The sequence below is a fragment of the Maricaulis sp. genome (assembly GCF_030149235.1).
Taxonomy (GTDB): Bacteria; Pseudomonadota; Alphaproteobacteria; order Caulobacterales; family Maricaulaceae; genus Maricaulis.
Genome location: NZ_JASBRW010000058.1, coordinates 1 through 47086 on the forward strand (window position 1 = coordinate 1; position 47086 = coordinate 47086).

Consider the following 47086-nt stretch of genomic DNA (forward strand, 5'->3'; position numbering starts at 1 on the left):
TCGATCTCGGCCATGTCGAGCTCGGTGCGGCCCCATTTGGCCAGCGACATGTCCTTGACGACGTAAGGTTTGTCCGCGGATTGCGTCATGACCGTCAGGTCCTTCTTTTAGTCAGTTCTCAATAAGATGAGGGCCGGTCACCCGGCCCTCTGTAAACGTGCTTGGATCAAGCGAGGGATTTGAGCTGGTCGACGAGACCGGTCGTTTCCCAGGAGAAGCCGCCATCGGCATCCGGCGTGCGGCCAAAGTGACCGTAAGCGGCGGTGCGGGCATAGATGGGCTTGTTCAGGCCCAGAGCCGTACGAATGCCGCGCGGGGACAGATCAGCGATCTGCATCAGCGCGTCTTCCAGCTTGGCTTCGGCAACCTGGCCGGTGCCGTGCAGGTCGACATAGAGCGACAGCGGCTTGGAGACGCCGATCGCGTAGGAGACCTGGATGGTGCAGCGATCAGCGAGACCCGCGGCGACGACGTTCTTGGCCAGCCAGCGGCAGGCATAGGCAGCCGAGCGGTCGACCTTGGTCGGGTCCTTGCCGGAGAAGGCACCGCCACCGTGCGGCGCAGCGCCGCCATAGGTGTCGACGATAATCTTGCGGCCGGTCAGGCCAGCGTCGCCGTCCGGGCCACCGATGACAAAGGTGCCGGTCGGGTTGACGTAGAATTCGGCTTCCGGCGGGAACCAGCCCTCGGGCAGGACGTCCGCAACGACCGGGCGGACCAGCTCCTTGATGTCGTCCTGGCTCAGGCCCTCCTTGTGCTGGGTCGAGACGACGACGGAGGTGACACCGACCGGACGTCTATTCTCATAGCGCAGGGTGACCTGGGACTTTGCATCCGGCTCGAATTCCGGACGGGCGCCGGATTTGCGCAGCTCGGCCATGCGCTGGAGGATCTGGTGCGAGAACTGGATCGGAGCCGGCATCAGCGCTTCGGTCTCATTCGTGGCGTAGCCGAACATGATGCCCTGGTCGCCAGCGCCCTCATCCTTATCGGCACCGGCATCGACGCCCTGGGCGATATGGGCGGACTGCTCGTGCAGGAAGTTCTGCAAGTTGGAGTTCTTCCAGTGGAAGCCGTCCTGCTCGTAACCGATATCCTTGACCGCATCGCGGGCCACGGCCTCGATTTCTTCGTCCGTCGGCGCGACGTCCTTGCTGATACGGGTCTCACCGGCGAGCACGATCTGATTGGTCGTGGTCAGGGTCTCGCAAGCAACACGTGCTTCCGGGTCGCGGCCCAGGAAAAGATCGACGACGGCATCGGAAATGCGGTCGCACACCTTGTCCGGATGGCCTTCAGAGACGCTTTCGGACGTGAAAATGTAAGACGAACGGCTCACGCGGATATCCTCATATAAAGATCGCTTTATGTCCCGGGCATAGATCAGATTAGCGAGCGAGATGCAAGAGGGAGCTTCCGCATCTGGAACCTTTCGCACTAATCTGGTAGAAACTTACTCGCATAAAGATATCTTTATGTGTATATAAATTACGGACTCATTGGATGCAGGACGCCCGGTAAGCTCGATGTCAACGCCGATCATTTCCTTCGAATTCTTCCCGCCCAAATCCGAGGCGATGGAAAACACGCTGTGGAACTCGATCTCCCGCCTTGAGGCGCTGGACCCGGATTTCGTCTCTGTGACCTACGGCGCCGGCGGGTCCACGCGCGACCGGACGCACCGGACCGTGCACCGCATTGTCGAGGAAACCTCGATCAAGCCCGCGGCTCACCTGACCTGTGTCAGCGCCACGCGTGACGAGGTCGATAATGTGATCCTTGACTACTGGGATGCGGGCGTACGCCATATTGTGGCCCTGCGCGGCGATCCGCCTGAAGGTGTCGGCGAGACATACATCCCGCATCCGGGCGGTTACGCCAATGCGGCCGAACTGGCTGCCGGGATCAGGAAGATCGGGGATTTCGAGATCTCCGTCGGCTGCTATCCGGAAAAGCACCCGGAAAGCCCGGACTTTGATTACGACCTCGACCTCCTGAAAGCGAAGATCGACGCCGGCGCGACCCGCGCGATCACGCAATTCTTCTTCGAGCCGGATCTCTATTTCCGCTATCTTGAGCGGGCCCAGAAGGCCGGTATCACCATTCCGATCATTCCCGGCATCATGCTCCAGCCCAATTTCAACGGCCTCAAGCGCATCGCGGGCCTGTGCGGTGCCTCGCTGCCCGACAGCCTGCACGCCGCCTATGAAGGTCTCGATGATGATGCCGAGACGCGCCAGCTTGTGACAGCCCATGTGGCTGCCAAACTCTGTGATGCCTTGCATCAGGGCGGTGTCGACCGCTTCCATTTCTACACGCTGAACCGGGCCGAACTATCTCTGTCCACCTGTCATCTGCTCGGTATCAAGCCGGCGGCCACCCTTGCAGGAGAAGTCGCATGACCCGCCTAGACCGTATTCAGGCGCTGAACGCGCTGGCCGAAGACCGCATTCTCATCCTGGACGGGGCCATGGGAACCCAGATCCAGGAGTTGAAGCTGGACGAGGACGGCTATCGCGGGGTCCGGTTTGCCGATTGGGGCCAGCCGGTCAAAGGCAATAACGATCTTCTGAACCTCACCGCACCGGACGCGGTAAAGGCGATCCACACCGCCTATTTCGAAGCGGGTGCCGATATCGTCGAGACCAATACATTCTCGGCGACCACGATCGCCCAGGCCGATTACGGCCTGGAAGACCTGGCCACGGAAATCGCGGCCGAGGGCGCCCGTCTGGCGCGTGAGGCGGCTGATGAAATGGCTGAAAAGACCGGTACGCCGCGGGCTGTTGCCGGCGCGATTGGGCCGACCAACAAAACCCTCTCGATCTCGCCCGACGTCAATGATCCGGGCTATCGCGATGTCGATTTCGATGCCGTGCACCAGGCGTATCTGGAGCAGGCGCGGGCCATGGCGCCCTATATCGATCTGCTTCTGGTCGAGACCGTCTTTGATACCCTCAATGCCAAGGCGGCGATCAAGGCGCTGATCGACCTGGCCGAGGAAACCGGTGAGCATATCCCGGTGATGATCTCCGGCACGATCACGGACCGTTCCGGGCGCACGCTGTCGGGGCAGACGGCCGAGGCCTTCTGGTATTCCGTTCGCCATGCCAAGCCATGGGCGATCGGCCTTAATTGCGCCCTGGGGGCCGAGGAATTGCGTCCCTACCTGGCCGAGATTTCCCGCGTTGCCGATACCAAGGTCATCGCTTATCCGAATGCCGGGCTGCCCAATGATATGGGTGAGTATGACGAGGAGCCGCACGAGACGGCGGGGCATCTGGGCGAATGGGCGTCCTCCGGCCTGGTCAATATTCTCGGCGGTTGTTGCGGCACCACGCCGGCTCATATCCGTGCCATTGCCGGCGCAGCCAAGAGCGCCAAGCCGCGTAACCCGGTCCGCCGCGAGCGCGCCATGCGGCTCTCCGGTCTCGAACCGTTTGAACTGACCGCCTAAGTCCGGATCATTATGACCAATTCTGCCTCGACTTTCGTCAATATTGGCGAGCGTACCAATGTGACGGGCTCGGCGCGTTTTCGCCGCCTGATCACTGAAGGCGACTATGCCACCGCTGTTTCCGTTGCCCGCCAGCAGGTGGAGAACGGCGCCCAGATCATCGATGTAAACATGGATGAGGGTCTGCTCGACAGTGTCGAGGCGATGACCGTCTTCCTGCGCATGATCGCGGGTGAGCCGGATGTCGCGCGCGTTCCGGTGATGATCGACAGTTCCAAATGGGAGGTGATCGAGGCCGTGCTGAAAAACGTCCAGGGCAAGGCGATCGTCAATTCGATCTCGCTCAAGGAAGGCGAGGCGCCTTTCCTCGAGCAGGCGCGCAAATGCCTGGCCTATGGTGCCGCCGTCGTGGTCATGGCCTTCGATGAAACCGGGCAGGCGGAGACCGCGCAGCGCAAGTTCGAGATCTGTCAGCGCGCCTATAACCTGCTGGTCGAGACTGTCGGTTTCCCGCCGGAAGATATCATCTTCGATCCGAATATCTTCGCCGTGGCGACGGGGATTGAGGAACATGACGATTACGCCGTCGCCTTCATCGAGGCGACCAAGCGTATCCGTGCGGAACTGCCGGGTTGTCATGTCTCCGGCGGTCTTTCCAACATCTCCTTCTCCTTCCGCGGCAATGAGCCGGTGCGCCGGGCCATGCACTCGGTTTTCCTCTACCATGCGGTCAAGGCCGGCATGGATATGGGCATCGTCAATGCCGGACAGCTCGACATCTATGATGATATCGAGGACGAGCTGCGCGAGCTGGTCGAGGACGTCATCCTCAATCGCCGGTCCGATTCCACCGAGCGCCTGCTGGCCGCGGCCGAACGCTATCGAGGTCAGGGCAAGGGCGCCGAGCTGACCAAGGACATGTCCTGGCGCGAGGGCGATGTCCGTGAACGCCTCAAGCACGCGCTGGTGCACGGCATCAACGAGTTCATCGTCGAGGATACCGAGGAGGCGCGCCAATCGGTCGAGCGCCCGCTGCACGTGATCGAAGGTACGCTGATGTGCGGCATGAATGTCGTTGGCGATCTCTTCGGGGACGGGAAGATGTTCCTGCCCCAGGTGGTGAAATCGGCCCGGGTGATGAAACAGGCCGTGGCCCATCTCATTCCCTTCATGGAAGAGGAAAAGGCCGCTGCCGGTGAAGAGGTGCGCTCCGCCGGCAAGGTTATCATGGCGACCGTGAAGGGCGATGTGCACGATATCGGCAAGAATATCGTTGGCGTTGTGCTGCAGTGCAACGGTTATGAGGTCGTCGACCTCGGCGTCATGGTCCCGGCCGAAGTGATCCTGGAAACCGCCAAGCGCGAGAAGGCCGATATTATCGGCCTGTCAGGCCTGATCACGCCGTCGCTGGATGAAATGGTTTTCGTCGCGGCGGAAATGGAGCGCCAGAATATCGACATTCCGCTGCTGATCGGGGGCGCGACGACCTCACCGGCCCATACCGCAGTGAAGATTGATCCGGTGATTGATGTCGCCCCGGTGGTGCATGTGCTCGACGCTAGCCGCGCCGTCGGCGTGGTATCCAAACTTCTGTCCGATGACCGCGACAGCTATGCGGCCGGGGTCAAGGAGGAGCTGGGCAAGATCCGTGAGCGCCGTCTGGCCGCCCGGGCCTCCAAGAAGCGTCTCCCCATCGAGGCGGCACGTGCCAAGGGCTGGGATTGCGACTGGTCGGCCTATACGCCGCCGGCTCCGAAATCGCCCGGCGTGCAACATTTCGACATCCCGCTGGCTGAGCTGGTCAACTATATCGACTGGACACCCTTCTTCTTCACCTGGGAGCTCAAGGGCACCTATCCGTCCATTCTCGATGACCCGAAGCGCGGGGAAGCAGCGCGTTCCCTGTTCAATGATGCCCAGGCCATGCTGAAACAGATCGTGGCCGAGAACTGGCTCAGCCCTCGCGGCGTGTGCGGCTTCTGGCCGGCGCAGCGCGACGGTGATGATGCGGTCCTGTTCGCAGACGAAGAACGCTCGATCGAAAAAGCCCGATTCTTCGGCCTACGCCAGCAGGCCGCCAAGGACAGCGACAATCCACACGTCTCGCAATTCGATTTCCTTGCCCCCGAAGGCACGCCGGACTGGCTTGGCGGTTTTGCCGTCACCGCGGGTGACAATCCGGAGATCGTGGAACGCTTCGAACGCGAACAGGATGATTATAACTCCATCCTGTTCAAGGCGCTGGCCGACCGTCTCGCCGAAGCGGCGGCGGAATGGCTGCACGCCAAGGTGCGCCGTGAGTATTGGGGCTATGCGCCCGATGAAGCCTTCTCCAATCAGGAGCTGATCGCCGAGGCCTATGACGGTATCCGCCCGGCCGCCGGTTATCCTTCCCAACCCGACCACAGCGAGAAGCGCACCCTGTTCCAACTGCTCGAAGCGCGCGAGCGTGTCGGCATGGACCTGACCAATTCCTTCGCCATGACCCCGGCGTCCTCGGTCTCCGGCCTCTATCTCTCGCACCCGGACAGCCACTACTTCGCCGTCGGCCGGATCCAGCGCGACCAGGTCGAGGATTATGCCGAGCGCAAGGGCTGGACGGTCGAGGACGCGGAGCGCGCCCTGGCGCCGGTGCTGGACTATGTCGCGGGCGCCAAGATCGAGGCGGCCTAGCGGTCAACTGACCGGCCGCTTGGACAAGCCGGGGGTGATGCGCCATATCCGTTGGAGATTTACGCACCCGGAGCCCATCATGCGTTTCGCATTCTTTGGAGATATTGTCGGCAAGACCGGCCGCCGCGCGGCCGAGGCGCACCTAGCCGATCTGCGCGAGCGACTGTCGCTCGATCTCGTCATCATGAATGCCGAGAACGCCGCCGCCGGGTTCGGGATTACCGAGCGTATCTCCAACCAGCTCTTCGATATCGGCGCTGATGTCCTCACCCTGGGCAATCATGCCTGGGACCAGCGCGAGGCGCTGAGCTTTATTGAGCGCGAGCCGCGTCTTTTGCGCCCGGCGAACTATCCGGTGGGCTCAACCCCGGGCAAGGGCGCCAATCTCTATGAAAGCGCGAACGGTCACCGTGTGCTGGTGATCAATGTCATGGGCAATCTCTTCATGGAGACGCTGGACGATCCCTTCGCGGCGGTCGAACGCGAACTGGGTGCCGCGCCGCTGGGCGAGGTGGCCGATGCCGTCATCGTCGACGTGCATGCCGAGGCGACCAGCGAGAAGAACGCCATGGGCGTATTCTGTGATGGCCGAGCCAGCCTCGTGGTCGGCACCCACACGCATATCCCGACGGCCGATACCCGCATCCTGCCCGGCGGTACGGCCTATCAGACCGATGCCGGCATGTGCGGTGACTATGACAGTGTCATTGGCATGGACAAGGAAGAGCCGGTACGCCGCTTCACCACGCGCATGCGAACGGCCCGTTTCGAACCGGCGACCGGCGAAGCGACGCTGTGCGGCGTCTTTGTCGAGACGGATCCTGCGACCGGCCTCGCCGTGCGCGCGGAGCCAATCCGCGTAGGTGGCCAGCTCGCGGAGCAGATCCCCGCGGTTTAGGCCTTACTCGGTGGGCGGTGTGTAGCGCCCGACCAGACCTTCGGTGAGCGACCCCAGCCAGATATCGCCATTTGCATCCGGCACAGCATTGGCGAGGAAGCCGAACCGGCCATCCGGATCGTGATAGCTGTCGAGATAATTGCCCTCCTCGTCCATCACTAGGACAAAGGCGGTCGGCTGCCCGGCCTGGGCCCAGACCCAGTGCGGCAGCTTGGTCAGCATGCGGGTGATGAAGGGGTTGCGGTGCAGGTAGGCGACCAGCGGGACACGCTGGGTGTTCATGGCAATATAGAGCCGGCCTTCGCCGTCACCGAGGACGCCGTCCGGACTGCCCGGCAGATTGTCGGCGACGATTTCGACCATGCCGGCTTGCGGTCCTTCCAGCCAGTAGCGTGACAGCCGGTAGCGAAAGGTCTCGAGCACGAAGACCGAGCGACCGTCCGCGGCTACGGCGACGCCATTGGCGAAATACATGTCATCGATCAGGATGTCCGTCTCGCCGGTGTCCGGGTCAAGCGCGATCAGGGCGCCATACGGGCGGTTCTCCGCAAGATCGAAGAGATAGGTCGGGATATCAGGCTGGTTGGCCCATTTCCAGCTCGCTTCGGAAAAATAGATCGTGCCGTCCGGGCCGATATCGAGGTCATCGGCAAAACCAAACGGTCGGCCGCCGGCCTCGGTGGCGAGCGTTTCATGGGCGCCGGTCTCGACATCGATGCGGTAAATGCCATCGGAAGCGGCGAGGATGAGCCGGCCCTCATGATCCCAGATCAGGCCAAGTGCGGGCAGGTTGGTCGGCTGGGCGACGGTCTCGACCTGCCAATTGCCCTCGCTGCCGGTTATGCGCACCACGGCGCCGGAGTGCTGGCTGGCATAGATCGCTCCGTCCGGGCCGATCGCGACATCTTCGGAGTTGGTGATCAGCCCCTCGGCAATCGGCACGGCATCGGCCAGGCGCCCGCGCGGTTCCAGTACGCCTGTCAGGGCCGGAGGCTCCGGCTCGTCCCAATAGGCGGGATCAATCTGCGCTGGCCAGACAAACCAGATCAGCAGCAGCGCCAAGATGGCTCCGAAAACACTCAGCAAAACGCGCATGATCGCTCCCCCCGGCTGGATAACGGGGCCACCCTAGCGCCGACCGGGTGTTGTTCAAAGCGCAACCAAGCGTCTGCGCATCCGGCTTGCCACACCCAAATCGTCCCGTACTGTGTCGAGACCGCATGCGAAATGGGTGTCTCGACAGGAGGAGGACGGCCCCGTTTTTGAGCCTGCGATGAGTACCGTTCGCGCGGTTGGAGGGGATATGTTCAAGCAGACGATCCGGTTCGAACGTGAGCAAGATGCTCACATTTTTGACCTGCACCTGCTCGACTTCCTGCGCGAGTGCGATCAGATCGAGGAAGGTGATGCGGGATGCCTCTTCACCACCCGTGAAGTGCAGCGGGATACCCATATCCGCGTGGTCCAGACCGATCGCCCCGAAATCCTCGGACGCCTCCTGAGTTTTCTTTCTCTGCGAAACTTCCCGCCGGCCGCCCAGAGCGGCGAGCGCGCCACCTCGCTTGGTCGCTAGAGCGCTCGATCTGTTCCGCGCTGAGTGTGTCGGTCGCCGATTTGGCAGTCCAGATCAGTCCGGCCAGCAGAAGGCTCTTCATGATGACATCTCCAGCGTCGGGCGAAGGGGCAGACTAGGCGCGGCTAGCGGGCGACGGCAAAGCTATTCGACTTGTTCGGTTCTGGCGGTCAGAGGGGGCGGAGAATGCTGACAGATTGGCGTCCCAAACTCTCTGCCTGCCGCTGATGTACGGAAACCAGTAGTAACAGCAGGGGGTGCCAGCCCAGGGCAGGCTCATTCATGAAAGTGTTCTAGCGCAGTTTCGCAACTGTTTACCATCTCCGTGGGGTATGCTTTACCGCTTGGCAGTGACCACACAAATCACGCCGTCGGGGAGTGCATGTCTCGTATCATCGTACCGGTAATCATGTCCGGAGGCTCGGGCACCCGCCTCTGGCCGCTTTCGCGCCAGGCGAGCCCCAAGCAACTGCATGCCCTGACGTCTGATCTGACGCTGATCCAGCACACGATTGCGCGCGTTAATGCGGATGAGGACGAGTTCGTCTTTGCCGAACCCATGGTCATTCTCAATGAAAGCCAGCTTGAACCGGCTCAGGCCCAGGTCAAGGAGATGGGCCGCGAGGGGGTGCGCTGGCTGGTTGAGCCGGTCGGCCGCAACACAGCGCCGGTTGCCGCGGTCGCCGCAGAGGTGGTCCGGGCGCGCCATGGCGATGAGGGCATGGTCCTGCTGATGCCGGCGGATCATCATATCGATGATGAAGAGGCCTTCCGGGCGACGGCGATCCGCGGCGCGCATCTGGCGCAGACCGGTCGCATTGTCACCTTCGGCATCAAGCCGACCGGTCCTGCAACAGGCTTTGGCTATATCCGTCGCGGTGATGCCGTCGGCGATGGTTATCTGGTTGATAGCTTCAAGGAAAAACCAGAGCTTGAAACCGCTCGCGAATATGTGGCGGATGGCCGCTATTACTGGAATGCCGGCATTTTCCTGTTCGGTGCCGGCGCGGTGGTCGAGGAAATGGAGGCGCATTGCCCCGCCATTCTCGAACTCAGCCGGAAGGCGGTCGCGAATGCGGAAGCGGACGGTGATGTCACCCGCCTCGACCAGGCCGCCTTTGAAGCCATCAAGGGCGACAGTTTCGACTATGCGGTGATGGAAAATACCGAACGTGCCGCGGTGGTCCCGGCTGATTTCGGCTGGTCCGATGTCGGGTCCTGGAGTGCGCTCTGGGAGATTTCCGAGAAGGATGAGGCCGGCAATGCCGTGCGCGGCGATGTTCACCTCACCGATGTCAGCGACTCGATCGTGTATTCGACTGCACTGCGGGTGGGTGTGATCGGCGCTGAGGACTTGATCGTTGTTGCGACCGAGGATGCGGTCCTGGTTGCACGCAAGTCGGATGATCAATCGGTGAAGACGCTGGTGGAGCGTCTGCGCAAGGAAGGCAGGCTTGATCTGCTATAGCGCAGCGCCTGTCGATGTGGCTTAGCCACTGGCAGATTGCCGGGAAAATGAGTAATCACAGCGTCAAAGACATGACGACAAGGGAAGACCGCTATGGCCGGACACTCCAAATGGGCGAATATCCAGCACCGTAAAGGCCGCCAGGATGCCGTCCGCTCCAAACTTTTCTCCCGCCTGTCCAAGGAAATCGCGATTGCCGCGAAGCTGGGCGGGCCCGATCCGGATGCCAATCCGCGCCTGCGTCTGGCAATCGCCAACGCCAAGGGCCAGTCCATGCCCAAGGACAATATCCAGCGCGCCATCGACAAGGCCTCCGGCGGCGATGATGATACGTTCGAGGATATCCGCTATGAGGGCTTCGGCCCGGCCGGAATCGGCGTGATCGTTGAGGTGTCCACCGACAATCGCAATCGCGCCGCCGCTGAAGTGCGTACCGCCTTTGCCAAAAACGGCGGTAATATGGGCGAGACCGGTTCGGTCGCCTTCATGTTCGATAATGTTGGCGAGATCCGCTATCCGCTCTCCAAGGCCGATGAAGACACGATGATGGAGGCCGCCATCGAGGCTGGCGCCGAGGATGTGTCCTCTGAAGAAGGTGACGAGGAAACCGAGGGCCAGCACGTGATTTTCACGGCGCGCGAGGACCTGATGGATGTCGTCTCCAGCCTCTCGTCCCAGTTCGAAGACCCTTCCTCTGCCAAGATCATCTGGAAGCCGCAAAACCTCATCGATGTGCCGGGCGATAAAGTGCCGACCCTGATGAAGATGATGGAAGCGCTGGAAGACTGTGACGATGTCCAGAATGTCTACGCCAATTTCGACATTTCTGATGAGGATATGGCGAATCTCGGCTAACAAGAGTTAGCGCTAAATCGGGGGTGGGCATGGACGGTGCCGCACGCTTAATCGAATGGGGCACCGCAACCTGTCTGCCGTTCTGGATTGAGCGGGGTTGGGACGCCAATGCGGGCGGTTTCCACGAAAAGCTCGACTTCGACGGTCAGCCAGTCATTGATTGCGAGCGCCGCCTCCTGGTCCAGGCGCGGCAGATTTTCGTGCATGCACGCGCCAGCCTGCAGGGTTATCCGCATGCCCTGGATCAGGCCGTTGAGGCCTATCACCGGGTCAAACAGCTCGCCCGGGCCCCCGATGGCAAGCCGGGCTGGGTTCATGCTCTGACGCCAGGGGGCGAGATCGCCGATCCGACGCGCGATCTCTATGACCATGCTTTCCTTGTCCTGGCCCTGTCCTGGCTCTTCCGCGCGACCGGAGAGCGAGACTATCTGGTCGATGCCGAGGATGTGCTCGCCTTTCTGGACGACCGTATGAGCAGTTCGGCCGGTGGTTACCGGGAAACGCTGGAACACCGCCAGCTGCCGCGCCGGCAAAACCCGCACATGCACCTCTTCGAGGCCTGCCTGGCGCTTTATGAGGTCGATCCGCGACCGGTCGTGCTGCATCGTGCCGAGCGTCTCATGGCCTTGCTGGAATCCCGTCTCATGCACGGGTCCGGCGCTGCGGTGCTCGAGTTTTTCGACGAAGCCTGGCAGGTCGCACCGGATGAGCATGGATCAGCGGTCGAGCCGGGACACTCCTTTGAATGGGTCTGGCTGCTCAGCGAGTATGAGCGTCTGACCGGCTATCCCTCGCGCGGTTTCGGGGCGCCGCTTTATGAGATGGCCAGTGAGGCGGGTATCATCCGAGAGACCGGGCTGGCTGCGGCGCGTATCGACCCGGAGGGACGTATGGTCGATGCGAGTTCGCGAACCTGGATGCAGACTGAGCGTATCCGGGCCGCCAATGTGCGGCTGCGGCGCGGTGAAATCATCGCGCTTGCCGATTTTGAAGCCGCCTGTGATGCCTTGTTCCGCTATCATCTGGAGCCGGCCCCGGCCGGTATGTGGATCGACCGGGTGGATGCCATGGGCGCCGGGCTGTCGGCGCAAGTGCCGGCCTCGACCCTGTACCACCTCCTGGGGGCGTTCATGGAGGCTGAAGCCAAGCGTGAGCTCGGCGCTTCGGTCCCCCCTGATTCCGAAAGGGTCTCATCGCGATGAGTGCATTGAAATCCCATGCCGACCGATTGCGAGCGGCCCGTCTTGCCGACCTTGTTGCCGAACCGGGCCGTCATGATGACCTTGTCTTCGCTCAGGCCGGTGTCGAGCTCGACCTGACCAAGCAGCGGCTCGATCCGGCGGCGCTGGGCGCCCTGGTCGATGTCGCTGAGCAACGGGGGCTGGGCGAGCAGCGTGACGCGCTTTTGAGCGGCGCCATCGTCAATCCGACCGAAGGCCGTCCGGCCCTGCACATGGCCTATCGCGAAGGGGCCAATATCGCCGGCAGCGATCAGGCCTCCCTGGTCGAGCGCACCCAGGCTCAAACCTGCGCCTTTGCCGAGCGGGTTCGCTCTGGCGATTACCGGCCGTCTGGCGAGGCGATCGAGCGCGTGGTGAATATCGGTATTGGCGGGTCGGATCTCGGTCCGCGCCTGGTGGCGGACGCCCTGGCGTTGCACGCCGGATCGGGCCCGGAAATGCGCTTCGTCGCCAGTCTCGATCCATCCGAACTGGCGCTGGCCCTGGCCGGGGCTGATCCGCGGCGCGTGCTCTTCGTCGTCGCCTCGAAATCCTTCTCGACCCAGGAAACCTTGATGTCGGCCGAGGCGGCGCGCGACTGGCTGGCCGGGGAGATCGGCGGTGAGGCGGCAGGAGCACACTTCATTGCCGCGTCCGCTGCACCGGACAAGGCGACCGCTTTCGGCATCGACAAGGACCTGGTGTTCGATTTCCCCGATTGGGTTGGCGGGCGCTATTCGGTCTGGAGCGCGGTGGGGCTGAGCCTCGAGATTGGCCTGGGTCCGGACGCTTTCGCTGCCTTCCGCGCGGGGGCGCGCGCCATGGACCAGCATTTCGCCACCGCTCCGCTTGGCCGGAACCTCCCAGTTATCAAGGGCCTTACCGATTATTGGAACCGTGCGGTAATGGGCTATCCCAGCCGCTGTGTGGCGGCCTATTCGGCTCGTCTGGGCAAGCTGGCGGATTATTTCCAGCAGCTGGAAATGGAGAGCCTGGGCAAGTCTGTAGATCATAGCGGTGCGCCCAGCGGGACCCCCGGCGGAGCGCTGGTCTGGGGCGGTGCCGGGACGGAGATCCAGCATTCCTTCTTCCAGTGGCTGCACCAGGGCCCGGACACGGTTCCGGTCGATTTCATTGGCATCCGCCGCCACTTCGCCAGCGCCGATCCGCGCGAGCGGGCGCTGGCTGCCAACATGGCGGCCCAGGGCGCAGCCCTGCTGGCCGGTCGCCAGGTAGACCCGGCCGCCGAACCAGAGCTGGCGGCGCACAAATCCATGCCCGGCGAGCGCGGCTCTTCGACCCTGTTGCTCGAGGACATGCAACCGGGCCCGCTAGGCGCTCTGATCGCTTTGCATGAACACAAGGTTTTCGTTGAAAGCGTGCTCTATGGCATCAACCCGTTCGACCAATGGGGTGTCGAACTAGGCAAGGTACTGACCAAAGGTATTCTGGACGGCGAGGTCTCAAGCTATGACGCCTCGACCCAGGCGCTGCTCAAGCGCACCGGTTTCCAGACGCGTTAGATTTTCATTTCGGATAGGGCGACCTATCTCACCGTCATGCAAAAGGGGCTGTCATGACTGAAGGCATCGGCACACGTTACAAGGATATGGCCAATGCGCTGCGCGCTTTGTCCATGGACGCGGTCCAGAAGGCGAATTCTGGCCACCCCGGCATGCCAATGGGCATGGCCGATGTCGCCACTGTATTGTGGTCGCGGCACCTGAAATTCGATCCGGCGGCGCCGAACTGGGCAGATCGCGACCGTTTTGTGCTCTCCGCCGGTCACGGCTCGATGCTGATCTACAGCCTCCTGCACCTGACCGGGTTCGAGGATGTTACCCTCGATCAGATCAAGAATTTCCGCCAGCTGGGCTCCAATACTGCGGGCCACCCGGAATACGGGCATACGCCCGGTGTCGAGGCGACCACCGGTCCGCTGGGGCAGGGCATATCCATGGCCGTTGGCATGGCGCTGGCCGAGCGCATGCTCAATGCCGAGTTCGGTGACGATCTGGTCGATCACCGCACCTGGGTCATCGCATCGGACGGTGATCTGCAGGAAGGTATTTCGCACGAGGCGATCTCGCTCGCCGGGCATCTCAAGCTCAACCGGCTCTGCGTGCTCTGGGATGATAACGAGATTTCAATCGATGGCCCGACGCAGATGTCGGAATCCACGGATGTCTGCAAACGCTTCGAAGCTGCGGGTTGGACCACGGCCAAGGTCGACGGGCACGACATGGATGCCATCGACAAAGCCATCGAGGCCGCCCGGTCCAGCGACAAGCCGGTGATGATCGCCTGCCGCACGACGATCGGTTATGGCGCCCCGAACAAGGCCGGCACGGCCGGCTCGCACGGTGCGCCGCTCGGTGATGAGGAAATCGCCGGTACGCGCCAGGCCATTGGCTGGCCGCACGCCCCGTTTGAAGTGCCCCAGTCCGTCTATGATGACTGGCGCGCCGTGGGCTCGCCGGAAATGCACGAAGCCTGGCGCGATCGCCTGGCGTCCACCGACAAGGCGGACGAGCTGGTCGAGCGTCTCACCGGCGAGCTGGGTGAGGCCGGTCTCGCGGCCCTTGCTGACTGGCGCAAGCAGGTCGCGGCCGACAAGCCGGACCTGGCCTCACGTGCCGCCTCGGGCAAGACGCTGGAAGTGGTGCTGCCGGCTGTCCCCGGTCTCGCCGGCGGCTCGGCAGACCTGACGGGTTCCAACCTGACCAAGACCTCGCATGGCGGCGTGGTTTCGGCTGATGATTATGCCGGCCCCTATATCCATTTCGGGGTCCGCGAACACGGTATGGCGGCCTGCGCCAATGGCATGGCCCTGCATGGCGGCCTGCGCCCCTATGTGGCGACCTTCCTGGTCTTCGCCGATTACTGCCGTGGCTCGATGCGTCTGTCCTCGCTGATGGAACAGCCGGTCGTCTATGTCCTGACCCATGACTCCATCGGTCTGGGCGAGGATGGCCCGACCCACCAGCCGGTCGAAACCCTGGCTTCGCTGCGCGCCATTCCGAACATGTATGTCTTCCGCCCGGCTGATGCGCTGGAAACCGCGGAAGCCTGGGAGCTGTCGCTGCAGCGCCAGGACGGACCCAGCGTGCTGGCCCTGTCACGCCAGAAGCTGCCCTTCCTGCGCGAAGATGACGGCAGCGAGAACCTGTCGGCCCGCGGCGCCTATGTGCTGCGTGATGCGGCGGATGCCAAGGCCGTCATTGTCGCGACCGGTTCGGAGGTTTCCCTGGCCGTTGATGCCGCGCAAACCCTGGCCGGCAAGGGCATTGCCGCCCGCGTCGTGTCGGCACCCTGCCTCGATCTCTTCGCCGAGCAGGACAAGGCCTATCGCGACACGATTTTGCCGCAGGGTGTTCCGGTCGTCGCGGTGGAAGCTGCGCTGCGATATGGCTGGGACAGCATTATCGGCCGTGATGGCGGCTTTGTCGGCATGACCGGCTTTGGCGCCAGTGCTCCGGCCGGTGAGCTCTACAAGCATTTCGGCATTACCGCCGAGGCAGTGGTGAGCGAGGTTGAAGCCCTGCTGGGCTAGATTACGCTGAATGAAAACAAAAGCGGCGCGCCGGAGAGGATCCGGCGCGCCGTTTTTTGTGTCTGCAGAGAGGTCTGCCCGGCCGGTTTACTGAGCCGGCTGGGTATCGCCTTCAAGTGGGTCGACCAGGCCGAATGCGAAGAGCTTCTGGATCGTGTCCCGGCGTTGTTCCTCATCGAGGGAGTCGAAGCTGGCTTCGCTGACCACGCCGCCATCAAGCAGCACATGCAGGCCGGGTTCGGCCTCGGCCGGGAAGCGAACCTCGCCGCCGGCTGTAATGATCACGACTTCCTTGCCATCGCCGGCGAAGCGCCAGGGCACCAGCGGCTTGAGCTTGTACTGGCGCGAGCTATCGAGCGGGGTGGCGAAATTGACGATTGTACCCGGTGTGTCAGGCGCCCGGGAGCGGATGAACTGGTCGACGAAGACGGCCATCGCATTGTCCAGCTTCGCGCCTTGGCTAAATGCGTCGACCAGTTTGGCGAAATGCGCGCGGGCTTCGGCGCGGTCGAAGTCCGGGCGAGCATAACCCGCGGGCAGGGCGCGGCGGAATTCCGGTGAGGTCAGGGCGACCTCGGATACGGCTTCCAGCATCAGATCGGCCCAGGTCTTGACGATCAGGCCGACCGTGATGTGCAGCGAAGGGCCGTCGCCATGGGTGCGGGCGTCATGCATCAGGCCGCGCGGGACATAAGCGATTTCACCCGGTTCCAGAACGAATTCCTCGACCGGATCACCGATCTCATGAGCGCCGGATTGATAGCCTTCGCCCCGATAGGGGTTTTCCACCGGGGTGTCGTAAAGGCGCCAGGCCTTGGACCCTTCGATCTGCAGCACGAAGACATCGTGATCGTCATAATGAGTGCGGAAGCCCTGAGCATCCGGCGGAGTAAGGTAGATATTGGTCTGCACGTGGCAGGAGAGCTGGGCCTCCAGCGCGCGGCAGAAATTGGCCAGCACCGGATCGGAGAAGTGCAGCTGTGGCAGGATCAACGTTGCGCCGCGCTGGTATTGGCGGGCCACGGCACCGCGATCGATATTGCCATTGTCAAAGGTGTAATCGCCTGGTCCGACCGGGGGGTCAGCCCGCGTCATGTCGAGCGGGCCGTTATCGAGCAGCCCGCTGGAAACGATGTCATCAATGCGCTTGATCGATAATAGGTCGAGGAAACGTCCGGGCTCGTCTCGCTTGACGATCAGGGCCTTCTTCTCGTGGTGACGATTGAAAAAGTCGTCGGCGCTCACCGGATTGAGCATGTAGCCGAATACGTCCTTCATCCAGGCGTGCTGAGCCATCGGAAGCCTCCGTGTTTTCTTGGGTTTTTGACGCTAGCTGACCTGATCGGCAGCGCAAACGGCAAATCGCCGCAGTGCTTAATACCGGCGCCCGCCACCAACCGGATCGGCATAAGCGCCGGTGTCGCTGTCGGTCACGCCCGTCCGTCCGCCACGGCCACCGCCGACCGGGTCCGCATAGGCGCCACTATCGCTGTCAGTGACACCGGAACGGCCACCACGTCCGCCGCCAACAGGGTCCGCATAAGCACCGCTGTCGCTGTCGGTCACGCCGGAGCGTCCACCGCGGCCACCGCCGACCGGATCCGCATAGGCGCCGCTATCACTGTCGGTGATACCTGAACGCCCACTACGGCCGCCCCCAACAGGGTCGGCATAAGCGCCGCTGTCACTGTCGGTGACGCCGGAGCGTCCGCCGCGGCCACCGCCGACAGGATCTGAATAGGCGCCGCTATCACTGTCGGTAATGCCGGTTCGGCCACCGCCGCGACCACCGCCGACCGGGTCGGCATAGGCGCCACTATCGCTGTCGGTAATACCGGTGCGACCACCGCCTCGGCCACCGCCGACCGGGTCCGCATAGGCACCGCTGTCGCTGTCGGTGATACCAGTCCGGCCACCACCGCGACCAGCGCCCACCGGGTCAAAAGGATCGGCATCGGTATAGCCGGTCGTGGCACAGCCTGTAACGGTCGCCCCGGCGCCGAGCGCCAGCGAGGTTCCTCCCACACGTGTCAGGAATGAGCGGCGGCTCAGCATTCCCTTCTTGGCCATGACCTGTCTCCTTTTAACAACAGCAATCGGGCGGGCCAGATGTCTCATCTGGCCCAACCCCTCGCGTAATCAATCTATCGCTGCCTCGAATGTCAGCGATGGTCCGTGCCGCGGCCATAGCCCGGGCTGTCGGCATTGGAGCCGCTGTCGGCATCGGTAATTCCGGAGCGCGACGAACGGCGCGGTCCGCGGCCATTGCCGCCCGGGTCGCCCATGGAGCCGCTATCGCTGTCGGTATAGCCCGTGCGCCCGCGGCCACGGCCGACTGGGTCGCTCGGATCGCTATCGGTGATGCCGGAGCTGCCGCGGCCATTGCCGACGGCGTCGCTTGGATCGCTGTCGGTGATACCGGAGCGTCCACGGCCATTGCCGACGGCGTCGCTCGGATCGCTGTCGGTGATACCGGAGCGTCCACGGCCATTGCCGACGGCGTCGCTCGGATCGCTGTCGGTGATGCCGGAGCGTCCGCGGCCATTACCCACGGCATCGCTCGGATCACTGTCGGTGATGCCGGAGGCGCCGCCGCGGCCATAGCCGGCCCGGTCACGGTTGGAACCGCTATCGCTGTCCGTCCGTCCGGTGCGGCCATAACCGACCGAATCGTTCGGGTCGCTGTCGGTGCGACCGGTATAGTTCTGGGCCTGGGCCCCGCCGGTGACGACACCGGTGGCGCCGGTTGCCAGCGCAGCACCGGCAACGCGGGTCATAAAGGACCGCCGGCTGAGTTTACCTTTTTTGGCCATTCTAATGCTCCTGTCGATATGTCCCGGGCCTGTCCCCACAGTCCCGTCCTGTCCTCGCATGGATTGGAAAAGCGCCGCCGGTTGTGCTGACCCGCGAGCGCGTGCGTTCCTTAAAGGCTCGGTCCGCGACCGCGACCGGCTGTGTCGGTGCAGCCGGAGTCATCACTGTCCGTGTAACCGGTATTGCCGCGGCCATAGCCGGGGCTGTCCGAGCAGCGACCACTATCGCTGTCGGTTGTGCCGGTCGCCCGGGTGCCGTGATTGGCATAGTCATTCGGATCGCTGTCGGTGATGCCCGTGCGGGCCATGCCCGCAGTATCTGCCGGATCCGCGTCTGATGACCGCTGCAGGGCGGCTGCCCCAGCGACGGCTGCAACAGCGCCGGTCGCAATCGTACCACCGGCCACGCGGGCCAGGAACGAACGCCGGCTCAGCTTGCCTTTTTTCGCCACGATATTTCTCCCCGATCCGCTGCGCCGGAGGACACTCCTGAACGCAACGTAATATCCTTGAATACTCTATGCGCATGCCGTGAGAGGAGCAAATCAAAGGTTTGAAAAAAATACTCAATTTAAACAATGGGAAGGCCACAATATTGCGATTGATAATCAGAAAAAATGAAAACCATTCGCATTTAGGCGTCCAGATGAGATGCAGCGTCTGGTCTTTCATCGAAACCGCAGCAAAAAGCCGCCGTTCACGACTTGTTCTCAATTGCGGCGCAGTGTTTACTCCGCGATGGAGGGCGACAGCATGCACAATAGGATTCGCGTTATCGGGATCGACCCGGGATTGCGCCGCATGGGCTGGGGCGTAATCGAGGTTGAGGGCAATCGCCTGTCCGCCGTCGCCCATGGCACCGTGACGCCCCCGACCCAGGCTGCGTTGTCAGACCGCTTGCAGCACCTGTTCGAGGAGCTGGGGGAGATTGTCGAACGCTTTCAGCCGGACGAAGCCTCGATCGAGGAAGCCTTCATGGCCAATAATGCCTCGTCGGCGATGAAACTCGGGCACGCCCGGGCCGCTGCCATGCTGGCTCCGGCATCACGCGGTATCGCTGTCAGCGAATATGCCGCCCGGCTGGTGAAAAAGACTGTGGTCGGCACCGGCGCAGCCGATAAGAATCAGATCGCGGCTATGATCGCCGTGCTGCTGCCGGGCACCAAGGCAGAGGCCGATGCAGCGGATGCTCTCGCCATTGCCGTCTGCCATGCGCATCATCGCAAAGCGCAAGCGATCGGGAGTGCAGCATGATCGGAATGCTCAAAGGTGTGGTCGAGGCCGCGGGCAGCGACGAGGCGGTGATCGACGTCAATGGTGTGGGCTATCTCGTCAGCGCCGGTAGCCGGACCCTGGCCCGGCTCGAGCCGGGTGCCGAGGTGAAGCTGCATATCGAGACCTATGTCCGCGAGGATGCGTTCAAGCTGTTCGGTTTTCTCGATGAAACTGACCGGGCCTGGTTTGTCCACTTACAGGGCGTGCAGGGCGTGGGCGCCAAGGCGGCCTTTGCCATTCTCGACGCCGTCCCCGTCTCCGAGATCGCCAATGCCGTGGCGCTGGGGGACAAGTCCACCTTTGCCCGGGCCAAGGGTGTCGGGCCCAAGCTCGCGGGTCGAATCGCCAGCGAATTGAAGGACAAGCCGCCACCATCCGGCCGCTCCCTGTCGATCGGACTGGCGGCCCATGCAAGTGTCGATGCGTCATCGACTTCCCCGACTGCCAGCGATGCCGGCGCCAGCGAGCGCGAGGATGCGGTCTCGGCGCTGCTCAATCTGGGCTACCAGGAAAGCACAGCGCGCCAGGCCGTTGCACAGGTACTGCGCGATCAGAGCGAGGACGCGGCCCTGGGTGACGTGATTCGTCTTGCCTTGAAGGAGCTGGCGCCGTGAGCGACGCACCCGATCGCCTTATCGACCAGGACGCCCAGCCCGGGGATCACCGGGACAAGGCCATGCGTCCTCTCGCCTTCGACGATTTCGTCGGTCAGAAATCCGCCATTGCCAATCTCCAGGTCTTTGTCGACGCCGCCCGCCGGCGTGAGGAGGCGCTGGACCATGTCCTGCTGTCCGGACCGCCCGGTCTCGGCAAGACAACCCTGGCACAGATCGTCGCCCGCGAGCTCGGCGTCGGGTTTCGCGCCACCTCCGGACCGGTGATTGCCAAGGCCGGTGATCTTGCCGCCATCCTGACCAATCTGGAGCCGCGCGATGTGCTCTTTATTGACGAGATCCACCGTCTCTCGCCGGCGGTCGAGGAAGTGCTCTATCCGGCGATGGAGGATTTCTGTCTCGACCTGGTGATCGGTGAGGGCCCCGCCGCCCGGACGGTCCGCATTGATCTGCCGCCCTTTACCCTGGTCGGGGCGACGACGCGGGCGGGTCTGCTGGCGACGCCCTTGCGGGACCGTTTCGGTGTTCCGGTACGGTTGGAATTCTATACCGCGGCGGAGCTCGGTTCGATCGTCCGGCGCAATGCGGCCAAGTTCGGCATCGCCGCCAGCGAGGATGGCGCCGAGGAGATCGCCCGCCGTGCCCGCGGCACGCCTCGCGTGGCCGGCCGCTTGCTGCGCCGCGTGCGCGATTTCGCCGAGGCTGAAGCAGCAAGCGAGATCAGCGCGGCTGTGGCCGACCGGGCGCTGGCGCGGCTCGAGGTCGACAAGATCGGTCTGGACAGTCTCGACCGGCGCTATCTCAAAGCCCTGATCGAGACCTTTGGTGGAGGCCCGGTGGGCGTGGAAACCTTGGCGGCGGCCCTGGCCGAGGCTCGTGATGCACTCGAGGATGTGGTCGAGCCCTTCCTGATCCAGCAGGGTTTCATCCAGCGCACGCCGCGCGGCCGGGCGGCAACGGCAAGGGCGTTCGAGCATCTGGGACTGACCCCGCCACAAACCCAGCCGGGTGCCCCGGGCGGTTTGTTCGACTAGTTAGCCGGCCTGACTGGACTTAGCCCCGCCCAAGGCGCCATTGATCATCTGCAGCAGCTCGCCGCGGGAGGCCGGCTTGCCCTGAACGAACGATCAGTCTTGATTGCGCATCTCTGGACGCCAATTGAACAAATACAGGATGAAATAAGGTTTTGAGATGAGCGTTGATAGCAGGCTGAGCCCCACGACCGGTTTTTTTGGTGAGGATATGATCCATCGTCTCCCGGTGCGGGTTTATTACGAGGACACGGATTTTTCCGGCATTGTCTATCATGCCCGTTACCTTCATTTCTTTGAGCGCGGCCGCACCGACAGTCTGCGTTGCCTGGATATTCACCACTCCGAACTGGCCGCGGCGGAGGACCCGCTGGCCTTCGCGGTGCGGCGCATGAATATCGATTTCGTAATGGCCGCGCGGGTTGATGATGCGCTCGTGGTCGAGACGCTCTACCGGCCCTCGAAGGGCGCGCGTCTGATGATCGAGCAAAGGCTGCTGCGCGGCGAAGAGCTGATCGCGACGGCCGATGTCCAGGCCGTCTGCATCTCGCCGGAAGGGCGCGCCAAACGGCCGCCCAAAGAGGTGGCGGCGAAATGGGCACCGGTCGTGCTGGCCCTCGACTCGGCCTGAATTATGGTTAATCTTCCGGACTGATAGGTATCGCTTTCCGGTAGTTTGGTGCATCAGCGCCGGGGGCCGCCGGAATGCTCGCTGTGCGGGAGGCGGGTGTGGACGATCATAATGCACAGGCGCTGCGTGAGCGGCGGCCTGCGTCGTCAAAGGCGTTTTACCCTCCGAATTTCAGGTTCGAGGTCATCCGCAGTTTTGAGGATGACGGGCGCCTTTTCATGCATGTGGCGCAAAATCCCGATGGTCAGGAAAACTGGGTCACGATGAGCCTGATCGATGTCGGTGCTGAAGGCGCTGGTGTCCTGCATCAGGTGACGACACCGGTCCGCGTAACCGGTAACCCCGATCACACCATGGTGGGTGGACCGCGCCTGATCACCGAGAGCGCGGCCAGAACGGCGACCAAGGCGGCTGTTCGCGAATTTGTCGATACGATACTGGTTCGTGGCGAGACCGACCGGTTCGACGAGCGGGTCGATATGATCCGTTTCCGCTCCCATAATCCGCGTATCCCCGGCGGCGGTGCAAGCTTGCGTCGCCTTATCGAGGCCGAGCAGGCTTGCGCGGAGCCGCTGCGCTATCTCAAGGTCCATGACATTGTCGGCTGTGCCAATTACGCAGCGGCTTTCTCGACCATCGAGTTTCGCGGGCGCCGATATGAGGCCTGTGACCTGTTCCGGGTCGATGACGGGCGGATTGCCGAGCACTGGGATATTGCCGAGGCCAGCGATGAGCGGCTGATGGCGAGCAATGACAGGGCGATCTAGGCACAGGGTGGGGCCCTGTTATTGGCTGTCCCGATGTGACCCGCAAAGCGCGCATCGAGGAAATTGTCTCGCCGTCTGCGCTAGAGGCCTGCAAGTCATGCCCCCGAGTGTGCTATCACCTCCCGAAATTTGCCGCATTCCTGCGTCATCGGGCGATGTCCGGTCTCCGGGTTGAAGCATGCCGGTGTGCGGCACGGCAATTGAATGAAGAGAGTTACGTCGCTTATCCGACGCGTTGTGACGGAACGTAGCCGAGGGAAAGTTCATGGAAGAATCTGTGGTACACGCCGCGCAGGCGGTGGAGGGCTTTAGCTTCTACGACCTGTTCTTGCGGGCCGACTGGGTCGTCAAGGCGGTCATGGGCATTCTGGCCTTCATGTCGGTCTGGTCCTGGGCCATCGCCGTCGACAAGGCGCTGCAATTCCGGGGACTGCACGGCAAGGCGAAGTCCTTCGAGCGTGAATTCTGGTCCGGCCGCTCGCTCGATGCGCTGGCCGAGCAATATGCCAAGAATCCGAAAGACCCCTTTACTCGCGTCTTCGCGGCAGCCTTGCGCGAGTGGAAAGGGGCCAATCCCGGCGGCCGCGTCGCCAAGGCAGCCAATGCAGAAGCCGGGCGTCAGATGACCGAAAGTGAATCCGGTCTGGGTATCCTCGCCACTATCGGCTCTGCCGCCCCCTTTGTCGGTCTGTTCGGGACCGTCTGGGGCATCATGAACGCGTTCCGCGCCATCGCTGCCGAGCAGAACACCAATCTCGCCGTTGTGGCCCCAGGTATCGCCGAGGCCCTGTTTGCCACGGCCCTGGGTCTTCTCGCCGCCATCCCGGCCGTGATCTTCTTCAACGCCCTGTCAGCCAATCTGGGCAAGTATGGCGCCAAGCTGGACGGTTTCGTCGATGAGCTCTCTGCTCTCGCCGACCGGGAGGCGAAATAATCATGGGCGCCTCGATCGACAGAGGCGGCAACGGGCGCGGACGGACGCGCTGGAAGCCCAAGGCGGAGATCAATGTAACGCCCTTTGTGGACGTCATGCTGGTGCTCCTGATCGTCTTCATGGTGACGGCCCCCTTCCTGACGATCGGCATCCAGGTCGACATGCCGGAAACCGAGGCCCGCAACCTGCCCGCCGCGGAAGAACCGCTCACCGTCACCATCACCGCGGAAGGTCAGATCTATTTGCAGGAAACCGAGGTGAATTTTGACGAGCTGGTGCCGCGTCTCGAGGCGATTGCGGAGGCGGGCTATGAGAGCCGGGTCTTCATTCGCTCCGACGGCCGGGCAAGCTGGGACCAGATTGCTCCGGTGATGGCCCGGATTTCCGATGCCGGCTTTACCCGCCTGGGTCTGGTGACCGATCCGGTGGATCAGTAGGGCGGTACCGTGCGCGGCCTGTTTGTCTCTCTCCTGGTTCACGGCGCCGTCATCGGCGCGGGTTTCGTGTACCTGCCTCGCCTTGCCAGCGAGGTGGAAGAGATCCCCTTCATCCCGATCGAGCTGGTGACGGTCTCCAACACGACCAATATTCGTGCCGCAGCACCCGAGCCGGAAGAGCCGGTCGAGGAAACGCCGCCGGAAGAGCTCGATCTTGAAGACGAGATCGTCGACCCTGAACCGCTGCCGTCCGAGCCGGAGCCTGAAGTCGAGCCTGAACCGGCGCCGGAACCGTTTGAGGAAGACCCCGAGCCGGAGCCCGAGCCCGAACCGGCCGAGGAAGAGCCGCCGGCCCCCGAGCCTGAACCCGAGCCTGAGCCGGAGCCGCCGGCCGAGCCTAGCCTTGCCGATCTGCTCGGTGACCTGGAACGCGAGGTCAATGATGCGCGGGATGAGTCCGGTGCTGTCGACGATGGTACGAGGCGCTCCAGCGCGGGCAATGGCGAGGACACGACGGCGACGCTCGAGGCGATCATGACCGAGCATATTCGCCGTTGCTGGCGGATTTCGCTTGATGCCCCCAACCCGGAGGAATTGGCGGTCCAGGTTGAGCTGAGCCTCAATCGCGACGGGACGCTGGCCGGTGCGCCGCGCCTGTCCGACCCGGGCGTCCGCAATTCGCGCAATCCTTACATGCGCGTGGCCGCCGAGCGCGCGCTTACGGCGGCGATTGACTGCCAGCCCTATCCGCTACCGCCGGAGGACTATTCCAGCTGGCGTCAAATTACTGCCACGTTCACTCCGACTTACTAGCGCCCAAACGATCCGATTCCGGAGCCCATGATGATGATCCGTACCTTTCAAACGCTCATTCTCGCCTTGGCGAGCTTCCTGACTGTGCCGTTCGCGGCAGCCCAGGAACCCCTGCGCGTCGACATTACCCAGGGTCATCTCGACCCGCTGCCGATCGCGTTGCCGGAATTCGTCAGCACGGGCGAGGACGTCGACGAAATGGCCGTCGAGATCACTCGTGTGGTGACCAATGACCTCGCCAGTTCCGGTCTGTTCGCGCCGACCGACCCGGCCGCCTATATCGAGGTGATCGAGAGCGTCAATCAGCTGCCGCGCTTCGAAGACTGGCGCGTGATCCAAAGCTCGGCTCTGCTCGTGGGAGAGGTGTCGCGTGTCGAAGATGGTCGTCTCCGGGTCATTTACCGGCTCTGGGATACGCGCCTGCAGGAGCAGATGATCGGCGGTCAGCTAACCGTTGCCGAACAGAACTGGCGCCGTATCGGTCACAAGATCGCCGATGCCGTTTACCAGCGCATGACCGGTGAGGCGGGCTATTTCGATACGCGCATCGTCTATGTGGCCGAGGGCCGAAGCGCCAACGGCCAGACCCTTCGTCAGCTAGCGATCATGGATCAGGACGGTGCCAATCCGTACTACCTGACCGACCGGTCCTATATGGCCCTGTTGCCGAACTATTCGCCGAGCGCGCAGGAAATCACCTATGTCTCCTTCCTCGATGGCCAGGCGACGACCTATATCTACGATCTCGATACCGGCCGCCAGGAAGCGTTGTTCGCCTCTGGCGGCACCGGTTCGGCGAGCCAGATTGACCCGGACGGTCAGAGCCTGTCGGCGCGCTTCTCACCGGATGGCGAGCGTCTTGCGGTTTCGGTCGAGACCCGCACGGGTCATGACATTCACCTTTTTGACCTGCGCACCCGCGCGCTCGAGCGCCTGACCCGTCACCCTGCAGATGATGTCGAGCCGTCTTTCTCGCCTGATGGTGAACGTATCGTGTTTTCTTCCGGGCGCAGTGGCGGCTCCCAGCTCTACATCATGAACGCCGATGGGACAGATACCCAGCGCATCACTTTCGGCGAGGGGCGCTACACGACCCCGGTCTGGTCGCCGCGTGGTGATCTTATTGCCTTCACCAAGCAAAGTGGCGGGACTTTCTCGCTTGGCGTGGTGCGGGCCGATGGCTCCGGCATCGAGCGCATCCTTTTCGAGGGTTATTATGTCGATACGCCGGCCTGGTCGCCGAACGGTCGCGTCCTCCTGTTTACGCGCGGCGAACCGCGTGCGGATGCAACACGTTATGAAATCTGGAGTGTTGATCTCGCCGGCTTCAATCTTAGGCGTCTGGCGACGGGCGGAATGGCGTCCGATCCGGCGTGGTCGCCCTTGATCGATTAGGTCTTTTGCGCTTAGGGTGATTTTAATACGCGGCACCGGTGGGGGGGCCGACGTGTAATTGTGCGTCGCTGAGACGTTCTTGGGAGTGTGCCAGGCACGAAGAAGTCTTGGCCGGATGAGGGTGTACCATCATGAAGATTAAACTGTTTGCGATTGTCGCGATGACCGCGTTTGCCACGGCGTGCGCGTCCACCCCGGCTGAAGTCGATGAGCCGATTCCGGCGCCGCGTCCGGAACCGGTCGCGCAACCTGCACAGCCGGCCGGTCCGACTGCGGGCTCTGTTGAGCACTTTGTTGCCACTGCCGGCGACCGTGTGTTCTTCGGCTATGACCGCCACGACCTTACCGCTGAAGCACGCTCCACGCTGCGTAGCCAGGCCGCTTGGCTCAATACCTATTCCGACGCCCGCATCACCATTTCCGGGAATTGCGACGAGCGCGGGACCCGCGAGTACAACCTGGCTCTCGGCGCGCGCCGCGCCAATGCCGCTCGTGACTACCTGATCAGCCAGGGTGTCGATGCGTCGCGTATCACCACGCGCTCCTTCGGCAAGGAAAATCCGACCTGCACCGAGTCGAATGAGAGCTGCTGGGCGATCAATCGTAACTCGATCACCACGATCACCGGCGGCTACACCAACTAAGCCGTTGACGACCGTGTCCTGAATGAAAACGCCCGTGGCCTGATCCGTCACGGGCGTTTTTATTCCTCCGACAGACTTGGCGCGGGCGCCGCAATTTCGCCGCGCTCGTCATCTAGGTGCGCATCATGATCCGTATTCTGTGTCTGACCGCCGTTGCCGTCGCTATTGCAGCCACGCCGGCCCACTCCCAATCCCGCCGAGAACTCGCGGAGCGTATCGATGCGACCGAAGTGCGTATCGGCGAACTGGAAGCGCAATTCCTCGCCGGTGATCCCGTCGTCGAAACCCTGCTGGAGCGTCTCGATGCGCTCGATTTCCAGGTGCGCGAGCTGAACGGCAATGCCGAACGCCTGAGTTTCGAGAACCGGCAATTGCGCCAGCAGGTCGAAACCCTGCAAGCCGAGCTCGACGCCCTGCGCGGCCCGGCCGAGCCGGTCTCCGACCCCGCCACCCTGGCCTTCATGAGCGAGGGGCTTGGCGAAGAGGGGGCTTTGCCGGTGGCAGGCGGTGAGGCCGGTGAAGGCGAGGTCGAAGAGGATGCCCCGGCAGCTGATCCGCGCTTTGCCGAGGCCCGCGCCGGCGTCATGGGAACTCTGGGTGATCCCAATGCGGCGGCGGCAGAAGTGGTTGATCCGATCACGGTGTTTGACCAGGGCCGGGCCCGACTGGCGGATGGCGATTTTGACGGTGCGCAATTCAGTTTCGAGCAATTCGCGACCGATAATCCGGACCATCCCATGGCCGGCGAGAGCCTCTACTGGCTCGGCGAAACGCATTATGTGCGTGGTGATTTCGCCGCCGCGGCTGATGCCTATATCGCCTCCATGCGGACCCAGCCGAGCGGCGAGAAGGCTCCGGATTCACTGATCCGACTGGCCGCCTCCCTGGCCGGGTTGGGTCGTAACCGCGATGCGTGCGATACGCTCGCCCGCTTCCCGCGGCAATTCCCTAACGCCTCGCAGGAAAGCCGTGACAGGGCGGCGCGCGAGTCGGTGCGGGCAAACTGCCGATAGGGGTGGGGCAGGACCTCACACAACACGTCTTTGCAAAGCTTGACCGCCTGGCCGGACCGGCCGGGCGATTGGCTTTGGGCTATTCCGGCGGCGGCGACTCGCATGCGCTCTTGCTGCTGGCTGCCGCGTGGGCCCGGGCGCGGGGGCGCGAGCTGACCGCTTTAATCGTCGATCACGGGCTGCGCCCGGAAAGCGCGACAGAGGCCGCGCTCGCCGCAAGCCGGGCCAAGGCCTGCGGGGTCGACGCGGAGGTCTTGCCCTGGTCTGACAGAAAACCCACACAAACGACGCAGTCTTCGGCCCGGACAGCGCGCCATGCGCTGCTCGCCGAAGCTTGTGCGGCGCGTGGCCTGTCCAACCTGCTCCTGGCGCATACTCTGGACGATCAGGCCGAGACGGTGTGGATGCGCCTCGCTGCCGGCGGTGGCTGGCGCAGTCTAGCCGCCATGCGCGAATTGTCGCCGTCTCCGGCCTGGCCGCAAGGGCGGGGCCTGCGCCTGATCCGCCCCTTGCTTGATGTGGCCCGCCAGACCCTGAGAAACTATCTCATCCATGCCGGGGCGGAGTGGATCGAGGACCCGTCCAATCTCGATCCCCGCTTCACCCGAATCCGTACACGCGAGCGTTTGTCGGGTTTGCAGGCCCGGCAATTTGATCCCGCCCGCCTGGCACAATGGGCGGGTGAGCTGGCTCATATCGATCGTGCGGAAGCCGAGGCGGCCGGGCATCTGGCCATGGCGGCGCTGCGGCTGGAAAGCTGGGGTGGCGCGCGCCTCGATCTGGAGCGCTACGCTTGCGCCAGGGAATGCGTCAGGCTGCGACTGCTCGATGCGCTGGTCTTTGCCCTCGCGATCACCGGGACGACGCCCGCGCGGCGGCAATTGCGCCAGCTCGACCGGGCCTTGCTCGATGGCGAACGCACAACGGCCGCCGGGCTTATGACCGAGCAGTGGAAATCGGCGAGCTGGGTGCTGCGTGATCCGGGCAGTCTGCTGGGCCGCGTTGATCGCGCGGCAACACCGCTGGAACCACTCCAGATGGGCGCGGCAATCCAGCTGCAAACGAGCGTCAAGGACGCTGAAATTGCGCCGTTAGGCCGCGACTATTCGACACTCAAGTGCCGCGAACGCCTCCAGGGCGTGCCCGGAAGCGCGCGTCCCGGCCTTGTCGCTGTGCGTTACGGCGGCGAAATCATCGCTCTACCCGGTTTGTTAGGGGATGAGCGGGTAGGGTTTGAAGACTGGGTGCCGGAACGCCTTGTGACGAGACTTTTTGCCGTCACGTCTCCGGCATGGTTTGATATCGAGGCAGTGATCCGCACGCCTGCGGAAACTCTGCCACCATGACTCGCAACCGGCGGGGTTAGCCCCCATATCGGTATAGAACGCGTAATCGACAAACGGGTGAACCGAATGCAAATGCGAAACTTCCTGATCTGGGCTGTTGTCCTGGTCCTGCTGCTGGCCCTGATGCAGCTGATGGATCAGAGCCCGAACACTGCTCCGCCGTCACAGGAAGTGACCTATTCCGAATTCCTCGACATGGTCGAGCGCCGTCAGGTTTCCAATGCGACGATGCAGGGCGAGGAAATCACCGCCCGTACGATCAATGGCGAAACGATGAGCGTCACCATGCCGCCGCAGGACACGCAAACCGTGCCGATCCTGCGCGAAAATGACGTGAATATCGACGTGCAGCCGGAGTCCTCCGAGGGCAATTTCCTGCTCACCATGCTGTTCCAATGGTTCCCCTTCCTGCTCCTGATCGGTGTGTGGATTTTCTTCATGCGCCAAATGCAGGGCGGCGGGCGCGGTGGCGCCATGGGCTTCGGCAAGTCCAAGGCCCGCCTGTTGACCGAACACCATGGCCGCAAGACGTTTGATGATGTCGCCGGTGTTGATGAAGCAAAGGAAGAGCTTCAGGAAGTTGTCGAATTCCTGAAAGACCCGAGCAAATTCCAGCGACTTGGGGGCAAGATCCCGAAAGGCGCGCTCCTGGTGGGCCCTCCGGGTACCGGTAAGACGTTGCTCGCCCGTGCTGTCGCCGGAGAGGCCAATGTGCCCTTCTTCACCATTTCCGGTTCCGATTTCGTAGACATGTTTGTCGGCGTCGGCGCCTCACGCGTTCGCGACATGTTCGAACAGGCCAAGAAAAATGCGCCCTGCATCATCTTCATTGATGAGATCGACGCCGTTGGCCGCTCCCGCGGTGCCGGCCTGGGCGGTGGTAATGACGAGCGTGAGCAGACGCTGAACCAGCTCCTCGTCGAGATGGATGGTTTCGAAGCAAATGAGGGCATCATCCTCATCGCCGCAACCAACCGCCCCGACGTGCTCGACCCGGCGCTTCTGCGTCCTGGCCGTTTCGACCGCCAGGTCGTCGTGCCCAATCCGGACATTATCGGCCGCGAGAAAATTCTCCGCGTTCACATGCGCGATGTTCCGCTCGGCCCCAATGTCGACGCCAAGACCATCGCGCGTGGCACGCCGGGCTTCTCCGGAGCGGATCTCGCCAATCTGGTCAATGAAGCCGCGCTGCTGGCCGCGCGTCGCAATAAGCGCGTTGTGTCCATGCAGGAGTTCGAGGACGCCAAGGACAAGGTGATGATGGGCCCTGAGCGGCGCTCCATGATCATGTCCGACAAGGAAAAGGAACTGACCGCCTATCACGAGAGTGGCCACGCCATCGTCGCCCTCAACGTGCCGGCCGCGGACCCTGTTCACAAGGCGACCATCATCCCGCGCGGCCGTGCCCTCGGCATGGTGATGCAGCTGCCGGAAGGCGACAAGCTGTCCATGACGCATGAGGAAATGACCTCGCGCCTCGCCATCATGATGGGCGGCCGCGTCGCCGAGGAGATGAAGTTCGGCGAGGAGAAAGTGACCTCTGGTGCCGCATCCGATATCCAGCAGGCAACCCGTCTGGCCAAGGCGATGGTGACCCAGTGGGGGTTCTCCAAGGAGCTGGGGCCGATCGATTATGCTGATAATCAGGGCGAGGTTTTCCTCGGCCAGCAGATCGTCCAGTCCAAGTCGGTTTCGGGCACGACGGCCCGCAAGATCGAGGAAGAGGTCAAGGGCCTCGTCCAGGCCGGTATGGATGAGGCTCGCCGCATCCTGACCGAGAAGAACAAGGACTGGGAGGCGCTGTCCCAGGGGCTTCTCGAGTATGAAACCCTGACCGGTTCGGAGATCACCGACCTGCTCAATGGCAAGCCGCCCTCGCGTCCGGAAGACGATGCGACTCCGCCGCCGACGGCCCCGGCCTCGACCGTGCCGACCACGGATGAGGGCCCGGACACACCGCCTGAGCCCCAAGGGGCGTAAGCGTCCTCCAACAAGTATGGAAAGCCCCGGTCCTGAGCGGCCGGGGTTTTTGCTTTATGGGATTTCGCCCGAAACGCTTGGTATTGTTGTTAAGCATGCTGAGGTGGATCCATGCGGCGCTCTGCGCTCAGGCGATTTGTATCCCTGTAGATGTTGGGCTTTTCTGCCCCCTGCGCAGTGCTTCCGAGATGGCGAATGGAGTTCCGGCGAACTCGCCCCCGTCTGGTTCCGGTACCCCCGCCGGGGCTTGGCTTGAGGCCAAGCTTCAAATTCGGATTAAGAGGAGCTGGCTAAATCGGTTGGCTCTCTGGATGCTTCCGTTCGGGCCAACTCGACCCTATAAAGCCAAGGCCCTCCTGTCTTTTCACGGATTCGTCATGCCGCATTTCCGCCCGCGCCGAAAAACCGACCTGCCCTTCGTGATGGGGGTGTTGAATGTCACACCGGACAGTTTCTCCGACGGTGGCGCGTTCATCGATCAGGCGGCTGCGGTCGAGCGTGGCCTGGAAATGCTGCGCAATGGGGCCGATGTCATTGATATTGGCGGTGAGTCGACCCGTCCCGGCGCCGAGCCGGTCCCGGTTGAAGAGGAGCTGCGCCGGGTGATCCCGGTGATCAAGAGTTTGCGTGAGCAGAGTGCGGCGCGCCTTTCGATCGATACATTCAAGCCGGAAGTGGCGCGAGCCGCGGTCGAGGCCGGGGCAGATATCTGGAATGATGTCCGCGCCTTGCAGGAGCCCGGTGCACTGGAGCTTGCCGCGGAGCTCGGCGTCCCTGTCATTCTCATGCACATGTCCGGCAAGCCGAAGACCATGCAGGACAGGCCGGAATACGAGGATGTGGTCGGCCAGGTCTGCGACTTTCTAACCGAACGCGCTGATATCGCCATGGGCGCCGGTGTCGACGTCAACTCGATCTGGCTCGATCCCGGCATCGGCTTCGGCAAGACGCTGGATCATAATCTGGCGCTCATGCGCGATCTCGATCAGGTCATCAAGCTGGGCTATCCGGTGCTGTTTGGCGCGTCACGGAAGCGCTTCATCGCTGCGATTGACGAGGGTGCCGACGAGATGGAACGCTTGGGCGGGTCATTGGCCGCCGCCATGCGCGCCGGTCAGGCCGGCGCTGCCATGGTGCGTGTGCATGATGTACGCATGACCGTGCAGGCGCTGAAGGTTCAGGCCGCGATCAGGCGTGGCTCGGCCTAGCCAAACGGATCATCGACGGATTTCGACGGCTGAGTAAACCAGCGCGGTCCGTCCTCGCTCATGTAGAAGTGATCCTCTAGCCGGATGCCGAATTCGCCGGGGACGCAAATCATGGGCTCGTTGGAAAAACACATGCCGACATCCAGCGGCGTCTGGTCGGAGCCGACGAGGTAGGGGCCTTCATGGATGTCGAGGCCAATGCCGTGGCCTGTTCGATGCGGGATGCCCGGCAGCTGGTAGTCGGGACCGAAACCCAAGCGCTCGGCTTCCGACCGGGCTGCGGCATCGGCAGCCGCGCTGGGCTCGCCGATCTGAGCGGCCTCGAATGCGGCGCGCTGGCAGGCTTTCTCCGCATTCCAGACCCGCCGCTGCTCGCTGGTTGGTTCTCCAAAGACGTAGGACCGGGTGATGTCGGATTGATAGCCATGGATGGCGCAGCCGGTGTCGATTAGCACCATATCGCCCAACTCAAGCGTTTTGGGGTTGGCGACGCCATGGGGAAAAGCGCTGTCCGGTCCGAACAGGACAATACAGAAGGTCGAGCCGCCCGGAGCGCCGATCTTCTTGTGCGCCGCATGGATGAATTCGGTCACTTCGGACGTACTGATACCCTCGTACAGAATGCGTGCGGCGGCCTTGTGGACCTCGAGCGTTGCGTCCTTGGTGGCTTGCATCAGGGCCAGCTCGGTGGCGGACTTTCTCGCCCGGCCATAAAGGATCGGGGCACTACCATCTTCAACAAAGGTGGATCCGAGGGCCTGGCGTAGCCCGGTATAGCGGAACAGAGGCAGGGCCGGGTCGAGGGCAATGCGCCGAGCGCCGCTGAGCATACGGGCGGCCAGGGCATAGCTGTCTTCATGCTCGTCCCAGACGGCGAGGGCGCCCTGGACGCCCATGAAACCAAGAATAGTGCCTTCTTCAAAGGCGGGGCCGATATAGGTGATCGCACCGTCTGCCGGGACCAGCGCCCCGACCATGCGTTCGGACGGGTGCCATTTGGTGCCGGTGTAATAGGTCAGATTGCTACCGGCATCGAGATAGGCGGCATCGAAGCCGAGGGCGCGAAGTCGCGCCTGCAGGGCGGCGATGCGCGCCTCGTGTTCCGTCACCGGGATTGGGCGACAATGGCCCAGCATATTGTCGAGCTTGGCCAGTTCGGTTGCGGCATCAGAGCCGCCGACACCGCGCGTCATGGTGATGGTCATCGAATCCTCTCTCCAGTATCCGAACGCAATCAGCGGCCAGGGGCGGATGCGTTGTCGAACAGGTGGCTGATCAGATTATAGCGAACGCCATTGGTGGTTTCCTCGATCTCGTGGAGCAGGCTTGAAGAGAAGACCAGCGCCGAACCGACCGCACCGCGATAGCCTTTGCCGGAATACTCACGGAAGACCAGCTCACCGCCATCATAGTCTTCATTCAGGCTGATCGAGAGGGCAAAGCGCCGGTAGGCCGTCGAGGGCAGGGTGTTGTCGCGATGACCGATATCAATGCCCTCGCGACTGCCCTTGTAACGCGCGATATGCAGCGTCTCGCGCCGGTTTACCTGGAAAGCGAAGGCCTTCTGGATCATCGGCAGGACGCGCTCATTGATGCGCTGGTCGAGACGGGCCAGCAGCGCGGGATCTCGAACGACATGATCGATGCGGTCCTGCCGGTTATGATCGGCGACCATGAATTTGTAATCGCCCGGCTCATTTGCACCGGGAGGGGCAATGCGGAAACCGTCCGAATTTTCGTAATGCTCGATCAGCAGTTTGCAATCGGCCGGGTCGAGTGCGCCCGGAACGATCAGCACGGGCGCATGCCCCGGGATCCAGCCCCGGTCTTCCTCCTGCTGGCTGGTAAGGGTGTCGACCGCTTTCTGGACGGTTTCGGGCGAGCTGGACGATTGATCCATGATGTGAACCACCTGTCGATGGGGTGAAATGATAAAGGTGCGGGCGCCGTCCCGGGCTGCGAGTTCACGTCCCGGCACGAGGCCGTACTGGACCAGCAAGGTGCCATTGCCGTCGCTTCCGATCGGGGCCTGAAGTCCCGTTTCGCGCTTGAATTGACGCGCCCGGATGGCATTGGGCGGGTCGGCGACGATGATCAGATGGGCGCCACTGTCCTCGAGGCGGGTTTCCACCTTGGACCAGTCCTGCAGCAAGTTGCGAACATCGTCGCGATCGAGACTGCCGCAGAAGACCAGAACAATGGGCCGGCCCGCGAAGGCGTCCTCGAACAGCCGCAGGCGCCGGCCGCGTTCGTCGAGGAAACTGATATCAGGCGCATAGGCGCCGATTTCGAGGGGGCGTGCATAGGGTTCCAGCATGGGAGCTGCCCGAACCATGGCCCTTTGATCATTCGCACTCATGTCCGCACGCTATTGATCTATTTGGCGTTCAACAAGATCGTAAAAGCGGTGCGGGTATTCGCTCTGCAGGCGAGATCAAAGGCGTTCGAGGAATTTCTCGAGCCGCTGCATGTCTTTCGGTAACTCGCTCTCGAACCGCAAATCCTGACCCGTTACCGGGTGGGTGAAACCGAGTATGGCGGCATGCAGGGCCTGGCGACGGAATTCCTTGAGCTCACGGCCATTATCCGATGAGCCAATGATGCCGCCGCGGCGCGACCCGTAAAGCGGATCGCCGAGGAGCGGGCAGCCGATATGGGCCATGTGCACGCGGATCTGGTGCGTTCGGCCGGTTTCCAGCCGGCATTCCACCTTGGCCGCCAGGCCGGTGCCGATCGCGGCGCCTGGCGCCTGACCGAAGCGGGCCCGGGTCTGGTAGTTCGTGATCGCGTGCTTGCCGGCCTCGCTGTAGGGATCGTGCGGGACTTCGAATTTCTTGCGGTCCTTGGACGACCTTACGAGCTGGGTTTCAATGCGCCCGGCCTTGGGCGAGGGAGCATTCTTGGTGAAGGCGATATAGGCGCGTTCGACCGAGTGTTCGGCGAATTGCGCGGTCAGCCCCTGGTGCGCGGCATCGGACTTGGCGACGACCATGACCCCGGACGTGTCCATATCCAGACGGTGGACAATACCGGGCCGTTCCACCCCGCCAATACCGGACAGCGAGCCGGCACAGTGATGCAGCAGGCCGTGAACCAGCGTGCCGGTCCAATGCCCCGCCGCCGGGTGCACGGTGAGACCGGCGGGCTTCATCAGTACGATCAGCGCGTCATCCTCGAACAGGATATTGAGATCCATCTTTTCCGGCTTGGGTTCCGCCGGGCGAGGGGCCGGGACCGTCAGGGCGTAGAGCGTGCCGGTCTGTACCTTGGCCGACGGATCTGTCAGGGCCGTGCCGTTGGCTATCAGCTGACCGTCTTCAATCAGCGCTTTCAGGCGTGAGCGGGAGAATTCCTCCCAGCTGTCGGCAAGCCATTTATCCAGACGCGCGCCGTGAGCTTCTTCCGGCGCTTCGATCTCGCGAAGTTCTGAGCTGGTATCATTCATCGTCTAGCGAGTAGCCTTGCTGCCCGGAACGCGCAATATATGCGTTCCAAAGGGTGACAGTTGCCGGGGAGTGGGGAAAGCCATGGAAAAGACAGATATCACGCGCCGCGGTGCGCTTTTGGGCGCGGCCGGGGCCGGTCTCGCTGTTGCCGGTTGTTCCAGCGAGCCGCAGATCGATGCCTTCCAGCCGCCGGCTGACGGACCGTTCCGCCATGGCGTGGCCTCGGGTGACCCGGACCAGACCAGCGTCATGCTCTGGACGGCTCTGACCGATGACGGCGGTGGCTATCGCGGTGTCGAAGTGGCGCGGGACGAGGCCTTCACCGACATTGTTTTCGAGCAGGGCGAGGAGATTGCCTACATTACGGTCCAGCCCCTCGGTACGCTGAAAATCCTCGCGACCGGTCTCGACGCCGGGCAGTCCTATTTCTACCGCTTCCGCCTCAATGATGTGTACTCTCCGACCGGCCGGACCCGGACCTTGCCGGAGGGTGAGGTTGCGCAGTACCGGATCGGCGTTTTCTCCTGCTCCAACTTCCCGGCCGGGCATTTCAATGTTTATCGCGAGGCTGCGGAGAATGGCGAGCTCGATCTCGTCCTGCATCTTGGCGACTACATCTACGAATATGGTGCCGATGGATATGCGAGCTCCCGGTCTATCGAGCTCAACCGCGTCTCGGAACCGGTGCACGAGATCCTGTCCTATCAGGACTATGTGACCCGTCACGCCCAGTACAAGACCGATCCCGGGCTACAGGCGTTACACGCAGCCGCGCCCTGGGTGATGATCTGGGATGATCACGAGACCGCCAATGACAGCTGGGCGACGGGCGCAGAGAACCATGATGATGGCGAGGGAGAGTGGATTGCGCGCCGCGACGCAGCCCTGCGCGCCTGGTACGAGTGGACCCCGAGCCGCGAGATCGATCAGCCTCATACCCGCCGTGGCGTGTTCGAGATCGGTGATCTCGGCACGGTCGCTTTTCTCGAGAGCCGTCTGACGGTGCGGTCGCCTGAGATCGCCATGGACAGCCTGCCGATCGATCCCAATGCCGAGATGACGCCGGAGAATCTGGCGCTCATTGCGGACTGGAAACGGGATGTTGTCGGCGACGAGCAACGTGAATTGCTGGGCAGCCAGCAGATCGGCGAGATCCGCGATGCCTTCGGTGCCTCTGTTGCCGCGGGCAAGCCGTGGCGGATTATCGCCAATCAGGTGATCATGGCCAAGGTGGATTTTCCGGACTTTACCCAGACCATGCCGGGCTGGCTGCGCTGGGTGGCGACGCGGGACAATGAATTTGCGCGCCAGTTCATCAATTCGACCCGGTTCGAAATCCCCTTCGGTCTGGATATGTGGGACGGTTTCCCGGCGGAGCGCGAGCGGTTGTATGCGGCGCTGCGTGAGGTGGATGCCGACATCATCACCGTGACTGGTGATGTGCATTCCTACTGGGCCAATGACTTGGTCGATGCGGAAGGTCATCGCCTCGGCTCGGAGTTCGTAACGGCTTCGGTCTCAAGCCCGTCACCGTTTTCCAGCTTTGCCGCGCCGGGCGTGAATTACGGGGATATGTTCATCGCGACCAACCCGGCGGTGCGCCACTGCAATATGCGCGATCATGGCTTTATCCGCATGACGGTGACGCCCGAGGCACTGGATGCGGAATTTGTCAGAGTGTCCGACATTCTCTCGCTCGACTACGAAGCCAGTGTCGAGAGCGCCTGGCGGGTCACGCCGGCTGGCAATGGCCGCGAGCAGGTCATGGAACGCGTCGGATAACACGCAGAAATCAGGCAAGAAAAAAGGCGGCCCTCGGTTGAGGAGCCGCCTTTCTTTTGGTCAGGTCGCGACAGGCTAGGCGCGGTCGATCATCTTCATGAAGCGGGTCCGCAGTTCCTCGTTCTCCTTGAAGGAGCCCGTGAAGGTCGTCGTGATCGTCGATACATTCGGATGGTGGACGCCACGCGTGGTCATGCACTGGTGCTTGGCGTCAACAAAGACGGCCACGCCGAGCGGATCCATGGCTTCCGTCAGCGCATCAGCGATCTGGGCGGTCATTGTTTCCTGGGTCTGCAAACGCTTGGCGAAAATCTCCACCACGCGGGCAATCTTGGAAATGCCGACCACAGCCTTGCGCGGGATGTAGGCGACGTGGGCGACGCCCATGATCGGAGCCAGGTGGTGTTCGCAATGGCTCTCGACGTCGATATTGGTCAGCATGACCATGTCGTCATAGCCCTGCACGTCCTCGAAGACGCGGCCGAGTTCTTTTGCCGGGTCGGCATCGTAACCGGCAAACCACTCGGTGAACGCCTTGGCAACGCGCTTCGGCGTGTCAATCAGGCCTTCGCGGTTCGGATCATCTCCGGCCCAGGCGATCAGGGTGCGAACAGCGGCTTCGGCTTCTTCGCGGGAGGGGCGAGCAGGTTCGGTCGCCGCTACGCGGGCGTCTTCGGGTGTCATGGCGTCCATCGGGATGGATCCTTTCGTTTTCGGGCCGTCTTGACGTTCTTACGTTCAAAACGAAGTTCCGGTTTCCGGATCAGGGGAGAATGCTGGGCCTTTTAGCAGCCCGGGCCTGATATCGAATTGTCTGCGCCTGTGCGCTAGGGAGGTTATTTAGGGCTTCTTCGCCGAAATTCAAAATCACGGCGCTGTGTGTATCCGGCAAAGTGCAGCTTCGATCAGTTCACTCGCACCTGTACGGTCGCATGTCAAAGCCCATATTTTGCATGCGGGAATATATCGGTTATGCTTGTTTCTTAGCGAACCGGAGGGCCTCGTTATGGTCCTGGTGGTATTTGAAGCGGTTATAATGGGCGCCGATGCCAGCGGGCGCTTCGTTCTGAGCTATCGCGTGCTGGCTGTCGACAAAGCCCAGGCCGAAGTCCTCGCCCGTGCCTCTGCGGGGGTGAATGATATCACCGTGCTGTATATCGGGGTCGCACCGCAGATTGGTCGCGCTCCGCAACCGCCCTTTGATCTGCCCCGGGTGCTCTCGATCGGTGAGCGTACAGACCTGGACTATCTGGCAAGTGCGGAATGACGCACTGGTGTCAGCGCCTGCCTTCGCCTAAATATCAAGCCATGACGGATGATCTCTACTCCAGTGACGTGCTCAGACTCGCCGCAGACATTCCGCGTCTGGGGGCGCTCGAGGCGCCACATGCTCGCGTGCGCAAGGTCTCCCGCCTGTGCGGGTCCGAGCTGGAACTGGATCTGCGTTGCAAGACCGGCCGGGTCGTCGATCTGGCCTTGCGCGTCAAGGCGTGCGCGCTGGGGCAGGCCTCTGCGGCTGTGCTTGGGCGCAACCTGCTCGGGGCGACGGTCGACGAAGTCCGCTCCGGGCGCGATGGCTTGAAAGCCATGCTGAAAGAGGGTGCCGCACCGCCGCGGGGGCGCTTCGCTGAGCTTTCTGCGCTCGAAGGCGCCCGCAATTATCCCGCGCGGCACCAGTCGGTAATGCTGGCGTTCGAGGCCGCACTTGAAGCCGTCGAGGCGACTATCCGTCCGCAGACTTTGACTGTCTAGGGCTGGCCGGGCCCGCATCAGGCAGGTCCTCCGGTCCGCCCGCTCCAAACCCTTCCAGACAAATATTTTTGGTGGCCGCGCCAAGTCAAAGCAGGTTCAGTGTGGACAGCACCGAGCGCGGCGTTAAAAGGCTTGATTGACATGTGTTCAACCGAACGGACAGGTCGGGCTCAGGGGCCGGTGGAGTGGCTCATGGTCGGCGCTTTGGGCGTCTACCGCTACACGCTCTCACCGCTCTTCTATGCGCTGGGAATTCGTTGCCGGCACGAACCGACCTGTTCCAGCTACTCGGCTGACGCCATCCGTGCCCAGGGGGCCTGGCGCGGATTCTGGCTGACGCTGGGGCGGCTTGGACGTTGCCGGCCGGGGGGAACCTACGGGTTCGACCCGGCGCCGCAGGAGAAAACGCATGCGCCTTGGTGGCAAGTCTGGGCATTCAGACGTGCCATAAAGGCTCAGGACCGTGACACGCTAACGGCGGGCAAGACCGTCGACGGCAAGGACGAAGAAAAATGATCAACCTAACGCTTCCCGATGGATCCAAGCGCGAACTGGCCGATGGGGCCACGCCGTTCGACCTCGCTTCGGGGATTTCAAAATCGCTGGCCAAGGCCGCTGTCATCGCCAAGGTCGATGGCGAGGACTGGGACCTGATGCGCCCGTTCGAGGGCGATGCTGAAGTGGCCATCATCACCCGCAAGGACGAGGAGGCGCTCGAGGTCATTCGCCACGATACGGCGCATATCCTCGCCCAGGCGGTACAGGACTTGTTCCCGGGCACCCAGGTCACGATCGGTCCGGCGATCGAGGACGGTTTCTATTACGACTTCGCTCGCAATGAACCTTTCTCGACGGAGGATTTCGAGGCCATCGAGAAACGCATGGCCGAGATTGTCGATGCAGACCTTCCCTTCCAGCGCGAAGTCTGGGATCGCAATGAAGCGATCGCCAAGTTCAAGGCGATGGGCGAGCAGTACAAGGCGGAGCTGATCGAGGACCTGCCCGAGGACGAGACGATCACGATCTATCGCCAGGGCGAGTGGATGGATTTGTGCCGCGGTCCGCACCTGCCTTCGACGGGCAAGATCGGCAAGGCCTTCAAGCTGATGAAGGTGGCGGGCGCTTACTGGCGCGGTGATCACCGCAATGCACAGCTGCAGCGCATCTACGGCACGGCCTGGCTCGACGAGAAACAGCTAAAGGCACACCTACACCGCATCGAGGAAGCCGAGAAGCGGGACCATCGCAGGCTCGGCAAGCAGATGGAATTGTTCCACTTCCAGGAAGAGGCCCAGGGCCAGGTGTTCTGGCACCCGGCGGGTTGGACGCTCTATCGCACGGTCGAGAACTACATGCGCCGCCGGCTCGAAGATAACGGCTATGTCGAGATCAAGACGCCACAGCTGATGGACCGGAAATTCTGGGAAGCTTCCGGGCACTGGGACAAGTATCGCGAGAACATGTTCATCTCCTCGATCGACGAGGAAGAGAAAGTCTTGGCCGTGAAGCCGATGAACTGTCCGTGTCACGTCCAGGTGTTTAACCAGGGCCAGAAATCCTATCGCGACTTGCCGCTGCGCATGGCGGAGTTTGGCTCCTGCCACCGCTATGAGCCGTCTGGCTCGCTGCATGGCCTGATGCGCGTGCGCGGGTTCGTGCAGGATGACGCCCATATCTTCTGCACGGTGGACCAGATCACCGAGGAAGTGACGGCTTTTTGTGAGCTGTTGAAGTCGGTCTATGAAGATTTCGGCTTTGAAGAGCCGCGGATCAAATTCTCCGATCGTCCGGAACAGCGGGTGGGGTCTGACGAGGTCTGGGACAAGGCGGAAGCTGCTCTGGTGGCGGCGGCCGAGGCCTCTGGTTTGGACTATGAGCACAATCCCGGCGATGGCGCCTTTTATGGTCCCAAGCTCGACTTCGTGGTCCGGGATGCCATCGGCCGTGAGTGGCAGACGGGCACCATCCAGTGTGACTTCAACCTGCCGGAGCGTCTGGACGCGGTCTATGTCGGTGAGGACGCCGACAAGCACCGTCCGGTCATGCTGCACCGGGCCATCCTCGGCTCGCTGGAGCGTTTCCTCGGTGTGTTGATCGAGAACTATGCCGGCAAGCTGCCCTTCTGGCTGGCCCCGCGCCAGATCGTTGTCGCGACGATTACCTCCGATGCCGATGACTATGCGCAGGAAGTCAAGGACAAGATGGCCGCTGCCGGACTTCGGGTTGATGTCGACCTTCGCAATGAGAAGATCAACTACAAGGTTCGCGAGCACTCGGTCGGCAAGATCCCGGTTATCGCCGTGGTCGGCCGCAAGGAGGCGGAAGAGGGCGCCGTGGCGCTGCGCTTCCTTGGCGATGGTAACCGGACCCAGGAAGTCCTGCCGCTCGACCAGGCCATCGATCAGCTCAAGGCTGAGTCCCTGGCGCCTGACCTCAAGCGGGCCTGAACGCGGAAAGACAGACCATGACGCGGAGCGAGGCCAAGGTCGGCATTGTCGGGTGCATCGTGTTTGCACTCGCCTATCCGTCGGCCGTGGCCAGCTCTTTGCTGATCGCTCCGCTGATGGCCTTCACGGCTCTGATCATGCTGCCGCTCTGGCCGCATTCCTGGCGTGACGTCCGCTGGCCCTGGGCCAGCATCCCGCTGGCTTTGTTCCTGGCCTGGGTCGGGATCAGCTTCCTCTGGTCGCCGCACGATGATCCGCAGCAGATCCCCAAGACCGTGCTCGGGATCCCGCTCTACATCCTGTTCGCCGTGCGTGTCGGCATGCTGGAAGGCCGCTGGCGCAGCCGCGTCGAGGCGATGCTCATCTTCACCGTCTTCGCCCTCGGCCTGTTCCTGTTCGCCGAGACCCTGACCGGCGGCTCCGGCACGGCGAGTTTCAAGACCACTGTAGAAGGCGTGAATTACGCACGTCACTCCGATCTGATGATCGATGTGAACCGCTCGTTGGGGCATGCCGCTGCACCCTTGGTGCTGCTGGCCGGTCCGGCGGTCTTTCTCGCGTGGTACAAGGGCGGCCCGCTCATCGGCATTGTGCTCGGCTTGCTCACCCTGGTCGCGGCCTTCAGTTTCGAGACCCAGGTCAATGCGGCGGCCTATGTGATCGCGGCGATTGCTGCCGGTCTCGCTCTGCGATTCCCGCGCCCCATGCTGGCCGTCACCTTTGGCGGTATAGCTGGCGCTGTAGTCACCATGCCGCTGATCGTACCGGGGATACTGAACTCCCTGCCTCCCTCCGTGGTGGAGAGCATCCCGCTTTCATGGGCCTGGCGTCTGGAAATCTGGGCCTTCGCAAGCGAACTGATTTACCAGGCCCCTTGGTTTGGTCACGGCCTTGATGCGTCACGCCCCCTGAGCGCGACGATTGAAGTGGCCGGGCGAGAATTGGAAGGTTTGCCGCTTCATCCGCATAACTCGGCGCTGCAGATCTGGCTCGAGACCGGCCTCGTCGGGGCCCTGCTGCTGGGGGGTGCGCTGGTCGCGCTGGGTGAGCAGCTCAGCCTGAACAAGTTTATCGGCCGGATTCAGTGCGCGGCAATCGTATGGGTGGCCGTCAGCTATGCAGTCCTGCTCATCTTCTCCTATGGTGCCTGGCAGGAATGGCATCAGGGGGCTGTCGCCCTGGCGGCGAGTGCGGTATTTTTCCTTCGTGCGAAAAACTCGGCGTGATCATGTCTGAGCCCAAACTCAGCGTTGTAACTGTCTCCTGGATGACAGGAGAGCGGCTAATGGACTCCGTGAAGTCGGTGTTGGCGACGCTGGCTGTCGACGAGTTTGTATTCGTCAGTCATGAGAACCCGCGCGCAACCGTTGTCGAGCTGCGTGATCTTGCGGCCGAGAACCCTCGTTTCAAATTGATCGAAACCGGTGCCAATCTCGGCTTCGCGAAAGGATGTAACCGGGGGGCAGAGGCGGCCGAAGGCGAGCTGCTGCTCTTCCTCAATCCCGATGCGGTTCTGGTCCCGACCGCGGCCGATCAGCTCAAACAGTCGGCGACTCGGTTGAACGGCCAGGACTGGATCATTGGCGGCCGCATTCTTAATGATGATGGCAGTGAACAGCGTGGCGCCCGGCGCGGTGAGTTGACCCTGCGCAGTGCGGCAATCAGCTTCCTCGGGCTCGAACGTCTCATGCCCTGGGTCGGGTCCATCCACTGGGAGGACGAGGAGGTTCCCGAGGACCTTGTCGAGGTGCCGACCGTATCCGGCGCAGCCCTGATGATCCGGCGCGATGTCTTTATGCGCCATGGTGGTTTCGATGAGCGCTATTTCCTGCATGTCGAGGATATCGATCTGTGCCGGAGCATGCGTGAGGCCGGCGGTTCTGTCTATTTCGAGCCGCGTGCCAATATTCTCCATTATGGCGGCACCAGCGAAACCAGCCCGCTTTTCGTGGAGACCCACAAGGCCGCCGGGCTGGTCAAGTATTTCTGGAAATTCTACCCGGGCGTGATGCAGCGATTTGGGACCGCGCTGATGGCCATTCCGGTTTTCCTCGCCATTTGGGCCCGGGTTGGCTGGCACATGCTGAAAAATCGTATCATGGGCCTGTTCCGTCGAGAGGAAGCCCGTGAACCCGGCAAGTCCCGCGCGGCTCCGTCACGCAAATCCGAGTCGGCGGCGCAGCAGGACGTCTAGGCCGGAACCGGCTTGAAACGGCCGGCCTTGGACAAAGCGCTCGCGATCGGGTGTTTCAGTGCTTCGCTTTCAAGCCATTTGGCGGTTGCGATCATCTTGTCCAGGTCGATGCCGGTTTGAATGCCGGCCCGGTCGAGCATGTAGATGACGTCTTCGGTGGCCACATTGCCGGTCGCGGCGGGCGCGAAAGGGCATCCGCCAATGCCGCCGCAGGACGCATCAATGACGTCGACCCCGGCCTCGAGGGCGGCGAAAATATTGGCCATGGCGGTGTTGCGGGTGTTGTGGAAGTGCAGTCGCAGCCGCATATCGCCGCTTTGCTCGCGAACAATGTCGATGGCCCGCCGTACGGCCCACGGGTCTGCAACACCGATCGTGTCGCCCAGCGCCAGTTCCACCGCCCCGGCTGCGCGCGCGCGAGCCGCCAGTTCACCAAGGATTTTCGGGTCGACCTCGCCGTCGAACGGGTCACCGAAGGCCACCGAGATCGTCACCGATACCGGCACACCGTCATCATGCGCCAGAACGGCGATCTGATCGAATGCATCGGCGGTCTGTTGCGGGGTCGCGTTCTGGTTCTTCAAGCCGAAACCGGGCGAGGCCACCATGACATAATTGACCTCGTCGCAACCGGCATCGAGGGCGCGGCGCATGCCTTTTTCGTTCAAGGCGAGACCGATATATTTGACGCCGTCGACGCGGGGAACACGGGTCATGACCTCCGCGCTGTCGGCCATTGCCGGGACGAGTTTGGGGTGGACGAAGCTGGCCGCTTCCATGCGTTTGACCCCGGCGTCGATCAGGCGTTCGACAAATTCGATCTTCACATCGGTCGGCAGCAGAACCGGATCATTCTGAAGCCCGTCGCGCGGGCCGACTTCGACGATTTCAACGCTTTGGGTCATCGGGGTCACTCCGCGCAATTGTATTGAACGACAACGAGTTCCGGCCGCTCGGGCGTGCCGACCAGCTCGGCCCCGCAGCCCCCGAAAGTCCAGTTTTCATCGATGCGAGCCGGTGCCGCCTGAAGATCGTAGATCACGATATAGGGTGCGGTTTCGGGCCGTAGGCCGCCATCGCCGGAATCGAACGCATCCCAGCCAACGAGCTGGGCGCCGGTATTGGCGAGGATTTCCGGGTTGAAGCCGGCATTGTCGCTGACCGCGAGGATCGTTTCGGCCGGTCCGAAACCCATCATCATCAGGGCGAGCATGGTGGCCTGCACACGGTTCTGAACCGCCTGAGATTGTCGCGGCGCCTCACCCTCGGAAGCCGCAGCGGCTTCGGCCTCCGGGGCCGCCTCGGTCAGCTCCCGGGCCTGGCACCGGGTGAAGAAGATCGCCAGGACGGTTTCGTCACCCCGGGAGTAATTCGTCCCGCTGGCCAGTGTCGCGTGGCAGATCTCGAGGCTATCCAGACGCGCTTGCATGGGCTCGATCTGGTTGTAGGGCAGCGGGAAGGGGTCTGTGAGGAATTGCTTCCACTCCTCGTCGCGCGACAGGTCGAGCACGACCATGGTCGGCTCGCTTCGGCTCTCCGCGAAGGCCAGAATCTCGTCGGCGGTACCCAAAACGGTATCGGTGCCGAGCGAGAAGACCAGGCTGGGCTCGGTATATCCCGAAGCCGTGATGATCTCGCTGGCGGGTATACCGGTGATGGTTTCGGAGTATTCCCTTGCGGCACGCACCTGGTCAGCCAGCCGCATAGCATAGGCATTGGGTACGGTCGCGCCGCGGATCGCTACCTGCCAGGCCAGACCGGAAGCGATGGCCAGGATCAGCACCAGCAGGCCCGATTTGAGACGCTCAGAAACCAGCGTCGCCCCCGCCAGGGCCGCGAACAGAGCTGCGACCAGAGCGATCAGAGCCGCGGTCTCCGGCTGGGCGGTGAGCGAGAAGCCGCTCTGGAACCCGGCCAGAGAGAGGCGCACCGCGTCCCAGCTGGCATTATTGCCATAAACCAGGAAGGCGACCGGGATGAGGATGGCGAATACCAGGGCGGCAAAGGCATACAGCCCCCAGCTGGTCCAGCGCTCCCATGGCTTGGCCTTGGCGATTTCCATCAGGCCCCAGCCGGCGGCCAGTGCCAGGGCGGGATAGGCCGGAAGCACATAGTGCGGCAGCTTGGTCGGCAGGATTTCAAAGACCAGCCAGGTCGGAATAGCCCAGGCGACGATGAAGCGAGCGGCCTGGGAGAGGCGGTCATCCTCGCCGCGGATGGCCGCGACAACGCGCCCCGCGCCGGGGATCAGGAACAGAACCGCCGGGAAGAACATCAGCGGTAGCAGCATGAGGTGATAACCGACTGGGCCGCCATGACGTTCATGGCTTGAGACCAGTTTCGGGCCCAGATCGTCACCCAGGGCCTCGCGCAGGAAATTCCCCTCGGTCGCGATTTGGATCGCCACCAGCCAGGGCAGGACCATGGCGATGGTGAGCAGCGGGCCGGGGATAAAGAGCAGGGGTTTGAGCCAGTTGAGCTTGCGTTCCCAGGCGATCAGCACGGCGATCGCCAGTCCGGCCACCATGGGCGTGACCGGTCCCTTGATCAGGGCACCCAGCCCGATCGCGAACCAGAACAGCATGGCGGTTTTCCAGCCGGCCTTGTCGTCGGTCCGCAGATTGGCGAGCGCCGCCATGGCCAGTGTGGTGGCACCGGCCAGCATGGCATCGGTCTTGGCGATCCCGGCCTCAATGCCCAGCAGGACGGTTGCGGCAAACAGGGCCGAGCCGGCAAAGGCGGCTTCGCGCCCGATCAGGCGTGAACCGCCCCAGAAACAGGCGAGGGCGGCGAGGATCGCGCCGAGCATGGACGGGATGCGATAGGCCCAGATCTCGCGGGCCTCGGCATCGGACAATGCGCCAACC

At 62.7% G+C, this 47086-nt stretch carries 43 protein-coding genes; 31 read left to right on the forward strand and 12 right to left on the reverse strand.

Annotated elements, in window-relative coordinates:
• Window positions 1–166: 166 nt before the first annotated feature.
• Window positions 167–1339 carry a methionine adenosyltransferase gene (gene metK, locus Q1V51_RS08480; RefSeq protein ID WP_300555333.1) on the reverse strand — a complete coding sequence of 391 codons (1173 nt, stop codon included), beginning with the start codon at window positions 1337–1339 and terminating at the stop codon, window positions 167–169.
• Between the two features lie 187 nt (window positions 1340–1526).
• On the opposite strand from metK, the gene metF reads away from it, so the two are divergent.
• From metF to Q1V51_RS08500, 4 genes are all read left to right on the forward strand, one after another.
• Window positions 1527–2402, forward strand: coding sequence for a methylenetetrahydrofolate reductase [NAD(P)H] (gene metF / locus Q1V51_RS08485; protein WP_300555335.1), 876 nt, complete (start codon window positions 1527–1529; stop codon window positions 2400–2402).
• The gene (locus tag Q1V51_RS08490) at window positions 2399–3457 is read left to right on the forward strand and encodes a homocysteine S-methyltransferase family protein (protein ID WP_300555337.1); all 1059 of its coding nucleotides are present in this window, start codon (window positions 2399–2401) and stop codon (window positions 3455–3457) included. The genes metF and Q1V51_RS08490 overlap by 4 nt, the downstream gene beginning before the upstream one ends.
• Window positions 3458–3469: 12 nt before the next feature.
• Complete coding sequence (gene metH / locus Q1V51_RS08495; RefSeq protein ID WP_300555339.1) at window positions 3470–6130, forward strand: methionine synthase; 2661 nt, start codon at window positions 3470–3472, stop codon at window positions 6128–6130.
• A gap of 79 nt (window positions 6131–6209) precedes the next feature.
• On the forward strand, window positions 6210–7028 hold the full coding sequence (locus Q1V51_RS08500; RefSeq protein WP_300555341.1) for a TIGR00282 family metallophosphoesterase: 819 nt from the start codon (window positions 6210–6212) through the stop codon (window positions 7026–7028).
• A gap of 3 nt (window positions 7029–7031) precedes the next feature.
• On the opposite strand, the gene Q1V51_RS08505 is transcribed toward Q1V51_RS08500, so the two are convergent.
• Entirely contained in the window at window positions 7032–8123 is a 1092-nt protein-coding gene (locus Q1V51_RS08505; RefSeq protein ID WP_300555343.1) for an SMP-30/gluconolactonase/LRE family protein, read from the reverse strand.
• A gap of 178 nt (window positions 8124–8301) precedes the next feature.
• Here Q1V51_RS08505 and Q1V51_RS08510 point away from each other — a divergent pair, with 178 nt between their 5' ends.
• From Q1V51_RS08510 to tkt, 6 genes are all read left to right on the forward strand, one after another.
• Entirely contained in the window at window positions 8302–8601 is a 300-nt protein-coding gene (locus Q1V51_RS08510; protein ID WP_300555345.1) for a hypothetical protein, read from the forward strand.
• Window positions 8602–8983: 382 nt separating this feature from the next.
• The gene (locus tag Q1V51_RS08515) at window positions 8984–10069 is read left to right on the forward strand and encodes a mannose-1-phosphate guanylyltransferase/mannose-6-phosphate isomerase (protein ID WP_300555347.1); all 1086 of its coding nucleotides are present in this window, start codon (window positions 8984–8986) and stop codon (window positions 10067–10069) included.
• Window positions 10070–10162: 93 nt separating this feature from the next.
• Window positions 10163–10924: a YebC/PmpR family DNA-binding transcriptional regulator gene (locus tag Q1V51_RS08520; RefSeq protein WP_300555349.1), complete on the forward strand. Its 762-nt coding sequence runs from the start codon at window positions 10163–10165 to the stop codon at window positions 10922–10924.
• A 29-nt stretch (window positions 10925–10953) separates the two neighbouring features.
• Window positions 10954–12126, forward strand: coding sequence for an AGE family epimerase/isomerase (locus Q1V51_RS08525; protein WP_300555351.1), 1173 nt, complete (start codon window positions 10954–10956; stop codon window positions 12124–12126).
• Window positions 12123–13667, forward strand: coding sequence for a glucose-6-phosphate isomerase (gene pgi, locus Q1V51_RS08530; protein WP_300555353.1), 1545 nt, complete (start codon window positions 12123–12125; stop codon window positions 13665–13667). The genes Q1V51_RS08525 and pgi overlap by 4 nt, the downstream gene beginning before the upstream one ends.
• Before the next feature lie 53 nt (window positions 13668–13720).
• On the forward strand, window positions 13721–15697 hold the full coding sequence (gene tkt / locus Q1V51_RS08535; protein ID WP_366522725.1) for a transketolase: 1977 nt from the start codon (window positions 13721–13723) through the stop codon (window positions 15695–15697).
• Window positions 15698–15784: 87 nt separating this feature from the next.
• On the opposite strand, the gene Q1V51_RS08540 is transcribed toward tkt, so the two are convergent.
• From Q1V51_RS08540 to Q1V51_RS08555, 4 genes are all read right to left on the reverse strand, one after another.
• A complete protein-coding gene (locus Q1V51_RS08540; RefSeq protein WP_300555355.1) occupies window positions 15785–16993 on the reverse strand; it encodes a cupin domain-containing protein in 1209 nt (402 codons plus the stop codon).
• 78 nt (window positions 16994–17071) lie between these two features.
• A complete protein-coding gene (locus Q1V51_RS08545) occupies window positions 17072–17767 on the reverse strand; it encodes a hypothetical protein (RefSeq protein ID WP_300555357.1) in 696 nt (231 codons plus the stop codon).
• 92 nt (window positions 17768–17859) lie between these two features.
• Entirely contained in the window at window positions 17860–18510 is a 651-nt protein-coding gene (locus tag Q1V51_RS08550) for a hypothetical protein (protein ID WP_300555359.1), read from the reverse strand.
• 110 nt (window positions 18511–18620) lie between these two features.
• A complete protein-coding gene (locus Q1V51_RS08555; RefSeq protein ID WP_300555361.1) occupies window positions 18621–18962 on the reverse strand; it encodes a hypothetical protein in 342 nt (113 codons plus the stop codon).
• A 301-nt stretch (window positions 18963–19263) separates the two neighbouring features.
• Between Q1V51_RS08555 and ruvC the strand changes: the two genes are divergently transcribed.
• The 14 genes from ruvC to folP all read left to right on the forward strand — a co-directional run bounded on the left by ruvC (window position 19264) and on the right by folP (window position 32598).
• Window positions 19264–19764, forward strand: a complete 501-nt coding sequence (ruvC, locus tag Q1V51_RS08560) for a crossover junction endodeoxyribonuclease RuvC (RefSeq protein WP_300555363.1) — start codon at window positions 19264–19266, stop codon at window positions 19762–19764.
• Window positions 19761–20399 (forward strand): Holliday junction branch migration protein RuvA, encoded by a 639-nt coding sequence (gene ruvA, locus Q1V51_RS08565; RefSeq protein ID WP_300555365.1) that lies wholly within the window; start codon window positions 19761–19763, stop codon window positions 20397–20399. Before ruvC ends, ruvA begins: the two co-directional genes overlap by 4 nt.
• On the forward strand, window positions 20396–21433 hold the full coding sequence (gene ruvB, locus Q1V51_RS08570; RefSeq protein WP_300555367.1) for a Holliday junction branch migration DNA helicase RuvB: 1038 nt from the start codon (window positions 20396–20398) through the stop codon (window positions 21431–21433). The genes ruvA and ruvB overlap by 4 nt, the downstream gene beginning before the upstream one ends.
• A gap of 208 nt (window positions 21434–21641) precedes the next feature.
• Window positions 21642–22061 carry a tol-pal system-associated acyl-CoA thioesterase gene (gene ybgC, locus Q1V51_RS08575; protein WP_300555369.1) on the forward strand — a complete coding sequence of 140 codons (420 nt, stop codon included), beginning with the start codon at window positions 21642–21644 and terminating at the stop codon, window positions 22059–22061.
• Window positions 22062–22159: 98 nt separating this feature from the next.
• Window positions 22160–22828 carry a nuclear transport factor 2 family protein gene (locus Q1V51_RS08580; protein ID WP_300555371.1) on the forward strand — a complete coding sequence of 223 codons (669 nt, stop codon included), beginning with the start codon at window positions 22160–22162 and terminating at the stop codon, window positions 22826–22828.
• Window positions 22829–23093: 265 nt separating this feature from the next.
• The gene (tolQ, locus tag Q1V51_RS08585; protein WP_300555373.1) at window positions 23094–23762 is read left to right on the forward strand and encodes a protein TolQ; all 669 of its coding nucleotides are present in this window, start codon (window positions 23094–23096) and stop codon (window positions 23760–23762) included.
• Window positions 23763–23764: 2 nt separating this feature from the next.
• Entirely contained in the window at window positions 23765–24199 is a 435-nt protein-coding gene (locus Q1V51_RS08590; protein ID WP_300555375.1) for a biopolymer transporter ExbD, read from the forward strand.
• 9 nt (window positions 24200–24208) lie between these two features.
• Window positions 24209–25012: a cell envelope integrity protein TolA gene (locus Q1V51_RS08595; RefSeq protein ID WP_300555377.1), complete on the forward strand. Its 804-nt coding sequence runs from the start codon at window positions 24209–24211 to the stop codon at window positions 25010–25012.
• Between the two features lie 33 nt (window positions 25013–25045).
• Window positions 25046–26407: a Tol-Pal system beta propeller repeat protein TolB gene (tolB, locus tag Q1V51_RS08600; protein WP_300555379.1), complete on the forward strand. Its 1362-nt coding sequence runs from the start codon at window positions 25046–25048 to the stop codon at window positions 26405–26407.
• A gap of 131 nt (window positions 26408–26538) precedes the next feature.
• A complete protein-coding gene (gene pal / locus Q1V51_RS08605) occupies window positions 26539–27051 on the forward strand; it encodes a peptidoglycan-associated lipoprotein Pal (protein ID WP_300555381.1) in 513 nt (170 codons plus the stop codon).
• A 125-nt stretch (window positions 27052–27176) separates the two neighbouring features.
• Window positions 27177–28064 carry a tol-pal system protein YbgF gene (gene ybgF / locus Q1V51_RS08610; RefSeq protein WP_300555383.1) on the forward strand — a complete coding sequence of 296 codons (888 nt, stop codon included), beginning with the start codon at window positions 27177–27179 and terminating at the stop codon, window positions 28062–28064.
• Window positions 28065–28132: 68 nt separating this feature from the next.
• Window positions 28133–29410 (forward strand): tRNA lysidine(34) synthetase TilS, encoded by a 1278-nt coding sequence (gene tilS, locus Q1V51_RS08615; protein ID WP_300555385.1) that lies wholly within the window; start codon window positions 28133–28135, stop codon window positions 29408–29410.
• Between the two features lie 66 nt (window positions 29411–29476).
• The gene (gene ftsH / locus Q1V51_RS08620) at window positions 29477–31390 is read left to right on the forward strand and encodes an ATP-dependent zinc metalloprotease FtsH (RefSeq protein ID WP_300555387.1); all 1914 of its coding nucleotides are present in this window, start codon (window positions 29477–29479) and stop codon (window positions 31388–31390) included.
• 377 nt (window positions 31391–31767) lie between these two features.
• Window positions 31768–32598 (forward strand): dihydropteroate synthase, encoded by an 831-nt coding sequence (gene folP, locus Q1V51_RS08625; protein WP_300555389.1) that lies wholly within the window; start codon window positions 31768–31770, stop codon window positions 32596–32598.
• Here the strand turns inward: folP and Q1V51_RS08630 are convergent.
• From Q1V51_RS08630 to Q1V51_RS08640, 3 genes are all read right to left on the reverse strand, one after another.
• Complete coding sequence (locus Q1V51_RS08630) at window positions 32595–33791, reverse strand: Xaa-Pro peptidase family protein (protein ID WP_366522726.1); 1197 nt, start codon at window positions 33789–33791, stop codon at window positions 32595–32597. The two genes, folP and Q1V51_RS08630, sit on opposite strands and share 4 nt — an antisense overlap.
• Window positions 33792–33832: 41 nt before the next feature.
• Window positions 33833–34957 carry a redoxin domain-containing protein gene (locus Q1V51_RS08635; protein WP_300555393.1) on the reverse strand — a complete coding sequence of 375 codons (1125 nt, stop codon included), beginning with the start codon at window positions 34955–34957 and terminating at the stop codon, window positions 33833–33835.
• 75 nt (window positions 34958–35032) lie between these two features.
• Window positions 35033–36043, reverse strand: a complete 1011-nt coding sequence (locus Q1V51_RS08640) for an RluA family pseudouridine synthase (protein WP_300555395.1) — start codon at window positions 36041–36043, stop codon at window positions 35033–35035.
• An 82-nt stretch (window positions 36044–36125) separates the two neighbouring features.
• On the opposite strand from Q1V51_RS08640, the gene Q1V51_RS08645 reads away from it, so the two are divergent.
• Window positions 36126–37826 carry an alkaline phosphatase D family protein gene (locus Q1V51_RS08645; RefSeq protein ID WP_300555397.1) on the forward strand — a complete coding sequence of 567 codons (1701 nt, stop codon included), beginning with the start codon at window positions 36126–36128 and terminating at the stop codon, window positions 37824–37826.
• A gap of 75 nt (window positions 37827–37901) precedes the next feature.
• On the opposite strand, the gene folE is transcribed toward Q1V51_RS08645, so the two are convergent.
• Window positions 37902–38519 carry a GTP cyclohydrolase I FolE gene (gene folE / locus Q1V51_RS08650; protein ID WP_300555399.1) on the reverse strand — a complete coding sequence of 206 codons (618 nt, stop codon included), beginning with the start codon at window positions 38517–38519 and terminating at the stop codon, window positions 37902–37904.
• A 313-nt stretch (window positions 38520–38832) separates the two neighbouring features.
• Here folE and Q1V51_RS08655 point away from each other — a divergent pair, with 313 nt between their 5' ends.
• The 6 genes from Q1V51_RS08655 to Q1V51_RS08680 all read left to right on the forward strand — a co-directional run bounded on the left by Q1V51_RS08655 (window position 38833) and on the right by Q1V51_RS08680 (window position 44219).
• Complete coding sequence (locus tag Q1V51_RS08655) at window positions 38833–39093, forward strand: hypothetical protein (protein ID WP_300555401.1); 261 nt, start codon at window positions 38833–38835, stop codon at window positions 39091–39093.
• A 41-nt stretch (window positions 39094–39134) separates the two neighbouring features.
• Complete coding sequence (locus Q1V51_RS08660; protein WP_300555403.1) at window positions 39135–39578, forward strand: iron-sulfur cluster assembly scaffold protein; 444 nt, start codon at window positions 39135–39137, stop codon at window positions 39576–39578.
• A gap of 192 nt (window positions 39579–39770) precedes the next feature.
• On the forward strand, window positions 39771–40094 hold the full coding sequence (yidD, locus tag Q1V51_RS08665; RefSeq protein WP_300555405.1) for a membrane protein insertion efficiency factor YidD: 324 nt from the start codon (window positions 39771–39773) through the stop codon (window positions 40092–40094).
• Window positions 40091–42025 carry a threonine--tRNA ligase gene (gene thrS / locus Q1V51_RS08670; RefSeq protein ID WP_300555407.1) on the forward strand — a complete coding sequence of 645 codons (1935 nt, stop codon included), beginning with the start codon at window positions 40091–40093 and terminating at the stop codon, window positions 42023–42025. The genes yidD and thrS overlap by 4 nt, the downstream gene beginning before the upstream one ends.
• A gap of 17 nt (window positions 42026–42042) precedes the next feature.
• Entirely contained in the window at window positions 42043–43251 is a 1209-nt protein-coding gene (locus Q1V51_RS08675; protein ID WP_300555409.1) for an O-antigen ligase family protein, read from the forward strand.
• Window positions 43252–43253: 2 nt separating this feature from the next.
• Window positions 43254–44219 carry a glycosyltransferase family 2 protein gene (locus tag Q1V51_RS08680; protein WP_300555410.1) on the forward strand — a complete coding sequence of 322 codons (966 nt, stop codon included), beginning with the start codon at window positions 43254–43256 and terminating at the stop codon, window positions 44217–44219.
• Here Q1V51_RS08680 and Q1V51_RS08685 read toward each other — a convergent pair.
• The gene (locus Q1V51_RS08685) at window positions 44216–45124 is read right to left on the reverse strand and encodes a hydroxymethylglutaryl-CoA lyase (RefSeq protein WP_300555411.1); all 909 of its coding nucleotides are present in this window, start codon (window positions 45122–45124) and stop codon (window positions 44216–44218) included. The two genes, Q1V51_RS08680 and Q1V51_RS08685, sit on opposite strands and share 4 nt — an antisense overlap.
• Before the next feature lie 5 nt (window positions 45125–45129).
• A partial coding sequence (locus Q1V51_RS08690; protein ID WP_300555413.1) for a glycosyltransferase family 39 protein occupies window positions 45130–47086 on the reverse strand: 1957 nt, incomplete at its 5' end.

Excerpts from the sequence above, each read along its gene's own strand:
- metF (WP_300555335.1), top strand. The coding sequence starts at position 1,527 with ATGTCAACGCCGATCATTTCCTTCGAATTCTTCCCGCCCAAATCCGAG.
- Q1V51_RS08490 (WP_300555337.1), top strand. The coding sequence starts at position 2,399 with ATGACCCGCCTAGACCGTATTCAGGCGCTGAACGCGCTGGCCGAAGAC.
- metH (WP_300555339.1), top strand. The coding sequence starts at position 3,470 with ATGACCAATTCTGCCTCGACTTTCGTCAATATTGGCGAGCGTACCAAT.
- Q1V51_RS08500 (WP_300555341.1), top strand. The coding sequence starts at position 6,210 with ATGCGTTTCGCATTCTTTGGAGATATTGTCGGCAAGACCGGCCGCCGC.
- Q1V51_RS08505 (WP_300555343.1), bottom strand. The coding sequence starts at position 8,123 with ATGCGCGTTTTGCTGAGTGTTTTCGGAGCCATCTTGGCGCTGCTGCTG.
- Q1V51_RS08510 (WP_300555345.1), top strand. The coding sequence starts at position 8,302 with ATGAGTACCGTTCGCGCGGTTGGAGGGGATATGTTCAAGCAGACGATC.
- Q1V51_RS08515 (WP_300555347.1), top strand. The coding sequence starts at position 8,984 with ATGTCTCGTATCATCGTACCGGTAATCATGTCCGGAGGCTCGGGCACC.
- Q1V51_RS08520 (WP_300555349.1), top strand. The coding sequence starts at position 10,163 with ATGGCCGGACACTCCAAATGGGCGAATATCCAGCACCGTAAAGGCCGC.
- Q1V51_RS08525 (WP_300555351.1), top strand. The coding sequence starts at position 10,954 with ATGGACGGTGCCGCACGCTTAATCGAATGGGGCACCGCAACCTGTCTG.
- pgi (WP_300555353.1), top strand. The coding sequence starts at position 12,123 with ATGAGTGCATTGAAATCCCATGCCGACCGATTGCGAGCGGCCCGTCTT.
- tkt (WP_366522725.1), top strand. The coding sequence starts at position 13,721 with ATGACTGAAGGCATCGGCACACGTTACAAGGATATGGCCAATGCGCTG.
- Q1V51_RS08540 (WP_300555355.1), bottom strand. The coding sequence starts at position 16,993 with ATGGCTCAGCACGCCTGGATGAAGGACGTATTCGGCTACATGCTCAAT.
- Q1V51_RS08545 (WP_300555357.1), bottom strand. The coding sequence starts at position 17,767 with ATGGCCAAGAAGGGAATGCTGAGCCGCCGCTCATTCCTGACACGTGTG.
- Q1V51_RS08550 (WP_300555359.1), bottom strand. The coding sequence starts at position 18,510 with ATGGCCAAAAAAGGTAAACTCAGCCGGCGGTCCTTTATGACCCGCGTT.
- ruvC (WP_300555363.1), top strand. The coding sequence starts at position 19,264 with ATGCACAATAGGATTCGCGTTATCGGGATCGACCCGGGATTGCGCCGC.
- ruvA (WP_300555365.1), top strand. The coding sequence starts at position 19,761 with ATGATCGGAATGCTCAAAGGTGTGGTCGAGGCCGCGGGCAGCGACGAG.
- ybgC (WP_300555369.1), top strand. The coding sequence starts at position 21,642 with ATGATCCATCGTCTCCCGGTGCGGGTTTATTACGAGGACACGGATTTT.
- tolQ (WP_300555373.1), top strand. The coding sequence starts at position 23,094 with ATGGAAGAATCTGTGGTACACGCCGCGCAGGCGGTGGAGGGCTTTAGC.
- Q1V51_RS08590 (WP_300555375.1), top strand. The coding sequence starts at position 23,765 with ATGGGCGCCTCGATCGACAGAGGCGGCAACGGGCGCGGACGGACGCGC.
- tolB (WP_300555379.1), top strand. The coding sequence starts at position 25,046 with ATGATCCGTACCTTTCAAACGCTCATTCTCGCCTTGGCGAGCTTCCTG.
- pal (WP_300555381.1), top strand. The coding sequence starts at position 26,539 with ATGAAGATTAAACTGTTTGCGATTGTCGCGATGACCGCGTTTGCCACG.
- ybgF (WP_300555383.1), top strand. The coding sequence starts at position 27,177 with ATGATCCGTATTCTGTGTCTGACCGCCGTTGCCGTCGCTATTGCAGCC.
- ftsH (WP_300555387.1), top strand. The coding sequence starts at position 29,477 with ATGCAAATGCGAAACTTCCTGATCTGGGCTGTTGTCCTGGTCCTGCTG.
- folP (WP_300555389.1), top strand. The coding sequence starts at position 31,768 with ATGCCGCATTTCCGCCCGCGCCGAAAAACCGACCTGCCCTTCGTGATG.
- Q1V51_RS08630 (WP_366522726.1), bottom strand. The coding sequence starts at position 33,791 with ATGACGCGCGGTGTCGGCGGCTCTGATGCCGCAACCGAACTGGCCAAG.
- Q1V51_RS08635 (WP_300555393.1), bottom strand. The coding sequence starts at position 34,957 with ATGAGTGCGAATGATCAAAGGGCCATGGTTCGGGCAGCTCCCATGCTG.
- Q1V51_RS08640 (WP_300555395.1), bottom strand. The coding sequence starts at position 36,043 with ATGAATGATACCAGCTCAGAACTTCGCGAGATCGAAGCGCCGGAAGAA.
- Q1V51_RS08645 (WP_300555397.1), top strand. The coding sequence starts at position 36,126 with ATGGAAAAGACAGATATCACGCGCCGCGGTGCGCTTTTGGGCGCGGCC.
- folE (WP_300555399.1), bottom strand. The coding sequence starts at position 38,519 with ATGGACGCCATGACACCCGAAGACGCCCGCGTAGCGGCGACCGAACCT.
- Q1V51_RS08655 (WP_300555401.1), top strand. The coding sequence starts at position 38,833 with ATGGTCCTGGTGGTATTTGAAGCGGTTATAATGGGCGCCGATGCCAGC.
- Q1V51_RS08660 (WP_300555403.1), top strand. The coding sequence starts at position 39,135 with ATGACGGATGATCTCTACTCCAGTGACGTGCTCAGACTCGCCGCAGAC.
- yidD (WP_300555405.1), top strand. The coding sequence starts at position 39,771 with ATGGTCGGCGCTTTGGGCGTCTACCGCTACACGCTCTCACCGCTCTTC.
- thrS (WP_300555407.1), top strand. The coding sequence starts at position 40,091 with ATGATCAACCTAACGCTTCCCGATGGATCCAAGCGCGAACTGGCCGAT.
- Q1V51_RS08675 (WP_300555409.1), top strand. The coding sequence starts at position 42,043 with ATGACGCGGAGCGAGGCCAAGGTCGGCATTGTCGGGTGCATCGTGTTT.
- Q1V51_RS08680 (WP_300555410.1), top strand. The coding sequence starts at position 43,254 with ATGTCTGAGCCCAAACTCAGCGTTGTAACTGTCTCCTGGATGACAGGA.
- Q1V51_RS08685 (WP_300555411.1), bottom strand. The coding sequence starts at position 45,124 with ATGACCCAAAGCGTTGAAATCGTCGAAGTCGGCCCGCGCGACGGGCTT.